Origin of the sequence: Campylobacter sp., from assembly GCF_052170435.1 — a bacterium.
GTDB lineage: Bacteria > Campylobacterota > Campylobacteria > Campylobacterales > Campylobacteraceae > Campylobacter_A.
Window position 1 is genome coordinate 1 of the sequence record NZ_JBQNAN010000005.1, and the last position, 57463, is coordinate 57463.

A 57463-nucleotide genomic window follows, 5' to 3' on the forward strand; every position below is an offset into this window, starting at 1 on the left:
CGACGTAGTCGGCTTTGGCGTAAAATTTGCTCGGGTAGCGATACGCGCCGCTAGGCAGAACGAAATCAAAATAAGGCTTTGAGGACGGGCGGATTAGGACGTTAAATTTTTTGATGTGAAATTTGCCGAAACCATCATCGAGCAACACGTACTTTGCGCCTAAATTTAGGGCTTCTTTTATCGCGATGTCGCGGTTTTCGCTCACGATGACGTTTGCGTTTTTCATGCTTTTTGCGTACTCCATCGCCTCGTCGCCGCTAGTTTTTACATCGGTTAAAATTTCTCCCGAGATCGCGACCTTGACGAGTCCGCTTGAAGCTCTGCCGTAGCCTCGTAACACGACGCAGCCGCCCTCAAATTCGTTTAATATAGCGATACCCAGCGGCGTCTTTCCGCTGCCACCTAGGGTTAAATTTCCGATGCTGATAATCGGAATACCAAAATCTAAAGTTTTGCTAAATTTCGCCTTTAAAATCACGCCCGCGCAGTAAAGCGCACTCAATGGCAAAAGCGCTATAGCTAGGCACTTTTGCCACAAATTTGGAGCGTAAAAATACTCCTGCGCGAAGGCGTAAATTTTCCTTTTAAACACGCGTTTTGGCTATCTCTCGCACGCTCTCGCAGATATAGGCGACCTCTTCGTCGCTAAGCGCATTGTAAACGGGTAGCGAAAGCACCTGTTGATATGTTTTTAGCGCGTTTGGGAATGAATTTACCTTAAGCCCGTACTTGCTTTTATAGTAGCTCAAAAGGTGCATCGGCTTGTAATGAAGCGCCGTGTGAATGCCGCGCTCTAACAGCTCCTTCGCAAACCCGTCGCGGTTTTTATCGATCTTGATGATGTACTGGATATAGACGTGATCGCGCTTTTTGATCGGTAGCGAAACGTGCGGGCAGTCTGCGAGCTCTTTGTCGTAGATGGCGGCGATCTGTCTGCGCCTAGCGATAAATTTATCCGTTTTTTCAAACTGAGCCACCGCATACGCCGCGCAAAGCCCCGTTAGATCATACTTCACGCCGATATCTACGACGTCATAGACGTAGCCTAGGTTGCCGTCTTTGTCTATGCCGCCCTTTACGATCGCGTGGTTTCGCAGTAGTCTAGCGCGCTCGGCGACCGCATCGTCGTCTGTTAGCATAAAGCCCGCCGTCGCGATTGGGTTTGTGAGCTGCGAATGCACGTTAAAGCAAGAGATAAGCGAGCGCTCGTCAGAGCCGATTTTCACGCCGTTATAGGTTAAACCGATGGACTTGCCGGCGTCGTCTAGCACCTTTACGTCGTACTCCTGCGCGATAGCGTAAATCTCGTCCATATCAGACGCCTGCCCCGCGACGTGGTTTACGAAGATACCTTTTAGCTTTTTGTGATTGTGCACTTTTAGCGTATTTCGTAGCGACTGAGGATTCATATTAAAGTCGTCTTCGTTAATATCCACAAATATCGGCTCGGCGTCAAAATGCCTGATCGCCTGCGCCACGCTCGGAGTGGAGTTTACCGAGCAGATAATCTTGTCGCCGCGTTTTAGATCCATCGAGCAAAGCGCCAAATGATGTGCGGCGCTGTTGTTATTTGTCGTAACGGCATGCTTTACGCCAAAATACTCCCTAAGCTCGGACTCCAGCCTATCCACGATCGCCGAACCGTGGTCTTTTAAGGCTTCTTTGATGAGCGTGGTTTCGGCCTCGTCGATGGTCGGTCGATAAAACGCTATCTCTTCCATTGTGCCTCCTTGTTTTTTATTTTTATCTTACCTTCTGTGTTTCTTTTTTTGTTTTTAAATTTATTTTGCCGCCAAATTTACGGCAGTTTTATATATTTTTACTTTCAGAAAAATCATCGCGACTTTGCCGTTAAATTTAACACATCCCAAAGCCGAGCAAATTTGATGCCGAATCAGCCGTCAAATTTCGCCCTTTTCCCACAAAACCTCAGCTAAATTTATCGCCGCAGCAGTAAATTTAGCTCAAATTTTACTCACCGTTCACGCTAGCGACCGGCGGCAACGAGAGTTTAAATTTATTCGCTCTCATCCTTGAAAATATAGTCGCGACGAGCTTTGGATCAAATTCTTGCGCCAGTTCGGCCTCGCTTTTGCTCTGCGCTAGACGCAAGACCTCATCTAGCCGCTCGTAGCTATAGCCTATGTCGGCCTCGTCGCTTTGCCCTTCCCAAAGGTCGGCGGACGGGGCTTTTGCGATGATTTTTTCATCGATGCCAAGCTCGCACGCTAGCTCGTAAATTTCAGTCTTGAAAAGCTCGCCGATAGGATTTAGCGCGCACGCCATATCGCCGTAGATCGTGCCGTATCCAAGAAGGCGCTCGCTTTTGTTGCTAGTGCCCACGACTAGCGCGTTTACCTTTGCCGAATAATCATAAAGCAGACACATCCTCGCCCTTGCGCTTAGATTTCCCATGCGCAAATTTGGCAGCGGCTCGCCGATTTGCGCGGTAAAGCTATCCAAAATCGGCTGGATTTCGATGATTTTATACGTTATTTTTAGATCTTCGCAAAGCTTTAGTGCGTCGCTTAAATTTCGCTCGCTCGAGTACTTCGTCGGCATCAAAAGCGCATGCGTTTCAAAGCCCGTACGCGCGCAAAGAGCGGCTACGACGGCAGAGTCTAAACCGCCGCTAACGCCCAAAACAAAGCCCTTTGCGGCGCTTTTTTCGAGGTAGCTCACCAAAAACTCGGTTAGCTTCAGGCTGATTTGCGAATAATTTTTCATAACGATTATCACCGATAAATTTAAATTCTAAAATATTATACAATTTTTTTATAAAATTTAACTTTTAAGCTTAAAAAATATACAATTTATTTTAATTAAATTTTATAAAAGGACAAACGTGAAAATTTTTTCAAAACCATGTGGAGATTATCAAACCAACTGCTACGTAGTATCCAAAAACGGGCGCGAAATTATCATTGATCCAGGTCAAGATTCATATGATTTTGTCGTAAAAAATTCACACGCGCCGCTCACTATTTTAAACACTCACGGGCATTCCGATCACGTTCTTGACAATGTTAGCTTAAAAAATTTTTTTAATGTTCCGGTCTACATCCATAATAGTGATAATTTCATGCTTCGCGAAGATCTTTGGGACGCTGGACAGCAGCCGATGTATGATGCGATCTGTGTCGGCGGAGCGAAATTTGAGGACGTTAAATTTAACATAGAGGACTTTGAGATCGAGTTTATGCACTTTCCTGGGCATACGCCGGGATGCTGTATGGTGCGCGTGGACGACGTTATCTTTAGCGGAGATTTTTTGTTTAGAGGCTCGATCGGACGCTATGATTTTCCGTTTTCAAACGCGGAGGATATGCGCCAAAGCTTGCTAAAATGCAAAAAACTGCAGGAAGATTTTATACTATATCCGGGTCACGGCAAAAAAACGTCGCTAAAAGCCGAGCGGGCAAATTTGGACTTTTGGATAGATATGATAAGCAAAGAGATGAGATTTTAGCGGGCTAAATTTGATCTTCTAAAATTTCAAAATAACCGCGCCAAATTTTAAAAGGCAAATTTGACGGCGGCGAATTTGGCGTTAAATTTATGCAGGTTTTGCCGAAATACGGCGCAAAACAAAATTAAAAAGCAAAAGCGGCGCCAAATTTACCGCGCCGCTCGGTATGCTTTTAAATTTGAGCGATTTTACGCATTTTGCTTCGCCTCTTCTTTGCGTTTTTCTTCGTTTCGTCTTTGCGCGGCTTGTTTTTGCAGGTTGGTTTTGTAAATTTTAAAGATATGATCCTCTAAAATCACAACCTGAAAAGTCCCCTCAAACACCTTTATGTCGTTCGTCGTGCCAGTTACTCGAACCTCGCGTTTTTTGCTCTCGTTAAAGTGCGAGCGCGCGTCGAATTCGATCGCTTCGTTTAGCTTGGTCGGAGCGAAAAAATGTATCTTAGCCCCGATAACGACGCTAAAAGTCTCATTGACCGCCGCCATCGCCGCATAGCTAGCCGCAGAGAAAACAAACCCGCTGTGTATAAGCCCCTCGCTATCGGCGACCATATCGCCAGTGGCGAAAAAACGCGTTTTAGCGTGATTTGGCTCGAGCTGCGTCACGGTTCCGCTTAGGCCGATTTTTATATTAGGCGAGGTTTTTAGCTCGTTGCGAAACGGATTTTCGTCCTCAGGCAACACCACGCTGTCGCTACTGTTGTCGTCGTAGATATTTTCGTCCATTTTTCACCTTTTTATACGCTTAGTTTTAGATAGACCCGTTTTGGCGCAGGATAGCCCTCGACCGTGCGCGTAGAGTCTGCAGGATCGAGGAAATCGCCCAAGCTCTGCCCCAAGATCCACTCTGTTTTTCGCTGCTCGTGCGCGTCTGTGGGCTTTGTAGCCAAAATTTGCGCGTCTTTAAAATTTGCCCTTTCGCACCAGTTTAAAAGCGCGCTAACGGTCGGCACAAAGTAGATATTCGGTATCTTTGAGTATGTATTTTTAGGACTCAGGACAAAATCGCCCTGCATATCAAGATACATCGTATCCAAAAAGAGCTCGCCGCCCGCATTTAGTGCGCCTTTTAGCTCTTTTAGCGTACGCACCGGATCGCTTCTGTGATAGAGCACGCCAAGACAAAAGAGCGCGTCAAATTTGACGCCGTAGTACGGCAGATGCTCAACGCCTAGCAGCTCGCACTCTATGCCCGATCGCGCGAACGCATCGATAAATTTAAACTGCAAAAAGCTCATCACGCCGGGATCAAAGCCGATCAGCTTTTTGGGGCGCTGCGGCAACATACGAAAGAGATAGTAGCCGTTGTTGCAGCCGATATCGCCCACGACCTTATCCGCTAGATCCATGTGCGGCGCGAGCAGGTTAAATTTAACAAAACTCCTCCACTCGCTATCTATCAAGATATCGTCTATCTTAAACGGCCCCTTGCGCCACGAGCGTAAATTTAGCGCCGTTTGCAGCGTCTCTTCGCACTCCACAGGGTTTAAATTTGCGTTTATCTCGACTATATCGTCAAATTTAAGCTCAAATTCGCGATCCTTAAATTTAGTCGCCAGCCCCTCTACCTCCCGCATCAAAGGCGCGTAGGTTTTGCCAGCCAGCTCCCTAGCCTTAGCCGCTCTAGCCGCTTCTAAGCTCATCACTCCGTCCAGTCGATGATATTTTTAGGGCACTCTTTGTGATAGACGCCCGTCGCGTCGTAGTACTCCTTGCACTCGTTATAGTACTTCGTCGTCACGCCGCGATCGTTTAAAAACACGCAACCGCCTAGCATCGCCGCCAGAGCCGAGAAGAATAAAATTTGCGCTAGAGTTTTCATTTGAAAAATTTAGCGTGCTTTTTCTTCATATATTCGACGACTTCGAGCACCTCGTCTACGCCCTCGGCGCCCGAGTTTTCCAGCGCGTCGTCGATGCACTCGATATAGGTCTCGGCGGCGTCCTCGAGCTTATCTTTTTTCACTCCGGCATAATACAGCATCGCCTCCAGCATCATCGAAAGCTCGTAGCTTAGCTCGTCTACGGTTGGTTCTATTTCTTTCATTTTCTATCCTTGTAAAATCGTTTTTTTAGTTATCAGGTCGGTTATCTGCGCTTTTACGTTCTCATAGCTAAAGCTATCCTTAAAGCCCGCAAAAAGCCCGCCGCTAGCGTTCACGTGTCCGCCGCCGCCGACTAAATTTTTAGCCATCAAGCTTACGTCGGCCTTGCCGTTAGCGCGAAAGCTCAGCGTCTTTTTGCTCGTAACGTCGATGAAAAAATCAATATCGGGATTGGCTACTAAAAAGTCGTTGCCTATAACCGAAGTATTGCCGATATTGTAGGTCAAAATGCCGTTAAGATCGTTATATTTTATGCTAAATTTCTCTTTTTCCTCGCTTAGTTTTTTTACGACGAAGGCCGAAATCAGATTGCTTAGCGTATCGTTTTTGTCCTCTTTAAAAAAGTCCTTTTTAAACCCGAAAATCGCCTCGTCAAGCCCGACGTAGTCGTCTCCCGCGTCAAAAAACTCCCGCGCTCGTTTGATTAGATAAAAAAGATAGCGCGAATTTTCAGCCTCAAACATCGTTTTGTTTATCTCTTTTGCATTTGCGACGAGCCCGAGTCCGACCTTGCCCATTTCAAAATTTACGTCGTCTTTTAGCCAGATATCGACCGCATTTACGACGTCACTAAAGTGATTTAGGCTCGCATCGACCCCGTAAATTTTAGAGAAAAAATCATGCGTGATCTTAGTCGCGCACTTTGAGCTATCTAAAAAATACCAGCTAAATTTACTCGCGCACTCTGCTCCGCTTTGGTGGTGATCGAGGAGCAAAATTTTAGCATTTTTATTTGCGATCGCCTTCTCGTAGGCTTCGCACTGCTCCACGGTCAAATTTAGATCCGTTATCAGGATGAGCGCTTTTTCGTCATTTTTAGCCACTTCGCCCTCGCCGCGATTTTCGGGCGCGTTTTGCGAGTTACCATTTTGCTCGCCGATTAAATTTGACTGCGTCTGAGCTGCATTTTTATCCGAAATTTGAGCCAAAATTTGATCAAATTTCTCGTCGATCTCCTTGCCGTAGTTTGAGTTATAAAATTTAACGTTTTTAAAATAGTGATTCGTTATTACCTGCGCGCCGTATCCGTCAAGATCGGTGTGCGAGAGGTGATGGATGGTCATTTTATTCCTTACAAATTTGATATTTCTATCGTGCCTAGCGTCTCAAACGGCGTATTTGCCGCAACTTCGGCAAAGCTAAGCACCGTGATATCTATGGCGAAATTCGCGCAGATATCGGCGATAAATTTACGCAAGCTAGGCTCCACGCAAAGTATCATCGAGCCGTACTCCGAGATCGGCCGCTTCGCCCTCGCCTCGCGCAGAGCCTGCACGATCGCCGACGTCTGCGAGACGTTTATCATGAGGTGATACGCGCCGTCTTTATACTGCACGGCGTCGATCAGCTTTTGCTGCGCGGCGGGCTCCATCACGTAAAAATTTAATCGTCCGCCCTCATCGACGTAAAGCGAAGTGATGGCGCGAGCAAGCGCGGTGCGGACGTGCTCGACGATCATATCGAGGTTCTTGCTAACCTCGGCGATGTCGCTTAGCGCTTCTAGGATGCTTAGCATATCTTTTATAGGGATGTGGTCTTTTAGCAGCGCTTTTAGCACCTTTTGGATCACTCCGATAGGCGCGATGCGCAGCGTATCCTCGACGATGACGGGGTATTCCGATTTTAGCTTGTCGAGCAAATTTTGCGTCTCTTGGCGGGTTAGGAGCTCGGCGGCGTTTTGCTTTATCAGCTCGCTCATGTGCGTGGAGATGACGCTCGCGGGGTCTACGATCGTGTAGCCGCTTAGTATAGCGTCCTCCTTCACGCTCGCATCGATCCATAGCGCGTCTAGGCCAAACGCCGGCTCTTTAGTCGGGATGCCTTCGATGTTGTCGCTAACTAGCCCGCTGTCCATCGCTAGAAATTTATCCGCGTAAATTTCCCCCTGCCCGATCACGACGCCTTTTAGCTTAAAGCGGTATTCGTTTGGCGGCAGTTGGAGGTTGTCGCGGATACGGATCTTTGGCATCAAAAAACCAAGCTGAGCCGCGATATTTCGGCGCATCGCTCGTATGCGCTCTATGAGATCGGTTTCGGCGATCTTTAGAAGGCCGTAACCTAGATCAAGCTCTAAAATTTCAAGCTTTAAGATGTCGTTTATCTTGGCTTCCTCTTCGCGAGCGATCTCTTCTTCGCTTTTTTTAGGAGGTTTGGGTGCGGCCTGCCCTTCTTCTTCGCCTTGCGCCGAGCTTGCGCTTTGGGCCTTGGCGGTCAAATTTATCTTGCCCTCTTTTACCTCTTTCATCACGTAGCCCATAGTTAAAAATAGAAGCGAGATAAAGCCCAGAGATAGCGTCGGAAGCCCGGGAACTAGAGCAAAGATAAATAGTATGAAGCCGACTATTAAAAGCGTTTTATATTCGCCTAGCAGCTGCGTTAGCGAGCCTTCGGCGAAATTTTCATCGTCCTTGCTAGCTCGAGTGATGATGATCGCCGTAGCCGTCGACGTGATGAGGCCCGGGATCTGGCTCACTAGACCGTCGCCGATCGTTAGGATCGTGTAGTTTTGCGCCGAAGTAGCCATATCTAGGCCGTACTGAAACGAACCAATGAGAAAGCCGCCGACGATGTTTATAATCGTGATGATGATGCCCGCGACCGCATCGCCTTTTATAAATTTAGACGAACCATCCATCGCTCCGTAAAAATTCGCCTCGCCTATGATGGCTTCGCGGCGCTCTCTAGCGGTCTTTTCGTCGATTAGACCGGCGTTTAGGTCGGCGTCTATCGCCATTTGCTTACCCGGCATCGCATCGAGCGTAAATCTCGCCTGCACCTCGCTCACGCGCGTCGAGCCTTTGGTAACGACCATAAAATTTATAAGCACGAGGATCGTAAAGACGATCACGCCGATGACGTAGTTGCCGCCTACGACGAACTGTCCGAAGCTTGAGATTATCTCGCTCACGGCATCAGGACCGTTGTGTCCTTCGCTTAAAATCATACGCGTGGTGGCTATGTTTAGCGAGAGTCTAAAAAGCGTGATGATAAGAATGAGCGTCGGAAAAGTGCTAAGGTCGGTAGGCTTTGGCACGTAAACGGCGATAAGGATGATGAGCACCGAGATAGAGATGGAAAGCGCAAGAAAAAAATCCAAAACCGCGCTAGGAAGCGGCACGATGATGATCGCTAGGATGGCGATTATAACGCCGACGATCGTGAGCCCCTTAAACCTTACGATAGGCTCTAAAAACGGTGCGACCAGGGTTAGGATATTGCGCTTTTGTTTTGCCAAAATTTACTTCTTGATTATATTTGCTAACGTAATCGTATCCAAAAAATCGTCGATTTTAGACTGAAGCGCGCTAAACATCGGCCAAATTTGACACATTCCGCCCTTGCTGGAGGCACAGCTATCAGCCGAGATCGAGCACTCAAATACCGCCATTTTACGCTTTTCTGCGCTTTCGATTATTCTTTTTATACTGATTTCTTCAGGCTTTTGCGCGAGCATAAATCCGCCGTTTGCGCCCTTAAACGAAACCAAAATGCCCTCTCTAGCCAAATTTTGCAAAATTTTAGCCAAAAAGCTTTTTGATATCTCAAGCTCGCCCGACATCGTATCGACATCCGAGGGAGCGTCTTTTTGCGCTATGTAAATCAGTGAAAGCAGCGCGTATTCGCTCGCTTTTGTCAAAAGCATAAATTCCCCTTAAATTTTTTGCGGATATTTTATTAAATTTTATCTGCAAATTTGATTAAATCAATATTTTTTAAAACAGGCGCCGCATTTTTTGATTTTTATGATATAATCGCATTTTTCAATCTCACCAATCAGGAGGTCATTATGGCTTTGGATTCGGCTAAAAAAGCAGAAATTGTTGCGAAATTCGCTAGAAAAGAGAAAGATACGGGCTCTCCGGAAGTTCAGATCGCATTGCTAACCGCAAGAGTCGAGGAGCTAACCGAGCACCTAAAAATCTACAAAAAAGATCACTCGTCTCGCCTCGGACTACTTAAAATAGTCGGCCGCAGAAAACGCTTGATGAAATATCTAAAAGCTAAAGATTACGCAGCTTACACAAAAGTTATCGCTGAGCTAAATCTCAGAGATAAATAATCCTAAGCCCCGAATTTGGGGCTTTTCTTTCAAATTTTACTTCTTATTATTTTTCAAAATTTAACACATCAAATTTTATATTCATAAAATTTCTAGCGATAAAACTAAATCTATTCTACTTTTACATTAAATTTATTCAAATTTCCCAGCACGCAGCCAATCATGCCCAGAATTTACCCTTATAACCTTGAGCTAACTACACTAAAGTTATCTAAATAAATTTTTTTAACTCTACCCCTTGACAATTATCCGCTCAATGTTGTATAATGCGCCTAGCAATTTAAAGGAGAGAGTGCTAATATGATAAAGGTGAGCAAGCGAGATCTGATACTTGAATCTATCATTCAAGCTTATCTTAGCGACAACGCTCCGATCGGCTCTAGCGAGCTTGGTTCTCGTATGGCGATGTCGATCCCGGCCTCTACGATTAGGGTTTATTTTAAAAAACTCTCCGACGAGGGCGCGATTACGCAGTTTCACGTTAGCGGCGGCAGGATACCGACGGCTGCGACGATGAGAGATTATTGGCGAGCTAGGTTAAATTTTAATGAGATGCTAGATATCGCAAATCCTAGCCTGCTAAAGTTGCTAAGCGATAAATTTGAAATTTACGCGATGGTTTTTGAAAGCAAAACCCAAACGCTAAACGAGGTCTTAAATTTAAACAATAGATTTTTGATTTTGAGCTTTAGCGAGGACGAGATAGCGCTCAAATTTAACCCAAAAGTCGAGAAGTTTTTGAGCAATCTCATCGGCACGGATCTAGGCAAACTCGAGCTTACCTGTATGCAGGTGGGTCTAAACGAGCTAAGAAACAAGATAGCCGAGCTAAAACGCACTAAAATTCGTTTTTTAGAAAACGAAAAGATAGCGCTTGAGATTTTCGGTAAGAGTTTTAAAAACGCGCTAAGCCCTAGCTTTGAGATGGTTTTTGACTCAAATTTAGTCTTTTTCGGTGAGAATTATCTAGGCATGAAGCTTGGTGTAAATTACGAGGGTAAAGAGGCCAAAATGCTTTGCGCGGGTAGTATTTATAATGATTATGAAAGATTTTTAAACAACCTAAAGGAGGCGGCATGAACGAGAATGAAAACGTGGAACTTGAGCAGCAAATCCCGTCAAATTTCGACGAGAGCATCAGTTTTGAGGGCTTGGACGCGAAGTACGTCGAGCTTCAAAAGCAGCTCGAGGAGCTAACCGATAAGTATTATAGAGCCAACGCGGACTTTGAAAACATCAAAAAGCGTTTTGAAAAGGAAAAAACGGACATCGCGACATATGCGAACGAGAAATTCGCGCGAGATCTGCTTCCCGTGATAGACGCGCTTGAGATGGCGGTAAATTTTGAAACCGAAGGCGACGAATATGCAGCAAAAATCAAAGAAGGAATTTATATAACGATAGATCAGTTTAAAAAGTGTTTCGAGAAAAACGGTATCACGGCGATCGAAGCGAACGAGGACTTTGATCCAAATTTCCATAATGCCATGCTCCAAGTAGAAAGCGAAGAGGTGGAAAAAGGCAAGATCGTACAAGTGATACAAAAAGGCTACCTCATCAACGGCAGGATTTTACGCCCTGCGATGGTGTCGATAGCGAAGTAAAATTTGAAAGAAAAATTTAATAAAAAGGAAAAACAATGGCAAAAGTAATAGGTATAGACCTAGGAACGACGAATTCATGCGTGAGCGTGTATGAGCGAGGCGAGAGCAAAGTAATCCCGAACAAAGAGGGCAAAAACACGACTCCTTCGGTCGTGGCTTTCACGGATAAGGGCGAGATTTTAGTAGGCGACAGCGCGAAACGCCAAGCCGTCACAAACCCTGAAAAAACCATCTACTCTATAAAAAGAATAATGGGTCTAATGAGCAACGAGAAAAACGCGCAGGAGGCTAAAGCTAGGCTGCCGTACCACGTCGTAGATAGAAACGGCGCGTGCGCTATCGAGATCGCGGGCAAGGTCTACACTCCGCAAGAAATCTCGGCAAAAGTGCTAATAAAACTAAAAGAGGACGCCGAAAGCTATCTGGGCGAAACGGTCGTAGACGCCGTCATCACGGTGCCTGCGTACTTTAACGACAGCCAAAGAAAAGCGACTAAAGAAGCGGGAACGATCGCGGGACTAAACGTGCTTCGTATCATAAACGAGCCTACCGCGGCAGCTCTAGCCTACGGCCTAGATAAAAAAGAGGCCGAGAAAATCATGGTTTACGACCTAGGCGGCGGTACGTTCGACGTTACGGTGCTAGAAACCGGCGATAGCGTGGTCGAGGTTTTGGCTACCGGCGGTAACGCGTTTCTCGGTGGCGATGATTTTGATAACCGCCTAATCGATTGGCTAACTAGCGAATTTAAAAGCGATGCCGGCATTGATCTAAAAACCGACGTGATGGCTATGCAGCGCCTAAAAGAGGCGGCCGAAACGGCTAAAAAAGAGCTAAGCTCGGCTCAAGAAACGACGATAAATTTACCGTTCATCACCGCCGACGCTACGGGTCCTAAACACCTTACAAAGACGCTAACTAGGGCTAAATTTGAAGGCATGATCGAGGATCTGGTCGCTCAAACGATCACCAAGATAAACGAGGTCGTAAAAGACGCCGGCCTAAGCAAAACGGAAGTAAAAGAAATCGTCATGGTGGGCGGCTCGACGCGCGTGCCTTTAGTTCAAGAAGAGGTCAAAAAGGCATTCGGCAAAGAGCTAAATAAAAGCGTAAATCCGGACGAAGTCGTAGCTATCGGCGCGGCGATCCAAGGCGCGGTCATCAAAGGCGACGTGAAGGACGTGTTGCTCCTAGACGTCACTCCGCTAAGCCTAGGCATCGAGACTCTAGGCGGCGTAATGACGAAAATCATCGAAAAAGGCACGACTATCCCGGTTAAGAAAAATCAAGTATTTTCAACCGCCGAGGACAACCAAAGCGCCGTCACGATTCACGTACTACAAGGCGAGCGCGAATTTGCCCGCGACAACAAGTCTTTGGGTCAGTTTAACCTAGAGGGCATCCCTGCCGCTCCTCGCGGAGTACCGCAGATCGAGGTTGAGTTTGACATCGACGCCAACGGTATCCTAACGGTCTCTGCTAAAGATAAGGCTACCGGCAAAGCCCAAAACATCACGATCTCAGGCTCAAGCGGCCTAAGCGAAGACGAGATCAACAACATGGTCAAAGACGCCGAGCTACACAAAGAGGACGACAAAAAACGTAAAGACGCGGTAGAGGCGCGCAACCAAGCCGACGCGCTCGCACACCAAACGCAAAAGAGCCTCGATGAGCTAGGCGAAAAGGTCCCGGCCGAGGATAAAGAGCGCATCCAAAAGGCGCTTGACGAGCTAAAAGAGACGCTAAAAGACGAAAACGCGAGCAAAGAGCAGATCGACGCGAAGGTCAAAACTCTAAGCGAAGCCAGCCACAAGCTAGCCGAAGCGATGTATAAAAAAGACGGCGCCGCGGGCGAGCAAGCAAACGGCGGCAAGAAAAAAGACGACGACGTCATCGACGCCGAAGTCGAGTAAAATTTAGCCCTTATCTCAGTAAGGGCTTCAAACGAAAATTTAAGGTTTTAGCGTTTTTACGCGCCCTTAAATTTGCCCCGCCCGTCAAATTTAACGGGCGGTTTTTATAATTTTCTTTTAAATTTTACGCAATCCTAAATTTACCAATCTATTCAAATTTGACCTCATAAAGCTTTTTTGCAAATTTGCCGCTTCGCCGGTAGATTAAATTTGACTCTCTTCCGCGCAATCCTTAACCAAAATCATCCATTTGGACGACCGATTTAAATATAATCAAACAAAAAAGGTCCTAAATGTATCTATTTTTCCTGATCGTTCATATTTTGAGCGCCGTAGCCTTCGTCGGTTACGTATTTTTCGACGTTTGTATATTTCCGTTTGCCAAAAAACACGTAGACGAGGATACGCTCGCTCGCGTCAAAAAAGCCTACACCAAAGGCAGCGCGAAGGTTTTCGGTACGGCATTTTTGCTGCTGATTATCAGCGGCGCTTATATGGCGAAGGATTATTTCGGCGGCGAGAACGGATGGCTGGATAGCCCGTTTCAAATTTTACTCGCGACCAAGATCGGCGTACTAGGGCTAATGTGCCTAATCACGGCAATATCGCTCTTTTTCGTTTATAAGCTCAAAAAGCCCGATCCTTTCGGTAAATACTCGCACGTCATCGCCCTTGTTTTGTGCGTCATAATGATAATCCTAGCAAAGCTAATGTGGAGGGTTTAGGTAAATTTGACGCGGACATAGCCCGCTCCGATAAATTTAACGTGGCAAGCCTTTATGATCGCAAAGTGCGGAGGAATAAAACGCGAAAGTAAAATTTGATAGATTGATTTAAGGCGCGATAAAATCGCCAAATTTAGAATAAAATAAAAGAGCTTTAGCCGCTAAGGAGCGTAGCGGCTAAAAGATAAAAGCAGTTAAATTTAGCCCAAAAGCCTGCCAAACTGGCTTTGCAAGCTTGCGGTATTGTGCGCTTGAGCTAGGATCGCGGCGTTTGCTTGCAGGTCGTTTTGCTTAAAGGCGCTTAGATTTTTAGCGATGTCGTTATTTTGTAGCTGCGACTCGCTTTGTCTTAGCGCGACGTTTTTGGTTAGGCTTGCGTTGATACCCGAGATTATGCCGTTTTGCGCCGCGCCGATCTCGCCTCGCAGAGCGTTTACGCTACCGATAAATTTACTCACGCTATCGCCGTTGCTCACGTCTATACCGCTAAAATCAGGCGCGTTTAAATTTACGCTCGCCGTGCCGTTACCGGTTAGGAAGCTCATCTGCCCGCCAAATACGTTCTTGCCGTTAAAGCTCGCTTGCTGCGTGCTCTCTCTCATCGCACCCACGAGCGCGTCCGCCTCGCTTTTTATCATCTTTTGCTGATCGGCGTTTAGGATGCCGCCGTTATATCTCACCGAGAGTTCGCCGATACGGTCGGCGCTTTGCGTGATATTTGCTAGCGTAGAGTCGGCGATCTGTAGGATGCCGATGGCGTCGTTTGCGTTTGCGACGCCCTGCTCTAGCGTGGAGCTTTGAGAGCGTAGGAAGTCCGCGATAGCGAGATTTGCGCTGTCGATGCCGCTTAGAGCGCGCTGTGCGGAGATGTTATTTAGGGCTTTTGCGCTGTTGTTTTGAGCTTGTTCTAGGTATTGATTGCTTAGGCTTGAATTTGCGGAAAAATTTCCCAGTTTCATTTGCACTCCTTTTAAATTTGACCCGATTTTAGCGAAAATTTGATTAAAATTTGCTAGCGGCGAGCAAAACGTCAAATTTAAGCATTTAAAAATTCTAGCCGTAAATTTACCGTCTAAATTTTACCTTGCCGCGAGGTTTTGTCACGGCTTCGTTTTCTACCGCTTTCGCACGGTTTTTATACTCGTAGGCTTTGCTCGCGATCGCCGCCAAAATCGCAACCCCTAAAAATATCCAAAGATAATACCTCTCCACGCCATCGTAGCTAGTAACCGCCTCAAAAACTAGCTCGCCTTGTGCCGGCACGAGCCGCTCATCTTTTATCATCTTGCGGATGTCTGCGCCGCTTATGTTTTGTCTGCGCGGATCATACGGCCGCGTCAGGATCTCGATGACGTCAGTATCCGCGATCTCGTAAACGCTAGCGTCAATCATCTGCCCCGTCCCCATCGCGTCAAAATAGTAAATTTTATCGCCGTTTGCATAAACCGCGCCGTATATGCCGTTGCGCACAAGGCCTATTTTACGCCACTGCTCGCTAGTTTCAAGCCTAAAAAGCTCCGTATGACGCGAGCTTAACCGCCTGCCGCTCTTATTTCTGTGCCATACTTCGCGGCTCTGCACGAAATAAGTCTGTCCGCCGCTGATAAAAACGCTACCCGCAAGCGGCGAAATTTCACCCGTAAACGGTTCGTCTGCCGCGCGTTTTAGCTCGCCGCTTTCGCGCTTCCAAAAGTAAATCCCGCCCTTGCCGCGAAAAAGTAGATGATAGGCGTGCGCACCGGAGACGCCAAAGGGTAGCGAATAAGGCGCAAATTTTGGTGCAAACTCGTGCTCGTCCGCATAAACCGCGCCACTAACGGGCTCTAAAAGATAGTGCAAGCCGTTAAAATACGCCGCCTCGTGCAGCTCTGCCGTAAATTTGACCGCGAGCCGCGAGCTTTTAAAATAGACATTTCGCCCGTCCGTAACGTAAAAATCGCTAGTTCGTCCGCGCGCGTCTAGCACGTATCTTAGCGCCCTAGCATCTGCGCCCTCTAGCTGCTTACCCTCAAAATACACCCTGCCGCCTTCGCCGCCCAAAGCCGCTTTTTCCGCCGCAAATCCAAAATCTAAAATAGGGGCTAAATTTACACTAGAAACGCGCTCGGTTTTATAAATATAGCTTTGCGGTTTATCAGCACCAAATATCGCGTACGCCATAGTTTGAACCATCTCGGTAAAGCCGCCTAGCTCGTAGTTCCTCTCGCCTACGTCGCTACAAAAATAACTAATCTCGCCGTCCGTGAAATATCCGTTGCCAATCGCCCTAGCACGAGATGGCTCTAGCCTGGTCATAGCGAGATTGCCGCAGTAGACGGCGTTTTCGCCCATGCCGACGTTTCGGCCGCGGTAACCCTCAGACGCGAAAACCCTAAATTTATCCGCCCGCACGCCCTTTAGCTCAAATTTGCCTCCGCTTGGGATGAGCGCGTAAATTTTACCCTGCGGCGTAACGTAAAATTCGCTGTTACCTATCTGGGTAAAATCATTCTCCTCCTCGTAGCTAGCGACATAAACCATGAAAAATACCGTAAAAAGCACAGCAAAAAGCGCAAATAAGCAAAGTAGTATAGGTTTTTTATCTTTCAAAGTGCCGCCTATTTTTAGAAGCTCTGATGTTTATCGAACTCAAATTTTACGCAAAATGTCTCAAAATTTTAAATTTTCCTATCGCAAGGTACGCTAGCGACCAAACGAGAAAACAAATGCCAATAAGCCTAATAACATCGGTAAAATCGCGAATCTCAAATCTGCCCGTAATTAAAGAAAAAATCACTCCGCCCGCAATACAAAGAGCAAGAAGCGTAAGAGAGATAAAAACAGCAATGTTTATAATTTTTGCCGTCATGCTCTTGTTTTTGCTATTTTTAGCCAGGGTTTCAAGCAGGGTTATTCTATTTATAAAGCCGTCTTTTTCGTACTTTACGCGCACGAGGTCGCCCTGTTCTAGACTAAAATCAGCCGAAAAAACGCCGCTAAATTTAATCCCGTCCAGCTCAAAACTAGCGCCGATAAACTCGTCTCGCTTAATAGTGCGTAAATTTAGAGCGCTAATCCTACCTGTTTTAGTTAATTTTTTCAAATTTGCTCCAAATTTTCGGCGATTTCCAAGACTTCAAAGTATTCGTTCTCTAGCGTTTCAAGCTCGCTTTTAGCAGCTTCTAGGTCGTTATAAAGCGCGGTTAGGCCGATTTGCTGATAGATTTTAGGATCGCTAAGGCCCGCGTTTAGCTCTTTTATCTTAGCTTCCAGTGCGGCGATTTTTTCAGGGTGCGAGGATAAAATTTGCGTTTGCTTGTAGCTTAGCTTCGCGCCGGTTTTGCTCTTTTGTTTTTGCGCTTGCTCGGCTTCGCTTGCTAGGCTCGCTTCAAATTTACCAAGCTCGGCTAATTCGTCTTCTAGCTCGAGATAGACGCTGTACTCTTGATGTAGCACTTCAATCGCCGTGCCCTCAAATGCCCAGAGCTTGTGCGCGATCTTATCGACGAAGTAGCGGTCGTGGCTAACGATGATTATGGCGCCTTCAAAGCTTTGCAGATAGTCCTCAAGGATGTTGATAGTAGCTATATCTAGGTCGTTTGTGGGCTCGTCCAGTACGAGCACGTCATACTCCTTGCTAAAAAGTAGAGCCAGCGCCACGCGGTTTTTCTCGCCGCCGCTTAGCACGCCGATTGGCTTATCGAGGAATTCTTTAGGAAATAGGAAATTTTTAAGATAGCCGTAGACGTGCATATTTCGCCCGCGCACCATGACGTGATCGCCGCCGTTTGGGCAAAAGGTCTCGATGAGGCTTTTATCGTCATCCAGCGCGCTTCGCGACTGGTCAAAGTACCCCACGCGCACCTCGCCGCGCTTTATTTCTCCACTACTAGGCTTTTCAAATCCGAGTAAAATTTTAATAAGAGTGCTTTTGCCGCTGCCGTTTCGTCCGACTATCGCGATACGCTCGCCTTGCAAAACGCGCGCATTAAAATCTCTAAAAAGCTGCTTGCCGCCGATATTTTTGCTTAGTTGCTTGATCTCAAATAGCATCTTTTTGCGGTTTACGCTTTGCGTTTGGTTAAAATTTTTACTCGCGCGCTCAAGCTCGAGCCTAACGCGGCGTATAACGCCCGGATTTTTCTTTGCCTCTTCGCGCATGGCTAGCACTCGCTCTTTACGCCCTTCGTTGCGCTTTAGACGCGCTTTGACGCCGCGGCGCAGCCATTCCTCCTCGGCTTTTAGCTGTTTTAGCAGCGTCTCGTGAGATTTGGCTAGGCTAGCTAGGATTTCCTCTTTTTTAGCTAGATAGTTCGCATAGCCGCCGTCAAACGACGCCAGCGCGCCTTCCTCGATCTCGACGCTTCTAGTTGCCAGCGCATCGATAAAGTAGCGATCGTGCGAGATAAAAACTATCGTCTGGCGCGAGCTTTTTAGCATATCTTCAAGAAATCTCACCATATAAACGTCAAGGTGATTGGTAGGCTCGTCAAGCAGCAAAACATCGGGCTTTTTAAGTATCAGCGCGCCCAGAGCCACGCGGCGTATCTCGCCTCCGCTAAGGCGAGAAACAGCGCGGTTTTCGTACTCTTTTAGCTTAAACTCCTCCAGCACGCGCTCGATCTTGCGCTCGATCTGCCAGCCGTCTTTCGCCTCGATAAATTTGATTAGCTCGTCTTGCCTAGCGTTTAGTTCTTTGTTTTGCGCATCGCGTCCGAGCGCTTCTAGCACCGCGGCATACTCGTCCCTAGCGTCAAAAATCTCTTTTAGCTCCAAATTTAGCGCGTCTTTTACGGTAGCCGCATCGTCAAATTTAGGATTTTGCGCGAGCATTTCTACTTTTACGCCGCCTTGCACGATACGCCTGCCGCTATCAGGCTCTAGCGCGCCCGCGACTAGCTTCATCAGCGTGCTTTTGCCGCTGCCGTTTTTACCGATGATAGCGATACGCTCGCGCTCGTTTACGCTGAGGCTTATTTTGTTTAAAATTTCATTGGGGCCGAATTTTTTACTAACGTCGATAAGGTCGATTAGAGCCACGCGCGAGCCTTAAAACGAGATATGCATGCTAAGCGCGATGATACAAAGCGTAAGCGCCATCGGTACGTAGATATATCTGCCCGTAAAATACCAAAACGCGCCTTGCTTTTTTGCCGCGCCCGTGTTAATCTCGTCCATAATCTCTTCTTTTTTGATAACCCAAAACCACGACACCGCGCCGATAACCGCGCCGATAGGGATGATGTAGATCGACACGAAGTCCATCCACGGCCCCCAGCTAGTTATGGCTTCCATATTTACGCCGATACCAAAGCATATTATGCAAAGCGCGATTAGTACGACGCCGCGCTTTAGTTTAGGAAATTTGTGCATTATCGATTCGGCGACTGCTTCGAACATATTTTGCAGCGATGTCACGCCGCCGAAAATCACCGCCGTAAATAAAATAATCGCGAAAATTTGACCGCCCGGCATGTCTTGTAAAATTTTAGGCAGCGTTACGAAAAGTAACCCGGGCCCCGCCGCCGGATCCATGCCGTAAGCAAATACCGCAGGCAGCATAACAAGCGCCGCCGTCATTGCCGCGATCGTATCAAAGATCGCCGTCTTTTGCGCGCTATCTACGACGTCTTCGTCCTTTGATAGATACGCGCCGTAAACGATCATACCAGAGCCCGTGATAGATAGTGAGAAAAACGCCTGTCCCATCGCCGCTACCCACACCATAGGATCTGCTAGCTTGCCCCAGTCGCTGTGAAAGACGAATTTATACCCGCCAAACGCCCCGTCTAAAAACGCCACCCTGATAGCCAGGATAAAAAATAGCACGAAAAAAAGCGGCATCATGATTTTGTTTGTCTTTTCGATACTGTGCGCGCCGAAAAATAGCGTAATTAACGTACCCGCAACGACGATAAAGTGAAACGGCACAACCGAGTAGGACGAAAGCGCAAAGGACTCGAACCAAGTGTTCGTATCCACGGTCATCAGCGAGCCCGTGATCGCCTGAAATAGCGCCTTTAAAACGTACGCGATGATGACTGCGTAGCCGATAGCGATACACATCGAGCCAGCCAGCGGTATCCAGCCTAAAATTTTACCGAACGTGCCCCAGTTTCGGCTCTTCCAGGCGTATTCATAGGAGCCTAGCGTACCGGTTTTAGCGCGTCTACCGATAGCGTACTCGGCAGAAAGTCCGACATAGGAAAATATCGCGACAAAAAACAGATAAACGAGCAAAAACGCGCCGCCGCCGTTCGTACCGACCTTATAAGGAAACCCCCAGACGTTGGCCATACCGATAGCCGAGCCCACGCAAGCGATGATAAACGCCCAGCGTGACGTGAAATTTGTTTTGTGCATTTGATATCCGTTTAGATTAAATTTTCTCAATTATACTTGATTAATCTAATAAAAAGATTATGCCCGCTCGCCTGCAAAGCACGCAGCGCCGCCTTAAAACGCTTTAAATTTATATTTGGGTATAATCGCGCGTTATTTAAAATCAACATTACAAAAGAGAAATTATGAATTTATCGCTCAAAAAGCTTACTATCCCGATATTTTTAGATATGTTTTTACACTTCGTGACGCTCATTATAAACACGTATATGGTGACTAAGGTTAGCGTCCATCTAGTGGGCGCCATGGGCGCGGGCAATCAGATAATGGATCTATTTATGACCATTTTTAGCTTCCTTAGCGTGGGCTGCTCGGTCGTGGTCGCCCAGGCTCTAGGCGCGCGAAATCACAACCTAGCCAAACGCGTCATACACGCTAGCATCACGTTTAACACGATCATCGGGCTTGGCAGCGCGGTTTTTATTTACTTTTTCGGATTTGAGATTTTAGAGCTTTTAAACGTTCCAGAGCAGCTTCGCGCCGAGAGTTTTGGCTACTTGCATATGCTCGGTATCGCGCTAGCCTTTGACGGTATCGGCATGGTGCTTGCAGCCGTGCTTCGCGTTTATAACTTCGCTACCGCCGTCATGCTAGTCTCCCTACTCATGAACGTCATCACCCTTTGCGGTAACGCCATCGCGCTTTTTGGTTGGCTAGGATTGCCAAACTACGGCCTCTACGGCGTCGCAGTTTCGACGGTCGTTGGACGACTGGTAGGCGTTATCGTGCTATTTTTGATCCTGACCCGCTACGCGAAAGTTAATATTTTCTTTAAACGTCTATTTAGCCTGCCGTTTGCCATTTTGCGTAAAATTTTATCCGTCGGGCTTCCGAGCGCGGGCGAAAATTTACTCTGGATGGCGCAGTATATGGTGGCTTTCGGTTTTGTAGCGAGCATGGGCGAGGCTAGCCTAAACGTGCAGACCATTTACTTTCAGATCACGCTTTTAATCCTACTTTGCGGAGCCAGCATTAGCGTGGCAAACGAAGTCATCGTGGGGCATTTAGTGGGCGCGATGAGATTTGACGAGGCTTACTCGCGCACGTTTCGCGCGCTTCGTATCGGCTTTATCGCGACGCTCGCGGTGGTTTTGGCGGCGTATTTCGGTAAATTTGAGATCATGGGGCGGTTAAATTTGACCGAGGAGCTAAAGGCCGTCATGCTGCCGCTTTTTACGCTCTCTATCGTTTTAGAGACGGGTCGAACATTTAACATCGTCATCGTAAACGCCCTGCGCGCGAGTGGGGATGCTAAATTTCCGCTGATGACTGGCGCGGTGTTTATGTGGGGCGTGAGCCTGCCGCTAGGATACTATCTAGGCATCGTGCAGGGCATGGGTATCATCGGCGTTTGGATCGGATTTACCGCCGATGAGTGGCTGCGCGGTCTTGTTAATACGTGGCGCTGGAGAAGCAGAAAATGGCAGTCAAAACGCCTCGTGTAAAAACCGTTAGCGTAAAATGCGGCGAATTTGACGTTGCGCTAAATTTTAAAAAAGACGTAAAAACAACTCGCCTAAAGGTCGCCAAATCAGGCGAAATCTCGGTCTCGCTGCCCTTTTACGCTGAGCAAAAATATGCGCTAGAGTTCGTGCAAAAACACTACGAATGGCTAAAATCGGCTCACAAGAAGACGCTAGCAAATTTGCCGCGCGAGGACGAGTTTAAGCTACTAGGCGAGGTTTACCGCATAAAATTCGAACCGAATTTAAAAGGCGTAAATTTGATACGTTTTACAAGCGACTCAGGAGTTTTTGACGGCTTAAATTTGAGCTCAGAGGGGCTAGACCCGCACCTTTACGGCGCTAAATTTGACGGCAAATTTGACGGGATTAAATTTAACGCGCAGCCTAGCGAGGTTAAATTTGCTAGCGCGGACGGACGTAAATTTGACGGCGAAATTTACGCCGCGAGTTTAGCTGCGCTAGAAAACTACAAAAAAGCTTTTGCGAGGCGTATTTACGGGTATTTTATAGCTAAATTCGCTCCTACCGTAAACCGAAAAATAAACCGCGTCGTCGTGCGCAAAATGACCACTCGCTGGGGTAGCTGCAACTCGCGCAAAGGCTATATAAATTTAAGCCTAAATTTGATCGAAAAAGCCCCCGAGCTAGTCGAATACGTCGTGCTTCACGAGCTTACCCACCTGATCTACCCCCACCATCAAAAAAGCTTTTATGACTTCATCGTAAAGCTCATGCCTGATTTCAAAACGCGGGAACAACGGCTAAACAAAAAATAATTTTAAATATGCTAAAATAGAATATTTTTAATTTAAAGGGAGATAATGAAAAAACTTCTAATGCTAGTCGCCGCGGTTTTTGCTCTGGGCGGCGATTTTGAGGACGGCGTCAAAGCCTATGAGAGCTCTCAATTCGTAACGGCTCGCGAAAAATTTGCGGCCGCCTGCGACGCTAACAATGGCCTAGCCTGCGCAAAACTAGGCGCGCTTTATCAGCTGGGCAAGGACATTTTGCCGGACGGTCAAAAAGCGCTTGAGCTATATGAAAAAGGCTGCGAACTAGGCTCAAAAGAGGCTTGCTCGGGTGCCGGCGGGATATATGTGTCTAGCGACAAAGAAAAGGCGCGCGCGCTGCTAAATAAAGGCTGCGAGCTTGGCGACGGCTTTTCATGCGCGACTGCGGGATCGTATCTGCTAGAGGAGAAAAAATTTAAAGAGGCATATGCGCTCTTTGAAAAAGCATGCAAGATAGGCGATAGCCTCGGATGCCAATTTGCAAGCGATCTAAAACGCTCAAAAAGACTTTAATTTTGCTTACTCGGGTTAAATTTGACGGTTAAATTTAGCCCGATTTTATCTTTTCTATACACTACTTCCAAAACGAAAGCTTTTAAAATTTACAAGAGAGTAATCAACAGGCCGAGAAAGCGCAGGCTCTAAGCGCCTACGCCAGCTCTCTTTTCCGCTTTATTTTGTATCCATTGAAATGCAAACAGCGCCGCGTAAAGCGAAACGCCGATCGCGTAAGAAACGTATTCGTTCGCGATAAAAGGGATGTATTTAGCGCACATATTTGGCACCAAGGTTAGCGGCACTACGCATAAAAGCAGCGCACGCTCAAGCATGCTTACGCGTTTAACAAAATACCCCTGAAGTGCCGAAGAAAAGGCAAACATACCCACTAGCGCCGTACCGAAAATCAGCGCCATTTCGAGCGGATTTGTTATCCACACTATGCCTTTGGCGTCGTTTGGATTGGCGGCGTTTACGCTCTCTATCAAAAGCAGCTTATTGTTAAACACGAACGAAAACGGCAAAATCGTCGTACGCAGGTCATAAAAAAAGCCCTGTACGCCCACGGTTACGGGGTTTGCTTTGGCGATACCGGCAGCAGCGTATGCCGCGATGCCCACCGGAGGCGTATCGTCGGCTAGGATGCCGAAGTAAAAGACGAAAAGATGCACCGCGATGGCCGGTATGAGAAAGCCGTTTTTGTGCGCCAAAAACAAAATCACAGGCGCGACTAGCGAGCTAACGACGATATAGTTCGCCGTCGTCGGCAAGCCCATGCCTAATATCAGCGACATTATCGCCGTGAGAAAAAGGATGAGCACGATGTTGTTTCCGGCTAAATTTTCCACGACTTCAGATAGCACTTGGCCGACGCCCGTTAGCGAGATCGAGCCCACGATGATACCGGCTAAACCCGTAGCTATCGCGATCGTGGTCATGCTTTTAGCCGCAGTCACCATCGCCCAAAATATATCCGCAAAGCCTACAATAAAGTCCTCTTTGCCGATATCCTCGCCGTGAGCTATCTTTCTAACCGGCTCTTGAAAAAGGATGATCAAAAACAGCACGCAAATAGCGTTAAAAGCCGCCGAGATCGGCGATTCGTTCGCGATTAGCAAGGTGTAGAGCAAAACCAAAATCGGGATAAGATAGTGCAGACCGCTCACGAAAATTTTAAGCTTAGATATGCCTCCACCCTGCTCCATGCCTTTTAGCCCGAGCTTACAGCTCTCAAGATGCACGATAAAAAACAACGACAAATAGCATACGAATGCCGGAATCACGGCCGCGATCATGACGTTTGTGTAGCTAAGACCCAAAAACTCGGCGATGATAAAGGCTGCCGCGCCCATGATAGGCGGCATCAGCTGACCGTTTACGCCCGCAGCCACCTCGATAGCGCCGGCTTTGGTGCTAGTTAGCCCCGCCTTTTTCATCAGAGGGATCGTAAATGTTCCAACTGTAACGACATTTGCCGTGGAGCTGCCGCTCACCATACCGGTTAGTCCTGACGCGATAACAGAGGCCTTCGCCGGTCCGCCGCGAAATTTACCAAGCAGCGCAAAGGCTAAATTTATAAAGTATTGCCCAGCACCCGCGCGCTCTAGCAGCGAACCGAACAAGACAAAAAGATAGATAAAACTCACGCTAACACCCAGCGGCACGCCAAAAACACCCTCGGTCGTAAGATACATGTGGCCGGCAAGCTTGTTTAGGCTAGCACCCTGGTGCGCGATGATGTCCGGCATGTATTGGCCGAAATAATCATACGCCAAAAATATCGCCGCGATGATAGGAAGTGCCGGGCCGATGATCCTGCGGCCCGCCTCAAACAGCACGACCACGGCGACGCAGGCTACGGCGATATCAAAGCTCGTGTAGTCTCCCGGGCGCTGCGCTAGAGCGTAAAACTCTATGAGCGGATAGAGCGCGGCTAGCGTACCCAAAACGCAAAGCGCGATGTCGTAAAACGGCAGGCTGGAATGGGCTTTTTTGTGAATTTTAAGCGGATAGAGCAAAAACAGCAAACAGATAGCAAAAGCAAGGTGCGCCGAGCGCGACATCGTAGTGTTCATCGGAAAATACGCGATATAAAGCTGAAAAACCGACCACGCAAAGCAGATGATGCTCGTGAAATAAATATAAAAGCTCGAGTTTATCTCGCGCGTCTTTACCTCGACGAACTCCTCCTTTTCCTGCTCCGAGTCGGTATTTGTTCGTGTATCGTTTAAATTTTTATCCATATTTGCTCTTTTCCTGACCTCTTAAATTTTTTCTAAAATTCGGCGATTTTGCCCGCATAAATCGGGGCTTTATTTTTAAATTTGACCCGTTTTTGTGCATTAAATTATCGGCAAATTTAACCAAGCACCCTAAAGACGCGGATTTTGCAAACGGCAAACGAAGTCAAATCAAAAACGCGCGTATGAGCCAAATCTAAAATTTGACGCTTGATACGGCTAAAGCAAACTCGCCGCCCAAAAACAAGCCAGCAAAGCGTCAAATTTTAAATCCTCAAAAACTAAAAACAAGCCCTAAATTTAACAAAAAACAAGCCGTGCAGGTCAAATTTAACCCGCACGGCTTAGCTGGTTTATTTTATTATACCGGCCTTTTTAAACTCAGCCTCGGCAGCAGGGTGCAAAGGTGCGGAAAGCCCCTCTATCAGGCTCTCTTTCGTAACGGCTGCAAGTGCGGGGTGCAGGCTCTTATACTCGTCAAAGTTATCCAAAATAGCCTTCACGACCGCAGCCACCGCAGTATCGCTCATGCCCTTATCGGTGACCAGGACGGCTTTAACGCCGATGCTATTTACATCGTGATCCACGCCCTCATAGGTGCCTTTTGGTATCGTGCCTTTGGCGAAATACGGCATCGCGGCCAGCATCTTATCCACCTGCTCGCCCTCGATGTTTACGATGTCGATAGGTAGCGAGTTTGCCGCGTCAGTGATGTTGGCCGTCGGGTGACCGACCATGTAGAAGTAGCCGTCGATTTTCTTATCTTTTAGCGCGTGCGGGCATTCGCCGGCAGTGAGCACGCCGTGATGTTTTAGTTTTTTCTCGTCAAAGCCGTAAGCCTTAAACACGCCAAGCGCGGTCATTTCGTTACCGCTACCGGGGTTACCGACGTTGATCGCTTTGCCTTCTAGGTCGTTTATAGAGCCGATGCCGCTTGATTTTGAGACGACGAAAGCTAGAAGCTCAGGGTAGATCGAGACGACTGCGCGTAAATTTTGATCGCCGTTGCCCTCAAATTTGCCCACGCCGTTAAATTTATCATAAACCACGTCGCTTTGGACGAAACCGAAATTTAGCTCTTTTTTTAGCACGTTATTTACGTTGTAGACGGAGCCGCCGGTTGATTGCACCGAGCATTTCATTTGCGGGTCTTTATTTACGAGGCGACATATCGCTCCGCCCACCGGATAATACGTGCCCGTCATCGCTCCCGTACCGATAGATACGAACTCCTTTGCGCCCAGCGCAGACGCAAAAAGCAACCCAGCTAATGCCAAAGATGTAGTTTTCATTTAACTTCCTTTCAAAGAATTTTTCTGATTTTACTCTCAAAATCCGCATTTTGCGTATAAATTTCGCTCTTTTTACGAGCTTTTTCAAAATTTTGCGACTATTTTACACACTTTAGCCTTAGAAAAATATTTCTTAAGGTAAAATTTATATATTTTTTACAAGCGAAGTGAAAATCATATTTTTTGCATGGGGATATTTCTAAATTTTATGCACCGAGACCTGCATCTTTAAAATGCTAAAATTGAGTTGCAAGTTGAATTTATTTGTGTGAAGTTTTAAATGTTAGCATTTTCAAGGTGCGGGTCTCGGCGAGTAAAATTTGTAAATTTAACTATAAGAAGTCAAGGCGAAGTATCGCGAGACGGATTTAAGGGTTGCGACGTAAAAATTTAGCGAAGATAAGACATATAGTCTATCGAGCTAAATTTTTACTAGCTCCGTTAAAGACGCTCGCGAGACGAGCCGCTAAATTTATTATTTAAACGCGACAAACGTCGCAAAATTCGCCCATCTAAATATGCATTCTACGTTTTTAAACCCCGCACTAAGCGCCAAATTTCTATTTTCCGCTTCGGTGTATGGTATGAGCACGTTTTCTAGCGCCTCGCGTTTTTGTGCGATCTCGTAGCGCGAGTATCCTTGTTCAAGTTTGTATTTTTCGTAAATTTCTATCATATTTTTACTTAGCGTCTTGTCCTCAAAAATGAGCTTCTCGCTAAAAACAAACACGCCGCCGTCATTTAGCGCGCGGTAAATTTTGGCTACGAAATCCTGACGCTTAGGCGGGCGAATAAACTGTAGCGTGTAGTTCATCAAAACAGCGCCCTGCGCGTCAAATTCGCACTCTAAAATGTCCGCTAGCTCAAGCTCGATCCTAGCACCGTACGCCTCTATCTTAGCGCGCGCGTTTTGCAGCATGGCAGGCGCGTTATCCACGCCTTTTAGCGCGAGATCGCTTCTTTTGCGCCAAAGGGCTAGCAGCGTCGAGGCGGTCGAGCAGCCGAGGTCTATCGCGCTTGCGCCGTGGGGTAAAATTTGCGCTAAAAAATCGGCGATCAGCTTTTGCGAAGCCGCATAATACGGCACCGAGCGCCCGATCATATCGTCAAACACCGACGCCACGCTCGCGTCAAATTCAAACTGCTTTTTTATCGGCTCTTTAAAGATTTCGTCTTTCACGCTTTACTCCTTTGAGGCGTAGCGTCGCCCACGACGTAGAGATCGCACACGCCGACGAACTCCATCGCCTGCTTGATATCGATGTAAATTTGACGCTTTAGCTCCTCTAGGCTTTCAAATTTGCGGTTATCGCGCAGTCGCTTGATAAAGCAAACCGCGACGTCGCGGGCGTCCGTAATATTTTCGTTTAGTACGTGCGTCTCGACGCTAAAGTTACCGTCCGTGCTCACGCGGTTGCCGATAAACGTGACCGAGCCGTAGGTCTTGTAGCCGATGCGGGTCCTCGTCGCATAGACGCCCTCGCGCGGCAAAAGGTAGCTTTTGATATCCAAATTTAGCGTCGGTACGAGCTCGCGCGACCCGATACCCTGCCCCTTTATCACGCGACCTTCGATCGAGTATTCGCGGCCTAGCAGGCGGTTTGCTTTGTAGATCTCGCCCTGTTTGATATACTCGCGTATAGCCGAGCTGTGCACGCCCATGCCCTCGAAGCAAAACTCGTCCACGATGTCCGCCTCGCCGTCAAAAATGCGCCGCAAATCATGCTTGTCCCACGCCCTGTTTCGCCCGAAACGAAAGTCAAATCCGACGACTATTTTTTGTAGATTTTTAAAATCCCGCTTCAAAAGCGCGATAAACTCGTCGCCCCCAAGCCCCTTGATCTCGTTAAAATCATACAAAAAGCATGGATAGCGAGAGTATTCGGCGCGCTTTAGGCCGGGCGTGATGTTGGCCTTATTTTTGTCGATCACGACCAGCCCGCCGTACTCGCCCAGGCGCTTTAAAAGCTCCTTGTGGCCGCGATGCACGCCGTCAAAGTGCCCGATCGCCACGGCCGTGATATTATCTTTTGTTAAAAGCGTAGAAAAATTCGGCATTTCCTTCCTTTCCTTTTACCTCGCATTCGAGCGTTTGGCGCATTATCCAGCCTAAATTTGCCGCCGAAAGCTCAAATTTCGCCCTCGCCTCGCGCACGGCTTTTGCGTCCGTTACGACCCCTTTTTTGTTTCGTTTAGCGCTCCTGCCGACCTCAAACTGCGGCTTAAAAAGCAGGATAATGTCGCAGTTTTTGCCTGCTAGCGCGTCGATAGATGACAAAATTTCTTTAAGCGAGATGAAGCTCACGTCGCAGGTGATGAGATCAAATTTTGGCGCGACGTTTTTGGGGGTGCTGGAGTCAGGCTCGGCGTCTTGGATTTTCGGCGCTAAATTTACGCAAGCCAAATTTGCCTCGTTCGTCTTGGCTCCGGCCTGCGTTAAATTTGACGGCGCAAAAGCTGGTTCGCTTTGTTTATTTAAAAGTCCGTCTTGCTCGGCAAAATTTGATTTACCGGGATTAAAATTCGGCTCGATTTGGGTTTTTAAATTTTGCCCCGTACCGTCAAATTTACCGTCTGAGACCTGGCTTTGAAACCCATCTGCAAACTCGCGCACGTCGGTATTTTCGGCTACATTCACGCGCGAGTCGGCTCGCAGGCTATTATCTAGCTGAGAGCTGCCCACGTCTAGCGCCGTAACGCTTTTTACGCCGTTTTGCAGCAAAATTTGCACGAAACCGCCCGTGCTCGATCCGACGTCAAGGGCGTTTTTGCCTTTGACTTCTAGCGGACAAGCCGCTAAAAAGCTTTTTAGCTTTAGTGCGCCGCGTCCGACGTAGATTTCGCCGACGAGTTCGATCTTTGCGCCGTTTGAGTTTAAATTTTGCTCGCCGCTAGGAGCTTTTTCACCCGCAGTTTGGGCTGCGTCCGTCAAATTTGATTCGCGTAAATTTTGATTTTCCGCTTCCGCGCTATTTTTGCCAACTTTCAAATTTACGCCCGTAGCCTCATCTAAATTTAGTCCGTCCGAGCCGTCAAATTTATCAAATTCACCCACCTCAAAGCTAGGTTTAGAGCAAATTTTGCCGTTTAACAAAATTTTGCCGCTTTTTATGAGCTCGGCGGCTTTGTTTCGACTGATATTTAAGCGGTTTGCGACAAATAGATCAAATCTCAATCATCCGCCTTAGCTCGTCCTCGGTTATCGTCGCGACGCCTAGCTCGCGCGCTTTATCCAGCTTGCTGCCCGCCTCCTCGCCGTAGAGGACGAAGTCCGTTTTCTTACTCACCGAGCCGCTTACTTTTGCGCCGTTTGCTTCCAAAACCCTTTTAAATTCATCCCTGTTCTTACTAAGCGTGCCCGTTATCACAAACGTTTTGCCGCTTATCGCGCTTTGCTTCATCTCGTAAATTTGCGCTTGCGGGCTTACGAAACGCAAAATTTCGTCCAAATTTTGCCTATTTACCTGCATAAACTCCGCGTAACTCTCCGCCATCGCCTCGCCGAACCCTTCGATCGCGGCGACTTCGCCAAAGCTTAGCTCGCGCCAGTTTTGCGGGTAAATTTGCGCTATCTTTTTGGCCGCTACCTCGCCGATATGCTCGATGCCTAGGCTTGCTATAAAGCTGTGCAAAGCCGGCGTGCGGCTAGCCTCGATGGCGCCGAGCAAATTTGCGATCTTTTTATCTTTAAAGCCCTCAAGACTTGCCAAATCCTGCGCCGTAAGCTCGTAAATGTCGGCGATTTTGGCGACCAAGCCCGCTTCAAAAAGCTGATTTACGATCGCCTCACCCAGGCCGTCGATATTTAGGCACTTTTTGCTCGCAAAATGTATGAGCGAATTTATCACGCGAGCCTTGCACTCGAGGTTTTGACACTTGATAAAAACGCCCTCGTCTAGCAGCATAGACCCGCATACGGGACACTCGCGCGGCCTCTCTATCGGGGTTTGCGAGCCGTCTCTGCGCTGTTTAAAAACGCCCGTGATCTTGGGTATCACGTCGCCAGAGCGGATAATGCTGATAAAATCGCCCTTTTGCACGCCTAGACGCTCGATCTCGTCGAAGTTATGCAGCGTAGCGGACTTTACGATTGCGCCGTCGATATTTACGGGCTCTAGCACGCCCACCGGAGTCACGACGCCGCTGCGCCCGACCTGAAACGCGACGTCAAGCAGCCGCGTGGTCTTTTCGATCGCGGGAAATTTATACGCGACCATAAATTTAGGAAATTTCTCCGTGTAGCCCAGCTCCTCGCTAGCCGCGATACTCTGCACGCGCACCACTAGGCCGTCCATCATAAAGGGCTTGCTATCGCGCTGCGCTACGAGCTGCTTATACGCATCCTCGATCTGCTCGGCAGTGCGGCAAATTTTAAAAAACTCCTCGCGCTCAAAGCCCTGCGAATAGATAAAATCCATCATCTGCGAGTAGGTTTCAAGGCCCAAATTTTGCTCGCCGTAGCCCCACGGTTTAAACCTTAGCCTGCGCGAGGCCGTCACGGCGCTATCTAGCTGGCGCAGACTGCCGGCGGCCGCATTTCTAGGATTTGATAGCTGCGGCTCGCCCCTTTGCGCGCGGGCGAAATTTATCTCGTCAAAGTCGTTTTTAGCGATCACGACTTCGCCGCGGATCTCGATCCTGCCGTTATAGGCGATTTGTAGCGGGATATTTTTGATGACTTTTGCGTTACTCGTGACGTCCTCGCCCGTTGTGCCGTCGCCGCGCGTGATAGCTCGCACGAGAGCGCCGTTTTCATAGAGTAAATTTAAGCTCGCTCCGTCAAATTTAGGCTGAAGCGCAAACTCCAGCCCCTCTTTGTCGCCGCGCTTTAGCCACGCTAGCAGCTCATCAAAACTAAAAATATCCTCCATCGACCACATTCGAGCGCCGTGGCGAGCCTTGACAAAGCCCTCGCTAACCTCGCCGCCGACGCGCTTTGTCGGGCTAAACATCGAGATATCGCCGGGATTTAACCTCTCAAATTCCAGCACTTTATGATAAAGCTCGTCGTACTCCTCGTCGGTGGCTATGGGCGCATCGTCGGTGTAGTAGGCCTTCGCCCACGCGTTTAGCGTATCTACGGCCTCTAAATACTCTTTTTTATCCATTTTTCCTCGTTAAATTTGCTTTGCTTACCACGCCGCGAGCTTTCTCATCGCGTTTTCCAGCCTAAACATCTGCGCATGCTCGGCCACGTCGTGCGTACGGATGATCTGTGCGCCGTTTCTAAAGGCCTCAAGATGCAGATAGAGGCTGCCGGGCAAGCGGTCCTTGATCTCGCTGGGGCTATAAAAATTTATGACCGATTTACGGCTAGCACCGGCTAAAAGTGGCAGTCCAAAGCGTAAAAAATGCTCCAAATTTTTTATCAAAATCATATTTTGCTCCGCTGTCTTGCCAAAGCCGATTCCCACATCCAGCACGATATCGCGGCATCCAAGATCCTGCGCCGCGGCGATCTTAGCCTCGAAAAAAGCGTCTATCTCGCCGAGCAAGTCATTATAATGCGGGTTATCTTGCATATTTTCGGGGCTATTTTGCATGTGCATGAGGCAGTAGGTAGCGCCGTAGCGCGCCGCTAGAGCGCAGAGGCTAACGTCGCCCGTGATGTCATTTATCATCTTAAAGCCGTGATTTAGCGCGTACTCTAGGCAGTACGCATCAAAGCTATCTAGGCTAAATATCGCTTTTTCGTGCAAATTTAGACGGTAAATTTCAGCAAGTATCTTTTCAAGCCTGGCAAACTCAACCTCGCGTCCGACGTATTTGCTACCGGGCCGCGAGCTCACCGCACCCACGTCGATATACTCGGCACCCTGCTCGATCATCTCTTCGATTTTTTCGATACCGATTTTTTCGTTCACGCGGCTTGCAGCGTTAAAGCTATCTTCATTTACGTTTACTACGCCCATTATCTGCGCACGCTGCGGTTTTTTAAACGGAGATTTTAAAAATTTAGCCAAATTTTTTAGACCAAAATCCTGCGCGGACTCTTTTTTGGCAAGTGCCTGCACCTGCGCATCGGTAGCCATCAAAAGCGCGACCGAGTTTGCGCCGCCCAGAATCACGTCGCGATTAGTGACGAGCTCCGCGCCCACGCTTAGCGCGTCTTGTTTTAGTATATTTGCGGCAGGCGAGCGCAAATCTTTAATCAAAAAAAAGTTGATCGCCGACTTTTTTTTCATCAAATTTCGCCCCTCGTCGCTAGGACGGATAATCTCGCAAATCTCGTTAAAATCAGTTTGCGGATTGATTTTAAAAATTTTCATCTAAGCCCTTTTTCGTAAATCATAAGAAGTATCGGCGTAAGAAGCGCATGGGTTTTGGTATTTAGCTCGGCTAGGCGCACGGCTTTGAAAAAATACTCAAGCTCTTCGGCGCTAAATTTGACCCCCTGCGCCGTAGCCTCGAGAACTATTGCGGCGATTAGCTCTTTTAGGTCGTTTTTGCCAAACTTTTCGGAGCGCTCGAGAGCTGATTTTTCATCGATAAACGCACAAATTTCTTTTAGCTCGAGGCGTTTAAAATTTAACCCCGTTTTTTCTCGCTGCTTTTTTTCAAGCCTATTTTCGGTAACTAGGCGCGAACGAACGGTCGGCAGGAGCATATTTTTCGACTCGCAGGCTATGATAAAAAAGATATTTTTAGGCGGCTCTTCGATGATTTTTAGTAGAGAGTTTTGAGCCTCGACGCGGAAATTTTTAGCGCCTAAAACTAGTAGCTTAGGCTCGCTCTCCGCGATGTAGGCCTCGGCGGCAACCTCTTTTGCGTTTTCTAGCAAAAAGTCCTCGGCGAAAAAAAATCTAACCGAATTTACGCCGTAAAGCCCTAAAATTTCCTCTTTTAAGGCTTCAAAATCGCTCGTGATTACGATTTTGCTTCGCATAGATTAAAGCGTTACTTTCGCAAATAATGCAGCGTCTATGCTCTTATCAAAGAGCCTAAACAGCGACAAAAGCTTGATATCTAGCGCGCCGTCGGAGGAGCTAAGATAAAAGCTATTTTGCGCCTGCTCGTCAAAAAGCCACATGTAGCTATCGTCCTTGCCTTTGGCTATCTGCGAGCTTTTTTCCGCGCTTTTGCCGACGTAAAAAAACACGTAACCGTTTGGAAAAGCAAGGCTAAGCATATCTAAAAGCAGCGAGACTTCCTCTTTTGAGCCGATATTTTCAAAAGACGGATAAAGCGCCTTTAACGAGAAAAAAGGCAGCACTGGACGAGCGTTCGTGGGTTTGTTTATATTTTTTAAAAAATACTCCTCAAACCAGCCGCGCTCGCTATCGGTTATCAAGATAAACGCGCGCCCTTCTAGTAAAAATTTAAGCTTCGAGGCAAGCAAAGGCGTCCACTCGGTGCGCCTCTCCTCCATCCAGCTCATCAGCGAGCCCTCCTCGCGGATCGCCTCGAGCGTCCATTTTATAAAATCGCTCATTTATCGAGTTTATAAGCTTCGTGTAGTGCGCGAACGGCTAGCTCGCCATATTTTTGATCGACGATCATCGAGATTTTTATCTCGCTAGTCGAGATCATTTGGATATTTATACCTTCATTTGCTAGCGTTTGAAACGCTAAAGACGCCACTCCGGTGTGGCTTTTCATACCAACGCCCACGACCGAGACCTTAACTATCTCGTCGTTGTATAAAATTTCCCTCGACGCGCTTAGTTTATCCATGCACTCTTTTGCGACGTGAAGCTCATTTTGCGGTATAGTAAAGCCCAAATTCGTCGTACCGTCCTGGCCTACGTTTTGGATTATCATATCTACGTTTATGTTTTTTTCTGCAAGCGCGGTGAAAATTTCAGCCGCGATGCCCGGCTTATCGACCACGCCTCTTAAAGTTACTCTAGCTTGATTTTTATCTAGCGCGATACCGCTTACTAGCACTGCTTCCATACTCTCTTCCTTTGTTATTAGTGTTCCTTCGTTGTGATTAAAGCTGCTTCTGGTGACTAAATTTACGTTTAACTTTTTAGCTAGCTCGACCGAGCGGTTTTGCAGCACTTTTGCACCTAGGCTCGCAAGCTCTAGCATCTCGTCGTAGCTGATTTTATCTAGCTTTTTGGCCTTTGGCTCTATGCGAGGATCGGTGGTATAAACTCCGTCTACGTCGGTATAAATCTCGCAAAGATCGGCATTTAGCGCGCCTGCGATCGCTACGGCGCTAAGGTCGCTACCGCCTCGTCCCAGAGTCGTTACGTCGCCCTTTTCGTCTATACCCTGAAAGCCCGCTACGACGACGATCTTGCCCGCCTTTAGCTCCTCTTTCATACGCTTAGTATCTATCGCCTCGATCCTGGCCTTAGTGTGCACGCTATCCGTTATGATTCCCGCTAGCCTACCGCTTAGACCTACCGCCGGATAGCCTAAATTTATCAGCGCTATCGTTAAAAGCGCGCAGGTAACGCGCTCGCCGGAGCTAAGCAGCATATCCATCGCCACGCCGTCGGGAGCTTTTGTATAATGCTCGGCGTACTCCACCAGCTGATTAGTCACGCCGCTCATAGCCGAGACCACGACTACGACGTCCGCGCCGCTTTTTTTAGTCTCTATGACTCTCGCGGCGACGTTTTCTATCCTCTCAAGCGTCCCAACGCTCGTGCCGCCGTATTTTTGGACGATTAACATTAAATAAATCCTTTCTCTTTAAAGTAGCCGATAACTTTACCGTAGATCGGCTTTTTGAAGTGGTTTATGTCGCTCAAAACCTCGCTTGAGTTTATAAATCTATATTCGTCAAATTCGGGCTTTTTAGTATTTATATTGATCTTCGCGCTAGGCCTTAGCCGCACCAAAAAATACTTTTGTGTCTGCCCGTCAAAGTTATAAAATTTCCTACTCGTCGTACCCTCAGGGAAGTCGTAGCTAAGCCACTGCGGATACTCGCTAAGCACGTCTATTTCGTCCGTGCCTATCTCCTCTTTTAGCTCTCTTTTTAGAGCTTCTTGCGGCGTCTCGCCCTCGTCTATGCCGCCCTGCGGGAACTGCCAGATACCCGTCATATCGCACCTTTGCGCGATAAATATCCTGCAATCAAACGGATAAGAGGGCGCAAGTATGACCGCCGCGACATTTGGTCTATATTTCTTTTCCATCTTTTTTTCCGAGAATTTTTAATTGCGGATTTTAACGAAAAATAGTTAAGATATAGCTAAATATCGCGAGGTTAGCGGAAAAATTTGACACTTAGGCTTAAAATTTTTATTTAAATTTTTAAACTACGAATTTTACTTTTTGGGGCGCGGTAAAATTTGCGCGTTTTTGCTTGGTTATCCGTCAAATTTTACCGCCTTGATGGCTAAATTTAAGCCGCCTATTTTAGCTCCAGTATCGCCCGCACCTCTTCGTCGGTAAACAGACTCGCGCTTTCGTGTTTTTTGCGTTCAAGCGCGGTTTTGGATTCGGCGCGCGACGTCAAATTTTGCCCAGACTCGTTAAAATCAAACAACGCAGCCCGAGCAAAATCGTCTGAAACGGCAGTTTTTGCAGCTTCGTTTGAGGTAGTTGCTTTACTAAACGAAGCCGTTTGAGCAGCTCCCCTCAAAACAGGTGTTTCGCGTGGAGCGGTAGCTTGCGTGCTCTCAACTAGAACCGCGGTTTTAGGCGCTTCGCTCAAAGAGCCGGTTTGCAAGATAACCTTTTCCTTGCGGCTGCCGTCTCGATACGGCGTAGCGTCCTGCATTTCTTGCAAATTTTGCTCCTGCGCAAAAGCGATTTTTCGCTCGCTCTTAGGCATTAAATTTTGCTCAAATTCGGCGCCGTCGCTAGCCTGGCGCGCATTTTCAAATTTAACGTTTTCATCAAATTTAACCGCCCTAGCCTTGTCGCTCTCGTCAATTTTATCATCCTGCAAAAACAAAGATTCGTCAGATAAAAGCTCGTCCCGCTCGTCTTGCCGCGCAAAAAGTTCGCTTACGTTGATAGCGTCCTTGTTATCCGCGTCTTCGCCCGGCGCCTCCTTGACGTTTTGACCGAGCTCCTCGATGCCCGTTATACGCAGGCTCGGCATCACGGCCTTAAAGCTTTGCAAAATCGGCAAAAAAGAGCCGTCAAATCCATCTAAAATCACTCGCATATTTAGCCTTTTTCAATTTTTTCGAGCGATTTTATCAAATTTATCTTTTGAGCCGTTTTAAGCTCATCCAAAAACCGCTTATAACGAAAAACAAAACCGATGCCGAAGCTAAACAAAATATAAATTTACCGACCGCGCCCAAAAAATATCCCGAATGCAAGCTTAAAACCGCTTTATGAATCGCAAAAGGCATTGGCATCGAGCTTTTAGCGTCGTCAAACCTCGCATGCCTGGTAATTTGCCCCTTAGCGGCGTTTATCGTCATCGTATTTACCTTATCGTCCTCTTCTAACCCTTTGTCAAAGTAAAATATCATAAAATTTTCGCCGTCTTCTTGCGTGATGACGTTAAAAAGCTCGTAATCCTCTCTATCTCGTTTAAAAATATCTATCGCGGCTTGTAAATTAGCTATCTTGCCCTCATCTTCCAGCGAAAATCCCCTCACTTGCGTAAAGCTCTTTTTTCTAAAAATTTCTTTTTCACCAAGCGCGTTATTTACGAGCTTTGCCGCCCAGTCGTACGACCAGTAAAGTCCCGTAACGCTCATAAAAGCCAAAAATAAACAAAGATAAACGCCGGCAAATCCGTGCAAGCTGTACAAAAACGCGTAACCTTTGGCCTTGATTTTTAAAGTAAACGCGCGCGCAAATTTAGTTTTAAAACTAGGATAATAGATTATCAATCCAGATATAATCAAGATAACCAAAGCGATAGAGCAAACCGCAACGATATGCTTGCCTATAAGACGCAACGTCTCGTTTTTGCTAAGCCCAAAGCCTAAGTTAGTATGTAAATTTAACATTAGTCCGATAAATTTATCGCCGAAATTTTCGCCCGTTATCTCGCCCGTGTATTGGTTTATAAAATACGACTTAAACTCGCCTTTAGCATTCGTGCCGGATACGCCTAGAGCGTGATTTGCGTCCGAGTTTATCTTGTAGTAGCTAAGCGTAAAATTCGCTTCCTTAGCTTTAAAAATATCTAAAATTTCTCCCGTGCTAAGCTCTTTTTCGCCTCGCTCGACGAAGGTTTTTTGCGAGTTTGCAAGGTCTATAATCTCGTCGTGATAGGATATGACCGCGCCGCTAAGAGCGACGATAAGCAGCGGCAAAACACAGGCTAAGCTTAAAATCAAATGGACGTTAAACCAAAATTTCTTTTTCTTTAAAAACGGCATCTTTCTCCTTAAATTTAAACTCGAATTTTAAAAACCGGTAGCAGAGCGGCGTATCGCTACGCACCGCTCCGCTTAAATACGGCTAAATTTAAAAATTTACGTTAAATCCGAGTCTATATTTAACCCCGTCGGCGATCAAAATTTCGTAGCGTCCCGACTTTGTCGTTACGTATTCGTTAAAGATATTATAAACGCTAAAATTTACGCTCGCGTTTTTAGTTAGCTTGTAGCTTGCGCCCGCGTCAAATAGCGTATAATCCTTTATCTCCTCGTCTCCGGGCAGGCCGTAAACGGCTCTAGTTTTGCCTAGATAGTTCATCTGCGTCCAGAAATTTAGATCAGGCGTCGCGTCGTAATCAAGCCCTATTTTTACGGTATGTACGGGTAGATTGTTTAGAGATTTGCCCTCGTACGCGCCCGATTTTTGCTTTGATTTAGTATAAACGTAGCTTGAGTGCAGGGCTAAATTTGATAAAATCTGCCAGTCTGAGGCGAGCTCGACGCCCTTTACTTCGGCTTTGCCGATATTTACGCTCTCCCAGATGCCGCGCCTATAGGTCTTGCCGTTATGCACGCAAACCCCCATACGAGGATTGCAGATCATTTGCGTACCTAGACCGTCTTTTATGCTCGTATAAAACGCCATCGCCGAGACGTTAAGGCTCTCGTCCCCATATGCGACGCCGGCCTCGTAGTTTAGGCTGGATTCGGGTTTTAGGTCGCTTTTACCCAGCTGCGCTCCCATACCGCCGGCAAAAGGCAGAGCAAGCCCGTCGGTTCGCATCTTGATATCAGGCGTCGAGTAGCCTGCCGATACGCCGCCTTTTAGCGATAAATTTTCGCTTAGATGATACACGGCATATCCGCGCGGAGATACGTGTCCGCCGTAGTCCTTGTCGTGATTATACCTTAGACCCGCAGTTAGCGTGAGCGCGTCGGTCACGTCAAAATCGTCCTCGCCGTAGAGCGAAAAATCATATCTCTTTACGTTTGCGGCGTCGGCCGTCGTTGCTTTTTCGTTTAACCTTTCTCTTTTATATTCGGCTCCCAGACTTAGCGTGTTGTTATCAAAAAAATACGTTCCCTTGGTATTTAGCGTCGTCGTTTTTAGCGTGAGGTCTTGTTGTCCGCTTTCTTTCATATTATCGTGCATTAAAAAGCTTTCAAGCAGCAGTTTGTCGTATTTACCCGTATGCGAGAGCGAGGCGGTATATCCGCTCATCTTCTCAAACGCGACGCTCGTATTATCGCCGGTAGCCCTTCTTAGCGTCTTGCCTTCGGTGCGCTCGTATTTATTTACTACGCGGCGTAGATCAAGCGCTATTTCGTCGTTTTCGGTGGCGTTATACATGATTTTCGCGCCGAAATTTACATCCTCGTTTTTGCGGTTCGTAAAGACTCGCTCGTCTTCGAATTTATGAAAATACCGCCCGTAAAGCGCGATGCCTAACACATCCGGGATCACTGCGCCGTTTGCATAAAAGCCGGTTTGGTAGTCGTCGTTTATCCCGCTTTTGCCCGCAAGCGTGTAGTAGCCGTTTACGTTACCGCTAAATTCGTTTGAAAAGCCCTTAGTAATGATGTTTATGACGCCTCCCATCGCATCCGAGCCGTATAGCGAGCTCATCGGCCCTCGCACGATTTCGATACGCTCGATCGTGTTTGCCGGCGGGAGGAAATTTTGAGCGCTACCGACCGCGCGAAGCCCTCTATACGCGCTATCGCTAGTTGCAGGGCGGCCGTCTATTAAAATTTTAGTGTATTTTTGACCAAGGCCTCTCATCGTGATACCGCGTCTGCTAGCCGCCCCCAGCGTCGCGCCGAAAACGCCCGGAGCGTCTTTTACGACGCTTTCTATATCTTGATGGTTGCGCCTGGCTATCTCTTTTTGCGAGATTACCGAAACGGAGGCAGGCGCGTCTTTGATATTTTGTTCAAAACCCGTCGCGCTAGTTACGGTAACTTCGTTTAGTTTTATTTCATCGGCCGCCTGCGCGCAAGATAGCGCCAAGCAAGCTAGCATAGAAATTTTAGGCATACTTTTCATCTTTAAACTCCTTATTTAAATTTAAACCCTATTTTACTATAATCAGATAATTATTATCAATACTTAAGCAAACGGTAGAGGGATTTTTATCAACGCTAAAAGGATAAAAGCAAATGAGAGTCGAATTTAAAGATATTTTACGCGCAAACGAACAAGAAATCGCGCACAATTCGGTGCGCTACGGACAAAGCGCATGGCAAGAGCAAGATAGAAAATGTAAGGTCGAGTTTTTTAAAGGCGCAAGCGGAGCAAGCTACTGCAGGAGCGAAATAATCTGCAACAAAAGCGTAAAAAGACGGCTTGAAAGGAGCGCGGGCTACTGCTTTTTGCTCTTTAACGACGCAAGAGGGGACGCCGGACTTAAAGCGGGTAAAAAAACTTTTTGTCTAAAGGCCGGAGAGTTTTGGATGGGGCGCGTGGATAGCGGATTTGAGGGCATCTGCGAGTATCAAAGCAGCAACTACGCCGGGCGATGCATCGTGCTAAAAAACGAGTTAGCCAGCGAGCTAGCAGCATTTAAAAATCTAGGCGAAGAAAACGAAATCTGTATCCAAACGGCTAAGATAAATTTAGCCCAAAGCCTGATTTTGCGGGAGTTTTTAACCGCGAGCGAGCTTGAGGGTAAGATGCGCGAAATATTTATGGAAGCTAAAATTTTAGAGCTAATCTACAAAAGCTTAGGCGCGCCTAAAACGCCCGAAGCCGATGAAAAAAAGCGCGATTTTAGCGACGAATACGTAAAAATTTTAAATAAAGCAAGGCAAATTCTACTAAGCGACGTCCAAAATCCGCCCAGCATAAAAGAGCTAGCCAGAGCGTGCGCGACGAATGAATTTAAGCTAAAAACGGGCTTTAAAAGCTACTTTGGCGATACGATCTACGGGCTGCTAGCGACCGAACGGCTAAACGCGGCAAAAAAACTTTTAGAGCGCGGAGACGTCTGCGTGAGCGAAGCCGCAAAAATCGTCGGATACGCCAGCGCTCCGCACTTTGCAAAGATTTTTAGAGAAAAATTCGGCGTTTTGCCGACGCAAATTTTAAAACAAAAGAAATTTTATACGTAAATTTAACACTTGCGGAGCTTTGCAGGCGTTAGATTAAAATCAAATTTAAACGTATCGGCGCGACTTTTTAAATTTAACGAGCGGCAAAAACAGCGGTAAATTTTAAAATTTAAAAGCGTCAAATAGCTTACCGAAGTCAGTTTTACGCCTAAATCCGGCCCAAATTTACCGCAAACCTGCACACAGACGGCGCAAAAACCAAAATATCAAACGCCGCGCGATAAATCCGTAAAATCTGCTAAAATACGGCAAAAACAAAGGTCAAAATGCTTCTTTACGTCCACATCCCTTTTTGCGAGAGCAAGTGCCCATACTGCGCCTTTGGCTCGGTGGTGGGCAGACAAAATTTAACGAGTGCGTATTTTGACGCGATGATTGCGGATTTTAGGGAGCAAATTTTAAAATTTGACGTAAAAAACGGCGAGATCGAAACCGTTTTCATCGGCGGAGGGACGCCAAGCGCCGTGGACGGGAGCTACTACGAGCGGTTATTTGAGACGATCGCGCCATATCTCGCGGCAAACGCCGAGATCACGACGGAGGCAAATCCAAACTCGGCGAGCCTAGCGTGGCTATCGCAGATGAAATCATACGGCGTAAATCGCGTAAGCTTCGGTGCTCAAAGCTTTTTTGAAGATAAGCTTAAATTTCTCGGACGTATCCACGACGCGAGGCAGATCTACGAAGCCATCATAAGCGCCAAGACCGCAGGGCTAGAAAATATCAACGTAGACCTCATTTACGGTACGAAGCTAGATACCCAAAAACGCCTCGAGCAAGAGGCGCAAAATATCCGAAATCTAGGCGTTTCGCACGTATCGGCATATTCGCTCACGCTTGAGGAAAATACCCCCTTTGCCGGCAAGATAAGCTACGCAAAAGATAGCCCGAGGCTGGCTAAATTTATGATAGACCGTATCGAGGAGGCCGGACTAAAACAATACGAAATCTCAAATTTCGGTCAAATTTGCAAGCATAACCTCGGCTACTGGCAGGGCAAAAATTACCTTGCCGTCGGCGCTTACGCGGTCGGATTTTGGCGAGATCGCCGCTTTTATAACGCTTCAAATTTAAATGCCTACGTAAAAAATCCGCACGCTAAAAAAATCGAAAATTTAAGCGCGGACGAGCTAAATTTAGAGCGGATATTTTTAGGCGCCAGAAGTATCGTGGGTATCGAGCAAAACAGCCTAAACGCCGAGCAAGAGCAAAGAGCGCTGCTGCTAAAAAAGAGCGGGAAATTAAAATTTAAAAACGGGCGATATTACGCCAAAAATTTCCTCACCGCGGATGAAATTTCTTTATTTATCGCGGGCTGATTTATGCAAATTTGAGATAAAAAACGATAAAATGAGCGCTTTAAAATAAAATTTAGGATAAAAAAATGTTTGGCATGAGCTTACCCGAGATCATCGTCATAGCCGTCATCGCGGTGCTATTTTTGGGGCCTGATAAGCTTCCTAGCGCGATGGTAGAGATAGCGAAATTTTTTAAAACCGTCAAAAAAACGGTCAATGACGCAAAAAGTAGCTTCGATCAAGAGATAAAAATCCAAGAACTCAAAGAGGACGCGAAAAAATACAAAGAGAGTATCGCAAAAACCACCGAAACGGTGCGAAAAAAGCTCACCTTTGAGGAGCTTGACGAGCTCAAAAAGGGCGTAAACGACGTCACTAGCGGCATCACGGACGGCCTAAACGACGTAAAAAAGAGCGTCGAAGCGGTCAAAAACCCGGGCGAAGCCGTCAAAAACGCCGTTCTAGGCGATAACGAGAAAAAAGAGGCGTAATGTTTGAAGAGCTAAAACCGCATTTAGTAGAACTTAGAAAAAGGCTTTTCATCAGCGTCATGACTGTAATCGTGATGTTTGTAGTGTGCTTTAGCTTTTGGAATCAAATTTTAGACTTTATCATCGCGCCGCTGCAAAACACCCTGCCAGATAACCAAAAAATGGTCTTTCTTGAAGTACAAGAGCCCTTTTTCGTAGCGATGAAGGTGGCATTTTTCACCGGATTTTTGTTTTCGTTGCCGATTATTTTTTGGCAGTTTTGGCTGTTTGTAGCGCCCGGCCTTTACGAAAACGAGAAAAAATACGTCATACCTTTCGTGATCTCGGCGACCTTTATGTTTCTCGTTGGCGCGGCGTTTTGCTATTACGTCGTCGTTCCTATCGGTTTTGCTTTTCTTATAAATTTCGGCCAACAGCTGTTTTCTGCGATGCTAAACATAGGCGGCTACGTCGGCTTTTTTACGAAACTGGTCATTGCGTTCGGTATCGCGTTTGAGCTTCCAGTTATCACATTTTTCCTCGCTAAACTCGGCCTAGTCGATGACAAGATGCTCAAAAACTCCTTCCGCTACGCTATCGTCGTGATTTTTATATTTGCCGCGGTTATGACGCCTCCGGATATCCTCAGCCAATTTTTGATGGCGGTGCCTCTCATAGGTCTTTACGGGCTTTCTATCTTTATAGCCGCCCGCGTAAATCCAGCTAAAAACGAAGAGCCCGAGCAAGAAACCGATGAAGAAAAAGAGGACGAGTAGTCATGAAACAAAGTAGGCTAGCCAAATGAGTCAAATTTTAAATCCAAACTCGCTTGACGCCTACGACTACGAGCTACCGCCGGAGCTAATCGCAAATTTCCCGACCTTTCCCAAAGAGGACGCTAGACTACTAGTCTACGAGCGAGCCAGCGAAAAAATCTCTCATCTAAAATTCGGCGATTTGCCCGAAATTTTACCGCCTTGCGATATTATTTTTAACGATACCAAGGTAGTAAAAGCTAGAATTTTTGGCAAAAAAGATAGCGGCGGTGAGACGGAGCTTTTGCTAAACTCTCCGCTTGCGGACGGTAAATTTAGCGTCTATATAAAAGGCAAAGTCCGCGCGGGCAGCGTTTTAAATTTCGACCGAAATTTGACCGCCGAGGTCTGCGAGCTCTTTGAGGACGGCTCTCGCACGGTCAAATTTAGCCAAAACGGCGAACATTTGGACGCGGCCGCGCTTTATAAAATCCTATCTCACATCGGCCACGTACCTCTGCCGCCCTACATCAAACGAAGCGATACCAAAGACGACGAGAGCTGGTATCAAAGCGTGTTTGCTAAAAACGAGGGCGCGGTGGCGGCTCCGACGGCGAGCTTGCACTTTAGCGACGAGATGATCGCGCGCCTAGCCAAAGACCGCGAGATAGCCTACCTCACGCTGCACGTGGGCGCGGGGACGTTTAAGGGCGTGGAGAGCGAGGACATCACGCAGCATAAGATGCACGCGGAGTTTTACGATATCCCGCAAGATACGCAAAATTTGATAAACTCAAACAGACCGATCCTAGGCGTAGGCACGACGGTGACGCGCTGCGTGGAGGAGTTTGCAAGAAGCGGTAAGTCTAGCGGCGAGTGCAAATTATTTTTAAATTTAAACAACAAGCCCATCCGCCAAAACTACCTGCTTACGAATTTTCACCTGCCAAAATCGACGCTAATCATGCTCGTTACGAGCTTTGTCGGACTTGATCAGACTATGCGGATTTACAAAACCGCCGTGGAGCAAAAGTACAAATTTTACTCCTACGGCGACGCGATGCTGGTTGTATAGCCGTGAGTTTCGCGTATATTTTCCTGATTTTTGCCGCGCTTTATCTAGCGGTTTTGGGCGGTTGCTATTTTATGGATAAATTTAGAAGGTCAAACGGCGTGATAAAAAAAGAAACTACGCAAAAAAACTGCGCGATCGAGGTCGGCGAATCTAGCGAGACAAATACGCTGCCAAAAGTCGATATCGCAGGCGGTTTACTATTTTTGGCCTCCTCGCTAAACGAGGACGCGCAAAAAAATACGAACTACGTCTTGCTAGACTACGATATCGCCTATCCTAGGCTATTTTACGCAGATATCGCCGCTCTTGCAAAGCTCATCGACGCGATGGCTCAAATTTTCCTTTTAAACGTCTCAAACTCGACCGTTACGATCAAATTTTTGCTCTCGAACTACTATAAAAACAACATCAAATTTACCCTTAGCGTCCACTGCGATCACGACTTTTTTACGGCCAAAAGCACGCCTCGCGTAAATATGAACGCGCAAAGCCGTAAATTTTACGAAACGGCAATGGCGCTGGCCGAGCAAAACGGCTCTAGCATTAGATTTGAGTTTGATCACGGCGTGCGCGCTAGCACCGAGATTTCTCTGCGTCTTTGCGGCGATAAGCTTGATCTCATGAAAAGCTTTAAGATAAAAAATCCCAAAAATTTTAGCGCCCTCGTTGCCGAGCCCAATCCGCACTCCTTTAATATCATCAAAAAAGATCTCGAATTTATCGGTATCGACGTGAAACCGAGCAACGAGTGGAGCATCGTAAAACGCCACATAGAGGATATGATCTTTCGCCCAAACGTCGTCTTTATCGAGGAGAGCCTGCTGCGCGAGATAGATGACGCTCTATCTACGCTTTTGATAGAAAAAAAGATCGCGCTAGTCGTGCTAAAAACCACGAACGCGGCGGTAAATTTAAACCCGAAAATCCGCGTCTGGACGCTAGTTCAGCCCTATCTCTCCGACACTCTCGTGCGTATCTTAAATGAAGCTTACGAATTTGAGACGCAAAACGGGGATAAAATTTAGCTTTTTGAAATTTTACTCGCATTTTTAAAGCTCGCCCAACTGCCCTGCTTCGTTTGATAACGTCAAAATTGACCCAAAACCGCTACCTCAAAATGATATAATAAGCCCAAATAACGGAGGCTAAAATGAATAAAATAACCTGCGTCTGCCTAGGCGTGCGAAGCATGCAAAGGGCACTAAAATTTTACAGAGACGGCCTAGGATTTAAGACGGATTGTAAAGACGACGACCCGCCGGTATGCTTTTTTGATACGCCGGGGACCAAATTTGAGCTCTATCCGCTAGACGCGCTGGCGCGAGATATCAGCGAAAACGATCCGCCCAGAGGCAGCGGATTTGGCGGCATCACGCTAGCGTATAACGTAAAAAACAAAGAGGACGTAGCTAGCGTCATAGAGCTAGTAAAAAAGGCGGGCGGCACCATCGTCAAGGAGCCCCAAGATACGTTTTGGGGCGGATATCACGCGTATTTTGCCGATCCGGACGGATACTACTGGGAGGTTACTTGGGGGCCCGGTTTTAAATTTGACGAGGATGGACTGCTTAAATTTAACTAGTTGCGGCGTCAAAGCGCTTTTATTTTAGCCGCTTGCCCGCCGCAAAAAGGCAAAATCATGAAAAATATAGTCGTATACATACACGGAAAAAACGGAAGCGCGGCAGAAGCGGCCCGCTACCGACGGCTTTTTGCAGATAGCGACGTGCCTAAATTTGATTACGAAGCGCGCACGCCGTGGGAGGCAAAAGAGGAATTTGCACTGTATTTTGAGTCTATCCTTAAAAGTAGCAAATCCGCGACGATCGTAGCAAACAGTATCGGAGCGTTTTTTGCCATGCACGCCTTGCGGGACATGCGTATAAAAAAGGCCTATTTTATCTCCCCTATCGTAAATATGGAAAATTTGATCCTAAACATGCTGTCGCAGGCAAACGCGAGCGAAGAGGAGCTGCGAGACAAGGGCGAACTGAGCACAAAATTCGGAGAAAAACTTTCGTGGAGATATCTTTGCTACGTCAGAGAACATCCTAGCTTCTGGACGGCGCCGACCCATATTTTATACGGCGAAAACGACGATCTAACATCTTTTGAAACGATTTGCGAGTTTGCAAACAGGGCCGGCGCAACGCTTACCGTCATGAAAAACGGTGAGCATAGATTTAGCACGGCGGAGCAAATGCGGTTTCTTGATGATTGGATACAGCGCTATAGCCGGTAGCGGCGCCTAGCTAGGTTTGGAGGAGCTTTTTATCCGAGTCCGTATGGTCAAATTTGACTCAAAAATCCGCCGATCAAACCGCTTTTAAATTTTACGCAAAAATATCGGCTAAATTTACCGCGGGGCGTAAATTTAGCTCAAATTTTACTCGACCTCCGCGCTAGCAACGACCGGCCAAGACGGCCCGGGCGTAGCCCTAGCGCAAAACTCAAATTTGCCGCCGTTTTACCGCGCGCCAAATTTGCTCAAAGCCCCAAATGACGCTTTAAAATAATCATCGCAGCGATACTATCCAGCCGTCCGTCGCGCCTGCCATCGGCGTAAATTTCGCTCGCCTCAAAGCTACTCATCGCCTCGTCCTGATAGACCACTTCGCCGTCAAATTCCAGTAGCGACACGAAGTGTGCGATCCGTCGCCGCATCTCATCCTCGCTGTATCCCCCAAGCGGCACGCCCACGACTAGCTTTTTTGCTCCGTATTCGCGCAAAACGGCGCTAACGTCGCGCGCGGCTTGATTGCGATTTTTGCGCAGTACGGGCGTTTGCGGCATCACGGTTTGCCCGACGGCTAGCGCTACGCCGATACGTTTTAGCCCCACGTCGATGGCCATTATGCTCATTTTCGTCCTTTAGATTTTCTCAAATTTAGCTTTTTCTAAAAGTAAATTTAACGGCAGGCAAGCTTAAATTTGATAGCCTCGCTCCGTCAAATTTACAAAATCAAACATCGTCCGGGCGCATTTGATGCCGTCAAGCCGCTAAATTTTACTTCAAATTTTATCGCCGCTTATCAAAAAACTCGCGCAGCATAAATTTAACGCTAAAATTTACTCTGCAAACACCGTAAGCCCCGATATTCGCAGCTTGCCTTCTAGTTCGTATTCGTAAATTTTATCGCCGAATTTTGCCAAAGCCGCATCGAGACTCGCGCCGTTTTTGCAAAATTTTATCACCTCGTCCTCTTGTGCGGATGCGGGTTTGCCGCCGAAACGAAGGGCAAATTCGTCAAAATCGTTTATCAAATTTGCCACGCCGCTAGCTATTAGCTCGTTTGTCCCGTCGCTCTCGCCTAGGCGCTGAGGCAGCGTAAATATCGGCACGCCAAGCTCTTTTGCCATGCGCGCGCTTTGCATTGAGCCGCTTTTGGCGTCAGCCTGCGCCACGACTAGAGCCTGCGAGAGCGCGACTACGATGCGGTTTCGCTCTAAAAATCTATAAGCAAGCGGCGGCTCGTCTGGGGCGTATTCGCTAAGAGCCAGCGCATTTTGATAGATTTCTTTGATTATTTTGGCGTTGCTTGGCGGGTATATTTTGTTTAGTCCGTTGCCAAAAACTGCGACCGTATGCGGGAAAGCCCCCTTGTGCGCGGCGATATCCACGCCGATGGCCGCTCCGCTAACCACGCAAACGCCGCTGTTTGCCAGCGTCCTAGCCAGTGCCTCTACGCACTGCCTGGTGTAGGCGCTAGCCTTTCTAGAGCCCACGATCGAAACCATCGGTCGCTCAAACAAGGCTAAATTTCCCTCAAAATATAGCTTTGCCGGCGGCTTTTTAAGACGCAAAAGGCCGCTAGGAAGCTCGGTTAAGACGCTCAAAAGAGATCCTTTAGGTAGACGACCTCGACCTCTTGTAGGAGCTTGGCGCTTTCTTGCAGGACTTCTAGCGTATTTTTGTGCGGGTGGCCGATCGCGATGGCGTATGAGCGCTTTTTAGCTAGCTCGACAGCGTATTTTAGCTGCTTTCGCACAGCCGCTTTTGAGCCGTCGTGATCCAAAAATACATCGCGCGCGATGTATGGCATCGAGTATTTTTTCGCCGCGCCGTAAACCTTGGTCGGCGAGGTCGTCTTGCTATCGACGAAAATCAAATTTTCGTCCCGCATCGCTCGCATCAGCCTATCCATCGCGGTCGCGTCGCTCGTAAAGCGGCTGCCGGTGTGGTTGTTGATGTATTTTAGATCCGGAAAATCTCGCTTGATGCTTTGCAGTTTTTTAGCGATCTTTTCATAGTCGTCGTTTACCGTGAGAGTGCCAATCTCGGCGCCCTTAAAGCCGCCTAGAGCCTGCATAGGCAGGTGGATCATATAAAAGCCAAAACGCCGCGCCAAAACAGGCGTCTCGGGGTGGGCGGAAGTAGCTGGGAAAAATGACGGCGTGAGCTTTAGATTTACCGATTTTATCGCGTCTGCTTGGTGCTTATACGCCACGTCGTCGATGATGATGACTAGACGCGGTTTGTAGCCCGCTTTTACGGCAGCCTTTACCTCGTTTGGCTCGGGTGCGGTTTTTTTATCCATTTTTTGCGAGTTTGCGAATTTAGCTTTTTCGTCCTTTTTAGGCTTTTCTTTTTCGATCTTTTCTTGCTCGTTTGGCTCGGAGTTTTGCGGCGCGTTTTCTGCGTCAAATTTCGCCTCGACCTGCCCCGCCTGATCGTTTGCGTCGCTAAATTCGATATGGATTTTTTCTTTTTTTAGAGCTTGCTCGAGGGGGTTATTTTGCGCCTGCGGCATAGGCGTATCATCAAAGATCACGGCTTCGGAATTTGCAAAAATATGCGTTCTTTGAGGCGCTTGATAGCCATCAAATTTAACGTTATCGCCGCTATTTTGAGCGGATTTAGCAGGCTCGTTTTTAGAGCTTAAATTTGTCAAATTTAACTCGCCGACTTTTTTAGCGCTCGCCCCGTCAAGCTCGGATGTATCGCGGGAGGCTAAATTTCCGCCCTCAGGCGAGATTTTATCCTTTATCCTCTGCGCGTTCTGTCCGTCTTTATCAAATTTGGCTTGCTCGTTTGGCGAATTAAAACCGCTTGTTCTCTCTGTATTAGCTTTTTCGCCGCCGATTTTTACTTTACCTTTAGCTTCCGCCTCGTCAAAAAGCGCCTTGATATCGGTCAAATTTGCTCTCGAGTGCACGCCCGATGCGGCTTGCGCGTCTTTTATGGTGACTTTTTCGGAGCTGTTTGAGGCCGAAAGGCTTGGCTTATGACTTAAATTTTGCTTTTGATCAGACTCGCTTTTATCGCCGAAATACCGCTCGATTTTAGCGATCAGCGCGTTGTCGCTTTTAACTTTTACCCTGACGTCCAGCAAATAAAACGCCCCGACAAGCAAGATACAGGCGATGAGAAAAGCGGAAAGTAGTAGCTTTAGGCCGCCGCGCGAGCGCCCCTTTTTGGAGCGCCTTTTTGCGGCCTTTTTTCTAGGTTTCGAGTTCAATTAGTTTTTGCTTTGGTCAATGAGTTTGCCCGAGCTGATCCAAGGCATCATAGAGCGTAGTTTTTTGCCGGTTTGATTTAGCAGGCTTCTTTCGGCGATACCGCGCTCTGCGTTCATGCGAACGTATCCGGCCTTGCGCTCGAGGATGAAGTCTTTTGCGAATTTACCGTTTTGGATCTCTTTTAAAATTTCCTTCATCGCTTTTTTGCTGTCTTCGCCGATGACGCGCGGTCCGCTTACGTAGTCGCCGTACTCTGCGGTGTTTGAGATAGAGTAGCGCATATCGGCCATGCCGCCTTGATACATTAGATCCACGATTAGTTTTAGCTCGTGAAGACACTCAAAATACGCCATCTCAGGCTCGTATCCGGCATCTACCAGCGTCTCAAAGCCCGCGTTTACTAGCGCGCAAAGTCCGCCGCAAAGCACCGCCTGCTCGCCGAAAAGATCGGTCTCGGTCTCGTCTTTAAAGGTTGTCTCGATGATGCCCGTTCTGCCGCCGCCGATCGCGCTAGCGTAGCTTAGAGCTAGCTCTTTAGCCTTTCCGCTTGCGTTTTGCTCTACGGCGATTAGATCTGGGATTCCGCCGCCGCGAACAAATTCGCTTCTTACCGTATGACCCGGCGCTTTTGGAGCGATCATGATGACGTCGATGTCCTCAGGAGCTTTGATCTGTCCAAAATGCACGTTAAAACCGTGTCCAAACGCGATCGCCGCACCGCTTTTTAGGTTAGGTTTAATCTCTCGCTCGAAAATTTCGGCCTGAAGCTCGTCTGGAGTTAAAATCATAACGACGTCGGCGGCCTTTGCGGCTTCTGCTACCGTTTTTACCTCAAAGCCCTTTACCTCGGCCTTCGCCCAGCTTCTGCCGCCTTTTGCCAGCCCAACGATCACCTTTACGCCGCTATCGCGCAAATTTTCGGCGTGCGCGTGTCCTTGCGAACCAAAACCTATCATCGCCACGGTTTTGCTTCTAATCAAGCTTAAATCGCAATCTTTGTCATAGTAAATACTTACTGCCATCTTCTCTCCTCTTAAAAAATTTGTGAGATTATACTACCTAAACACTGAAACAAACTTGACTTTAAGTTTTTTAAAAAGCCTTTTAGTGTAGAATTAGCGATTATAAAATCTCGATATGAAGTGGGAAAAATGAACGAATCAATCTATAAACATATAAAGGCTCTTCCTCCGCTTGACGACACAGTCGTAAAAATCCAAGCCATTTGCAGGAATGAAAATAGTTCCATGAACGATCTGTCCCAAGTCATCGAAAAAGACCCGATGCTAACGGCAAATATCTTGCGCTCAGCAAACTCTCCGCTTTACGGATTTAGTAGGGAGATAACGACCGTTTCTAGAGCAGTGGCGCTGTTTGGCATGGCGACGGTTCGCGGTTTCGCCCTATCAAGCGCTGTCAAAAAAAGCTTTAAGATAAATTTGGATCCTTACGGTATCACGAGCCAGGACTTCTTAAATATCTCTACTATACAAAACGCATTAATGTATAACTGGTATTCGAAAATAAACGCCAGCGAGCTTGCGATCTTAAGCCCTGCTTCGTTTATGCTCGAAGTCGGCAAAATCGTCATCTCTAACGAGCTAAATGAATCTGGCAAAGCGTCAGAATTTAAGTCAAATTTAAAAAGCGTCTCGAATCCTTTCGACCTATCCGAGCTCGAAAACAAAATCGTCGAGATATCAAACGAAACCGTGACCGCTAAAATTTTCGAGCAGTGGAATCTCGAGTCCGAGCTTGTCGATGCGATTTTGTATTCAAATAACCCGGACGACGCGCCCGAGCATATAAAAAACTATTCAAAAGCCCTTAAAGTAGTAAAAAGCGCGGTAAATATATTCAACCAGCTAAACGACGATAATCTGCAAAATACGCTAATGTACCTCGACGAATACGGCTTTGCGCAAGACAAATTCCTAGAAGCCGTCGCAAAAGTCAAAGCGAATTTGTGAAAGAATTTTTAACCAAACTACTTGACGGAGTGAGCGAAAAGGAAGTCGCCTCCTCCGATAAAGAAATCCTACGAAATTTACTAAATTTAAACGCCGTAAGCCACCACAAAGATCGCTACTATCTAAATAACGGCTTTGTCTGCGGCAAACTCGATATAAGCGCAAACGGCACGGGCTTTTTGGCGCCTTACGACAAACGATTTAAGCAAGATATAATAATAGAAAACAAAAATTTAAACGCCTCACACTACGGCGATATCGTGCTGGCAAAACTCCTGCCGCTAAAGAAAAAACGCCAAAGCGCCAAAGTCGTGATGACGCTAAAACTAGCCAATGAAACAAGCGTAGTTTATACCAAGCAAATAGGCTCGGTAATCCTTGGCGTAAATGTAAAAACTGCGCTTAGCTCGCCGCTAAAAGCCTCGCAAAAATCGCTAAAAATGCTGCCGCATGGAACGCTACTAAAAATCGGCAACTTAAATAACGAAATAGTAGAGGTTATCGGCAACATAAACGACCCGCTCAGCGACGAAAAAATCTCGCTCGCCGTATTTAACAAAAACGACGAATTTAACGAGGAGTGCGAAGCCGAAGCGATTGCATGGGGCGACGAGGTCGATCCTACGATGTACCCGCAGAGGGTAGATTTAAGAGAACTGCCTTTTTGCACGATCGATCCCGTCGACGCCAAAGACTTTGACGACGCGATATATTTTGACGAGAAAAAGCACGAAATTTACGTCGCGATCGCAGACGTCAGCGAATACGTCACGCCCTACTCTCCGATAGACGCCGAAGCTAAAACGCGCGGATTTTCGATATATTTTCCGCACAAAGCCGTGCCGATGCTACCGCGAAATTTGAGCGAAAATATCTGCTCGCTCAAGCCAAACGTCGCGCGTCTTGCGTTTTGCTTTAAAATCACGCTAGACGAGGATGACGAAGTCGTAAAAGAGGAGCTCATGGAAGCTATAATCGTCTCAAAAAGACGCTTTAACTATGACGAAGTCGATCAAATTTTAAGCGGAGAGCGCAAGGACGAGGCCGGCTGGATAAAACCTCTTTTCGCACTCACCTCGCGCCTGCGCAAAAAACGCCTGAAAAATGCATTTGACTTTAGAACGCAGGAGCTTCGCATGAGCCTTGACGCAGACGGCGGGCTTGCCTCTACGAGATTTGAGACCGATACCGACTCGCACAGACTCGTCGAGGACTGCATGCTGCTAGCCAACGTCGCTGCGGCAAAACGCATCGGCAAAGGCGTTTTTAGAAATCACGGCTCGCCGGATCTGCGAAAAATACAAATTTTACTCGAAGACCTCGGCGCTCTGGGCTTTGACTTCGTTTATGAGAGCGATATCGCAAATTTGGTTCGCAAAATCCAAGCGCAGGCCGATGCCGTAGGCAACCGCGAGGAGATCGACAAGCTCATCATAAAATCGCAAAAAAAGGCCGAATACGGCGCACAAAATTTAGGCCACTTCGGACTGGGATTTGAGCGCTACACGCATTTTACGAGCCCGATCCGCCGCTACTCCGACCTTACATTGCACCGCCTTTTAAAGGCCAAACTGCGCAACGACGAGAAGTTTTTCAACTACCTACTTTTAAATATAGAATCGACTTGTTCAAATTTAAGCGAACTCGAGCGCGAAGCCGACAGGGTCGCGTTTGACTTTATGGACAGAAAATTTGCGCGCTGGGCAAAAGAGCGCGTCGGACAGCGATTTAACGCCTATATCAGTGAAAATCAAAACGTCGCGGTCGCTAGGCTTGACGACGAGATAAAAGGCGCTAGGATATTTTTAGGCACGTACGGCGCAAATTTATTACAAAAAGTCATCGTCGAAATCACAGACGCAAATATCGCTACGGCCGAAATTTTCGGCAAGGTCGTAAAAAAAATCGATGTATAGAAAAGAGCTAGAGGCTGCGCTAAATTCGGCCAAATTTCCAAATTATTTCTTGCTTTACGGTGCGGACGAATACCAAATCGAGCTTTTTGCGAAGGAAATTTTAGCTAAATTTAAAGATTTTGAAATTTTGAGCCTTTATTACGACGAGTACGATTTTGACGCTGCGCGAGCGCATCTTTGCGAGCCTTCGCTCTTTGGCGGTAACCCGCTTTTGCACGTAAAAAGCGATAAAAAAATCCCCGCAAAAGAGCTGAAAATCCTGATAGACGGTTGCAAAAACGGCGGCGCATTCGTTTTCGAGCTTTTTGGGTCCGACGCCAAAGCCGTTTTTGATACGCAAAAGGCTTTTGGGGTAAATTTTGCGAGATTTTTTAAGCCAGGCTCGCCCGAAGAGGCCGTAAATTTACTCGGCAGACAAGCCGCAAAAATGAACCTAAATATCACGAAAAACGCGCTTTTTGAACTCTACCGCATACATAACGAAAATTTATATCTAGCCGCAAGCGAGCTAAATAAATTAGCCTCCCTAAACGAGCCTATAAACGAAAATATCGTAAGAAGCTTGGTCTTTTCGCTATCAAGCGTGAGTTTTGACGATTTTTTCGATAAATTTATCGCGCTAAAAGATATTAGGGCCGATTTTTTCTCCTGCGCGGACGATGGAAATTTTAATGAAATTTTGTTTATAAACTCGCTTTACCGCGCGTTTTTTAGGCTCTTTAAACTACATGCGGGCATCAAAATAACAGGCAAATTCGATATCAAAGAAACGCTCGGCTATGCGCCGCCGCCAAACGTCGCAAACGAACTAAAAAGACAGTGTCTGGCCGTAAATTTAAAAGCGTATAAAGAAATATTTACCGCGCTAAATTTGGCGGAATTTGAGCTAAAAACAAACTCTGCGCTCGATAAAAAAACTTTTCTACTCTCCTGCGTGCTGGGCCTACAAAATCTTATCGGCAAAAACAGCAAATATTAAGTAAAAAAAAGATAAAATCAGCTCTTGTCGAAAGACTTCCTTGCCCGTTTGCAACCGTGCAAGCGAGCTTAATACCCACAAGGAGAATCAATGAAGCACTACGAGCTTTTATTCATTTTAAAGCCTACTTTGACGGAAGAAGAAGTAAGCGCAAAAGTTGATTTCGTTAAAGAAATCCTAACCAAAAACGGCGCAAATATCGCGTCTGTTCAGTCTATGGGCACTAGAAAACTAGCCTATACCGTGAAAAAATACGAGCGCGGAACTTATTTCGTCGTGTATTTCGAGGCTCCGACCCAAGCTATCGCAGAAGTCGAGCGTATCATCAGAATCACCGAAGAGATCATCAAATTCTTAACGGTCAAATTTGAAAACAAAAAAGAGATCGCCGCTTGGGAAAAGATGAGCAAGGGCATCAAACTAAACAAAAAAGAACCGAAAGTCAAAGCAGAAGAAGCTCCGGCAACGCAAGAATAAGGACGAAAAATGTTTAATAGAGTCGTTTTAGTAGGAAATTTAACACGAGATATCGAGCTTAGATATACGACTGCGGGCGCAGCCATAGGCAACAGCGCCATCGCCGTAACGAGAAAATTTAACGTAAACGGCGAAAAACGCGAAGAAACGTGCTTTATAGACATAACATTTTTCGGAAAACAGGCGGAAATAGCAAATCAATATCTTTCCAAAGGCTCAAAGCTTCTAGTCGAGGGTCGCTTAAAATTCGACCAATGGACGGACAACAACGGACAAAATAGAAGCAAACACACGATCAGCGTGGAAAATATGGAGATGCTAGGCGGAGGACAACAGCAAGGCGGATATAATCAAAATAGTAATCAAGGCTATCAGCAAGGCGGATACCAAAATAACAGCTACGGCGGCGGCTATCAAGGTGGACAAAGTCAGCAAAATAGCTATGCTCAAAGCGGCGCGCAAAGGCAAAATTTTAATAAACCGCAGCAACAAAAGCAACAGCCAAAAGACGAATACTACGGCGATAACGTCCGAGAAATAGATATAGATGCCGACAAATACGATGACGGCGACGAAACGATACCATTTTAATTAAGGAAAAAACGATGGCTGAAAAAAGAAAATATTCACGCAAATACTGCAAATTTACAGAGGCAAAGATAGATTTTATCGACTACAAGGATACTTCGCTTTTGAAGTACTGCTTGTCGGAGAGATTTAAAATCATGCCAAGACGCCTAACAGGAACGTCTAAAAAATACCAAGAGATGGTCGAAAAGGCTATCAAACGCGCTCGCCAGGCAGCTTTGATACCTTACGTAGTCGATCGCGACGACGTAGTAACCAATCCTTTTGAGGGACTATAATTTTACCCAAGCCCTATTTTAAGGGCTTGCTTTCTCTTTTTTAATTCAAAATTTTAAATCAAATTTACTTATATTTTTATGTGTTATTTTGTATCAATTCAATTTTTCGAAATACGCGTAAATAAATTGCGGCTATTTTTATTTGACTCAATTAAACCAAGCAGACTTTTAGCTACGACTTGCGTTACTACCTTTAAGGCCTCTTATTAATTTTAAGAGATTTTGATATAAGTTTTTCTGTGTAGTTTTGGTGTTTCGCCCAAACTCTAGCTCGTAGCTGCGTCTTAAATGCAGTAACGCAGATCGAACGCATTCCTTTAGGCGTAGCAAGAAATTCTCTTTTTTTAGCTTTCCTAAGATCGCTACCGTCGCTACACTTGAGAAGATCCTTTTAAATTTAGATAATCTGTGTTTAGCCGTATTCCCATCTGCTCTACTTTGCTATGCTCGTAGCTTTTTAAAAAGCGGTGACAACATAAGTCGCAGCCAAAAGTTTTCTTATAGCGTCTTGTAAAATAGCGAGCATAACGTAGTTAAAATTTATTCTTTGAGTGTTTTACTCTGTAATGAGCTAAATTTGCATAATCGACTAAACAGTTATAAGCCCTTGAGTAATCTAAATACTTAGTAAGCTATCAAGCCCAATCTTACTCTTGGCTTTAAAGTAAGCTTTCATCTATTTTAAAACAAGCGAAGCGGTGCTGCAAGCAGGTTTATATAAAGCGAAGTTTTCTAGACGAGCTTGCAATCTGTAAATTTAACCGCTAAATTTACTTATTTTCGCACTCTTTAGACATAAGAATTCTTATTTCTCTAAAGATTTTACATAGTGTTACTTCTGAAATTTTAGTTAAATTTAATATCTTTGATGCTTCTATATCCTCTGCGAAATACTTTAAAATCTCTCTAAATTTAGACTCTAAAATCTAAAAACGGACTATATGCTTGTTTTTTAAATTTGCTATGCTCGTTACTTACAAGAACATAGTTTTTATCGTAACTTAATACCCTCCTCCTTTTTTACTTGAGCTTAAGTTAAGGGGGGCCTTTGTTTTAAAATCAGGCCAAAATTTAGAGCTCAAGTCGTATTTGTATAGGGCGCCCGCTTTTTATATCGTAAATTTTTTAAAATTTAGTATTTTTCAGTCTTTTTAAAAAGATAAAATACAAAATCAAGATATAAAAGCACGTATCTTACGCTCGATAGAGACATTTTTCCAAAAAGCAAAACTCGATAAAAGCAAAGTTGTCGCCGTATTTTTACAAATTTTCAAAAAGACATTTCGACAAAA

56 protein-coding genes and 2 pseudogenes are annotated in these 57463 nt (G+C 46.7%); 23 read left to right on the forward strand and 35 right to left on the reverse strand.

Annotated elements, in window-relative coordinates; translation table 11 throughout:
* The 3 genes from ACTTJF_RS03140 to ACTTJF_RS03150 all read right to left on the reverse strand — a co-directional run.
* Positions 1-592, reverse strand: a 592-nt coding sequence (locus ACTTJF_RS03140) for a tetraacyldisaccharide 4'-kinase (RefSeq protein WP_442550732.1), incomplete at its 3' end; no start/stop codon positions are given.
* Positions 585-1721 (reverse strand): DegT/DnrJ/EryC1/StrS family aminotransferase, encoded by a 1137-nt coding sequence (locus tag ACTTJF_RS03145; RefSeq protein ID WP_442550733.1) that lies wholly within the window; start codon positions 1719-1721, stop codon positions 585-587. The genes ACTTJF_RS03145 and ACTTJF_RS03140, both read right to left, overlap by 8 nt.
* Positions 1722-1971: 250 nt before the next feature.
* Positions 1972-2727: an NAD+ synthase gene (locus ACTTJF_RS03150; protein WP_442550734.1), complete on the reverse strand. Its 756-nt coding sequence runs from the start codon at positions 2725-2727 to the stop codon at positions 1972-1974.
* A gap of 118 nt (positions 2728-2845) precedes the next feature.
* On the opposite strand from ACTTJF_RS03150, the gene ACTTJF_RS03155 reads away from it, so the two are divergent.
* A complete protein-coding gene (locus tag ACTTJF_RS03155; RefSeq protein WP_442550735.1) occupies positions 2846-3469 on the forward strand; it encodes an MBL fold metallo-hydrolase in 624 nt (207 codons plus the stop codon).
* Between the two features lie 188 nt (positions 3470-3657).
* Here ACTTJF_RS03155 and ACTTJF_RS03160 read toward each other — a convergent pair whose 3' ends face one another.
* From ACTTJF_RS03160 to ACTTJF_RS03190, 7 genes are read right to left on the reverse strand one after another with little or no spacing between them, the layout of a single operon-like run.
* Positions 3658-4194, reverse strand: a complete 537-nt coding sequence (locus ACTTJF_RS03160; protein WP_442550736.1) for a PaaI family thioesterase — start codon at positions 4192-4194, stop codon at positions 3658-3660.
* A gap of 11 nt (positions 4195-4205) precedes the next feature.
* The gene (gene cmoB, locus ACTTJF_RS03165) at positions 4206-5111 is read right to left on the reverse strand and encodes a tRNA 5-methoxyuridine(34)/uridine 5-oxyacetic acid(34) synthase CmoB (protein WP_442550737.1); all 906 of its coding nucleotides are present in this window, start codon (positions 5109-5111) and stop codon (positions 4206-4208) included.
* Complete coding sequence (locus tag ACTTJF_RS03170; protein ID WP_002946522.1) at positions 5111-5290, reverse strand: hypothetical protein; 180 nt, start codon at positions 5288-5290, stop codon at positions 5111-5113. The genes cmoB and ACTTJF_RS03170 overlap by 1 nt, the downstream gene beginning before the upstream one ends.
* Positions 5287-5514 carry a hypothetical protein gene (locus ACTTJF_RS03175; protein WP_442550738.1) on the reverse strand — a complete coding sequence of 76 codons (228 nt, stop codon included), beginning with the start codon at positions 5512-5514 and terminating at the stop codon, positions 5287-5289. Before ACTTJF_RS03175 ends, ACTTJF_RS03170 begins: the two co-directional genes overlap by 4 nt.
* Positions 5515-5517: 3 nt before the next feature.
* Entirely contained in the window at positions 5518-6636 is a 1119-nt protein-coding gene (locus ACTTJF_RS03180; protein WP_442550739.1) for a DHH family phosphoesterase, read from the reverse strand.
* Between the two features lie 8 nt (positions 6637-6644).
* Positions 6645-8807 (reverse strand): flagellar biosynthesis protein FlhA, encoded by a 2163-nt coding sequence (gene flhA / locus ACTTJF_RS03185; RefSeq protein ID WP_442550740.1) that lies wholly within the window; start codon positions 8805-8807, stop codon positions 6645-6647.
* A gap of 3 nt (positions 8808-8810) precedes the next feature.
* On the reverse strand, positions 8811-9215 hold the full coding sequence (locus ACTTJF_RS03190) for an RrF2 family transcriptional regulator (RefSeq protein WP_002946513.1): 405 nt from the start codon (positions 9213-9215) through the stop codon (positions 8811-8813).
* 144 nt (positions 9216-9359) lie between these two features.
* Between ACTTJF_RS03190 and rpsO the strand changes: the two genes are divergently transcribed.
* The 5 genes from rpsO to ACTTJF_RS03215 all read left to right on the forward strand — a co-directional run bounded on the left by rpsO (position 9360) and on the right by ACTTJF_RS03215 (position 13874).
* Positions 9360-9632, forward strand: coding sequence for a 30S ribosomal protein S15 (gene rpsO, locus ACTTJF_RS03195; RefSeq protein ID WP_002952011.1), 273 nt, complete (start codon positions 9360-9362; stop codon positions 9630-9632).
* 300 nt (positions 9633-9932) lie between these two features.
* Positions 9933-10712 carry an HrcA family transcriptional regulator gene (locus tag ACTTJF_RS03200; protein WP_442550741.1) on the forward strand — a complete coding sequence of 260 codons (780 nt, stop codon included), beginning with the start codon at positions 9933-9935 and terminating at the stop codon, positions 10710-10712.
* On the forward strand, positions 10709-11236 hold the full coding sequence (gene grpE / locus ACTTJF_RS03205; RefSeq protein WP_442550742.1) for a nucleotide exchange factor GrpE: 528 nt from the start codon (positions 10709-10711) through the stop codon (positions 11234-11236). The genes ACTTJF_RS03200 and grpE overlap by 4 nt, the downstream gene beginning before the upstream one ends.
* A 35-nt stretch (positions 11237-11271) precedes the next feature.
* On the forward strand, positions 11272-13149 hold the full coding sequence (gene dnaK, locus ACTTJF_RS03210; protein WP_442550743.1) for a molecular chaperone DnaK: 1878 nt from the start codon (positions 11272-11274) through the stop codon (positions 13147-13149).
* 293 nt (positions 13150-13442) lie between these two features.
* Positions 13443-13874, forward strand: coding sequence for a trehalose-6-phosphate synthase (locus ACTTJF_RS03215; RefSeq protein ID WP_442550744.1), 432 nt, complete (start codon positions 13443-13445; stop codon positions 13872-13874).
* A gap of 200 nt (positions 13875-14074) precedes the next feature.
* Here the strand turns inward: ACTTJF_RS03215 and ACTTJF_RS03220 are convergent, their stop codons facing one another.
* The 5 genes from ACTTJF_RS03220 to ACTTJF_RS03240 form a co-directional block, all read right to left on the reverse strand.
* The gene (locus ACTTJF_RS03220; RefSeq protein ID WP_442550745.1) at positions 14075-14833 is read right to left on the reverse strand and encodes a flagellin; all 759 of its coding nucleotides are present in this window, start codon (positions 14831-14833) and stop codon (positions 14075-14077) included.
* A 106-nt stretch (positions 14834-14939) separates the two neighbouring features.
* Positions 14940-16463 carry a DKNYY domain-containing protein gene (locus ACTTJF_RS03225; protein WP_442550746.1) on the reverse strand — a complete coding sequence of 508 codons (1524 nt, stop codon included), beginning with the start codon at positions 16461-16463 and terminating at the stop codon, positions 14940-14942.
* 46 nt (positions 16464-16509) lie between these two features.
* Positions 16510-16956, reverse strand: coding sequence for a hypothetical protein (locus ACTTJF_RS03230; RefSeq protein WP_442550747.1), 447 nt, complete (start codon positions 16954-16956; stop codon positions 16510-16512).
* Complete coding sequence (gene abc-f, locus ACTTJF_RS03235; RefSeq protein ID WP_442550748.1) at positions 16953-18893, reverse strand: ribosomal protection-like ABC-F family protein; 1941 nt, start codon at positions 18891-18893, stop codon at positions 16953-16955. Before abc-f ends, ACTTJF_RS03230 begins: the two co-directional genes overlap by 4 nt.
* Before the next feature lie 9 nt (positions 18894-18902).
* Positions 18903-20216, reverse strand: a complete 1314-nt coding sequence (locus ACTTJF_RS03240) for a sodium-dependent transporter (RefSeq protein ID WP_442550749.1) — start codon at positions 20214-20216, stop codon at positions 18903-18905.
* 164 nt (positions 20217-20380) lie between these two features.
* On the opposite strand from ACTTJF_RS03240, the gene ACTTJF_RS03245 reads away from it, so the two are divergent.
* The 3 genes from ACTTJF_RS03245 to ACTTJF_RS03255 are packed head-to-tail and all read left to right on the forward strand — an operon-like array spanning position 20381 to position 23025.
* A complete protein-coding gene (locus ACTTJF_RS03245; protein ID WP_442550750.1) occupies positions 20381-21700 on the forward strand; it encodes an MATE family efflux transporter in 1320 nt (439 codons plus the stop codon).
* A complete protein-coding gene (locus tag ACTTJF_RS03250) occupies positions 21676-22497 on the forward strand; it encodes a M48 family metallopeptidase (protein ID WP_442550751.1) in 822 nt (273 codons plus the stop codon). The genes ACTTJF_RS03245 and ACTTJF_RS03250 overlap by 25 nt, the downstream gene beginning before the upstream one ends.
* Positions 22498-22542: 45 nt before the next feature.
* Complete coding sequence (locus ACTTJF_RS03255) at positions 22543-23025, forward strand: tetratricopeptide repeat protein (RefSeq protein ID WP_185897805.1); 483 nt, start codon at positions 22543-22545, stop codon at positions 23023-23025.
* 128 nt (positions 23026-23153) lie between these two features.
* On the opposite strand, the gene ACTTJF_RS03260 is transcribed toward ACTTJF_RS03255, so the two are convergent.
* From ACTTJF_RS03260 to ACTTJF_RS03330, 15 genes and pseudogenes are all read right to left on the reverse strand, one after another.
* On the reverse strand, positions 23154-25253 hold the full coding sequence (locus ACTTJF_RS03260) for a TRAP transporter permease (RefSeq protein ID WP_442550752.1): 2100 nt from the start codon (positions 25251-25253) through the stop codon (positions 23154-23156).
* A 350-nt stretch (positions 25254-25603) separates the two neighbouring features.
* Positions 25604-26542 carry a TAXI family TRAP transporter solute-binding subunit gene (locus tag ACTTJF_RS03265; RefSeq protein ID WP_295145104.1) on the reverse strand — a complete coding sequence of 313 codons (939 nt, stop codon included), beginning with the start codon at positions 26540-26542 and terminating at the stop codon, positions 25604-25606.
* Positions 26543-27017: 475 nt separating this feature from the next.
* Positions 27018-27722 carry a carboxy-S-adenosyl-L-methionine synthase CmoA gene (gene cmoA / locus ACTTJF_RS03270; RefSeq protein WP_442550753.1) on the reverse strand — a complete coding sequence of 235 codons (705 nt, stop codon included), beginning with the start codon at positions 27720-27722 and terminating at the stop codon, positions 27018-27020.
* Positions 27719-28600, reverse strand: coding sequence for a bifunctional riboflavin kinase/FAD synthetase (locus ACTTJF_RS03275; protein ID WP_442550754.1), 882 nt, complete (start codon positions 28598-28600; stop codon positions 27719-27721). The genes cmoA and ACTTJF_RS03275 overlap by 4 nt, the downstream gene beginning before the upstream one ends.
* On the reverse strand, positions 28566-29597 hold the full coding sequence (locus ACTTJF_RS03280) for an SAM-dependent methyltransferase (protein WP_442550808.1): 1032 nt from the start codon (positions 29595-29597) through the stop codon (positions 28566-28568). Before ACTTJF_RS03280 ends, ACTTJF_RS03275 begins: the two co-directional genes overlap by 35 nt.
* A gap of 45 nt (positions 29598-29642) precedes the next feature.
* Positions 29643-29717: pseudogene (locus ACTTJF_RS03285) on the reverse strand (23S rRNA (cytidine-2'-O)-methyltransferase TlyA); the annotation flags it as partial.
* Positions 29707-31650 (reverse strand): NAD-dependent DNA ligase LigA, encoded by a 1944-nt coding sequence (gene ligA / locus ACTTJF_RS03290; protein ID WP_442550755.1) that lies wholly within the window; start codon positions 31648-31650, stop codon positions 29707-29709. The pseudogene ACTTJF_RS03285 and the gene ligA, both read right to left, overlap by 11 nt.
* Before the next feature lie 24 nt (positions 31651-31674).
* Entirely contained in the window at positions 31675-32811 is a 1137-nt protein-coding gene (folP, locus tag ACTTJF_RS03295; protein WP_442550756.1) for a dihydropteroate synthase, read from the reverse strand.
* Positions 32808-33428 (reverse strand): DNA polymerase III subunit delta', encoded by a 621-nt coding sequence (locus ACTTJF_RS03300; RefSeq protein ID WP_346745828.1) that lies wholly within the window; start codon positions 33426-33428, stop codon positions 32808-32810. The genes folP and ACTTJF_RS03300 overlap by 4 nt, the downstream gene beginning before the upstream one ends.
* A 3-nt stretch (positions 33429-33431) precedes the next feature.
* Positions 33432-33974, reverse strand: a complete 543-nt coding sequence (locus ACTTJF_RS03305) for a HobA family DNA replication regulator (protein WP_009495895.1) — start codon at positions 33972-33974, stop codon at positions 33432-33434.
* A complete protein-coding gene (locus ACTTJF_RS03310) occupies positions 33971-35170 on the reverse strand; it encodes an aspartate kinase (protein ID WP_442550757.1) in 1200 nt (399 codons plus the stop codon). Before ACTTJF_RS03310 ends, ACTTJF_RS03305 begins: the two co-directional genes overlap by 4 nt.
* Complete coding sequence (locus ACTTJF_RS03315) at positions 35170-35637, reverse strand: RNA pyrophosphohydrolase (RefSeq protein WP_442550758.1); 468 nt, start codon at positions 35635-35637, stop codon at positions 35170-35172. The genes ACTTJF_RS03310 and ACTTJF_RS03315 overlap by 1 nt, the downstream gene beginning before the upstream one ends.
* Before the next feature lie 218 nt (positions 35638-35855).
* The gene (locus ACTTJF_RS03320) at positions 35856-36617 is read right to left on the reverse strand and encodes a hypothetical protein (RefSeq protein WP_442550759.1); all 762 of its coding nucleotides are present in this window, start codon (positions 36615-36617) and stop codon (positions 35856-35858) included.
* Between the two features lie 40 nt (positions 36618-36657).
* Entirely contained in the window at positions 36658-37794 is a 1137-nt protein-coding gene (locus ACTTJF_RS03325) for a PepSY-associated TM helix domain-containing protein (protein WP_442550760.1), read from the reverse strand.
* Between the two features lie 88 nt (positions 37795-37882).
* Complete coding sequence (locus ACTTJF_RS03330) at positions 37883-39841, reverse strand: TonB-dependent receptor domain-containing protein (protein ID WP_442550761.1); 1959 nt, start codon at positions 39839-39841, stop codon at positions 37883-37885.
* A gap of 113 nt (positions 39842-39954) precedes the next feature.
* On the opposite strand from ACTTJF_RS03330, the gene ACTTJF_RS03335 reads away from it, so the two are divergent.
* The 8 genes from ACTTJF_RS03335 to ACTTJF_RS03370 all read left to right on the forward strand — a co-directional run bounded on the left by ACTTJF_RS03335 (position 39955) and on the right by ACTTJF_RS03370 (position 46745).
* Entirely contained in the window at positions 39955-40905 is a 951-nt protein-coding gene (locus tag ACTTJF_RS03335) for a helix-turn-helix domain-containing protein (RefSeq protein ID WP_442550762.1), read from the forward strand.
* A gap of 266 nt (positions 40906-41171) precedes the next feature.
* Positions 41172-42224 carry a radical SAM family heme chaperone HemW gene (gene hemW / locus ACTTJF_RS03340; protein ID WP_442550763.1) on the forward strand — a complete coding sequence of 351 codons (1053 nt, stop codon included), beginning with the start codon at positions 41172-41174 and terminating at the stop codon, positions 42222-42224.
* Positions 42225-42289: 65 nt separating this feature from the next.
* Positions 42290-42694 (forward strand): Sec-independent protein translocase protein TatB, encoded by a 405-nt coding sequence (tatB, locus tag ACTTJF_RS03345; protein ID WP_002946440.1) that lies wholly within the window; start codon positions 42290-42292, stop codon positions 42692-42694.
* Entirely contained in the window at positions 42694-43449 is a 756-nt protein-coding gene (gene tatC, locus ACTTJF_RS03350) for a twin-arginine translocase subunit TatC (RefSeq protein ID WP_442550764.1), read from the forward strand. Before tatB ends, tatC begins: the two co-directional genes overlap by 1 nt.
* A gap of 25 nt (positions 43450-43474) precedes the next feature.
* Entirely contained in the window at positions 43475-44503 is a 1029-nt protein-coding gene (gene queA / locus ACTTJF_RS03355) for a tRNA preQ1(34) S-adenosylmethionine ribosyltransferase-isomerase QueA (protein ID WP_442550765.1), read from the forward strand.
* 2 nt (positions 44504-44505) lie between these two features.
* Positions 44506-45528, forward strand: a complete 1023-nt coding sequence (locus tag ACTTJF_RS03360; protein ID WP_442550766.1) for a hypothetical protein — start codon at positions 44506-44508, stop codon at positions 45526-45528.
* Between the two features lie 125 nt (positions 45529-45653).
* Positions 45654-46085: a VOC family protein gene (locus tag ACTTJF_RS03365; RefSeq protein ID WP_442550767.1), complete on the forward strand. Its 432-nt coding sequence runs from the start codon at positions 45654-45656 to the stop codon at positions 46083-46085.
* Between the two features lie 57 nt (positions 46086-46142).
* A complete protein-coding gene (locus ACTTJF_RS03370) occupies positions 46143-46745 on the forward strand; it encodes an alpha/beta hydrolase (protein ID WP_442550768.1) in 603 nt (200 codons plus the stop codon).
* Positions 46746-46990: 245 nt separating this feature from the next.
* Here ACTTJF_RS03370 and ruvX read toward each other — a convergent pair whose 3' ends face one another.
* From ruvX to ilvC, 4 genes are all read right to left on the reverse strand, one after another.
* On the reverse strand, positions 46991-47365 hold the full coding sequence (ruvX, locus tag ACTTJF_RS03375) for a Holliday junction resolvase RuvX (protein ID WP_442550769.1): 375 nt from the start codon (positions 47363-47365) through the stop codon (positions 46991-46993).
* A 207-nt stretch (positions 47366-47572) separates the two neighbouring features.
* Positions 47573-48340 (reverse strand): DNA-processing protein DprA, encoded by a 768-nt coding sequence (gene dprA / locus ACTTJF_RS03380; RefSeq protein ID WP_442550770.1) that lies wholly within the window; start codon positions 48338-48340, stop codon positions 47573-47575.
* Positions 48337-49962 carry a divergent polysaccharide deacetylase family protein gene (locus ACTTJF_RS03385; protein ID WP_442550771.1) on the reverse strand — a complete coding sequence of 542 codons (1626 nt, stop codon included), beginning with the start codon at positions 49960-49962 and terminating at the stop codon, positions 48337-48339. The genes dprA and ACTTJF_RS03385 overlap by 4 nt, the downstream gene beginning before the upstream one ends.
* Positions 49963-50985, reverse strand: coding sequence for a ketol-acid reductoisomerase (gene ilvC / locus ACTTJF_RS03390; RefSeq protein ID WP_442550772.1), 1023 nt, complete (start codon positions 50983-50985; stop codon positions 49963-49965).
* 129 nt (positions 50986-51114) lie between these two features.
* Here ilvC and ACTTJF_RS03395 point away from each other — a divergent pair, with 129 nt between their 5' ends.
* The 6 genes from ACTTJF_RS03395 (at position 51115) to rpsR (ending at position 56171) form a co-directional block, all read left to right on the forward strand.
* Positions 51115-51933 carry an HDOD domain-containing protein gene (locus tag ACTTJF_RS03395; protein WP_442550773.1) on the forward strand — a complete coding sequence of 273 codons (819 nt, stop codon included), beginning with the start codon at positions 51115-51117 and terminating at the stop codon, positions 51931-51933.
* Positions 51930-53849 carry a VacB/RNase II family 3'-5' exoribonuclease gene (locus tag ACTTJF_RS03400; protein ID WP_442550774.1) on the forward strand — a complete coding sequence of 640 codons (1920 nt, stop codon included), beginning with the start codon at positions 51930-51932 and terminating at the stop codon, positions 53847-53849. The genes ACTTJF_RS03395 and ACTTJF_RS03400 overlap by 4 nt, the downstream gene beginning before the upstream one ends.
* Positions 53842-54828, forward strand: coding sequence for a DNA polymerase III subunit delta (gene holA / locus ACTTJF_RS03405; protein ID WP_442550775.1), 987 nt, complete (start codon positions 53842-53844; stop codon positions 54826-54828). The genes ACTTJF_RS03400 and holA overlap by 8 nt, the downstream gene beginning before the upstream one ends.
* 90 nt (positions 54829-54918) lie before the next feature.
* A complete protein-coding gene (gene rpsF / locus ACTTJF_RS03410) occupies positions 54919-55305 on the forward strand; it encodes a 30S ribosomal protein S6 (protein ID WP_298086202.1) in 387 nt (128 codons plus the stop codon).
* A gap of 9 nt (positions 55306-55314) precedes the next feature.
* The gene (locus ACTTJF_RS03415; RefSeq protein WP_314179176.1) at positions 55315-55896 is read left to right on the forward strand and encodes a single-stranded DNA-binding protein; all 582 of its coding nucleotides are present in this window, start codon (positions 55315-55317) and stop codon (positions 55894-55896) included.
* Positions 55897-55910: 14 nt separating this feature from the next.
* Positions 55911-56171: a 30S ribosomal protein S18 gene (gene rpsR / locus ACTTJF_RS03420; protein ID WP_002946417.1), complete on the forward strand. Its 261-nt coding sequence runs from the start codon at positions 55911-55913 to the stop codon at positions 56169-56171.
* A gap of 760 nt (positions 56172-56931) precedes the next feature.
* Here rpsR and ACTTJF_RS03425 read toward each other — a convergent pair.
* Positions 56932-57097, reverse strand: a pseudogene (locus ACTTJF_RS03425) (IS1595 family transposase); the annotation flags it as partial.
* Positions 57098-57463 lie beyond the last annotated feature (366 nt).

Coding starts and splice junctions, on each gene's coding strand:
- ACTTJF_RS03175 (WP_442550738.1), bottom strand. CDS start 5,514: ATGAAAGAAATAGAACCAACCGTAGACGAGCTAAGCTACGAGCTTTCG.
- ACTTJF_RS03240 (WP_442550749.1), bottom strand. CDS start 20,216: ATGCACAAAACAAATTTCACGTCACGCTGGGCGTTTATCATCGCTTGC.
- ACTTJF_RS03415 (WP_314179176.1), top strand. CDS start 55,315: ATGTTTAATAGAGTCGTTTTAGTAGGAAATTTAACACGAGATATCGAG.
- grpE (WP_442550742.1), top strand. CDS start 10,709: ATGAACGAGAATGAAAACGTGGAACTTGAGCAGCAAATCCCGTCAAAT.
- rpsF (WP_298086202.1), top strand. CDS start 54,919: ATGAAGCACTACGAGCTTTTATTCATTTTAAAGCCTACTTTGACGGAA.
- ACTTJF_RS03305 (WP_009495895.1), bottom strand. CDS start 33,974: ATGAGCGATTTTATAAAATGGACGCTCGAGGCGATCCGCGAGGAGGGC.
- ligA (WP_442550755.1), bottom strand. CDS start 31,650: ATGGATAAAAAAGAGTATTTAGAGGCCGTAGATACGCTAAACGCGTGG.
- ACTTJF_RS03190 (WP_002946513.1), bottom strand. CDS start 9,215: ATGCTTTTGACAAAAGCGAGCGAATACGCGCTGCTTTCACTGATTTAC.
- ACTTJF_RS03320 (WP_442550759.1), bottom strand. CDS start 36,617: ATGCGAGTGATTTTAGATGGATTTGACGGCTCTTTTTTGCCGATTTTG.
- rpsR (WP_002946417.1), top strand. CDS start 55,911: ATGGCTGAAAAAAGAAAATATTCACGCAAATACTGCAAATTTACAGAG.
- ACTTJF_RS03330 (WP_442550761.1), bottom strand. CDS start 39,841: ATGAAAAGTATGCCTAAAATTTCTATGCTAGCTTGCTTGGCGCTATCT.
- ACTTJF_RS03180 (WP_442550739.1), bottom strand. CDS start 6,636: ATGACCATCCATCACCTCTCGCACACCGATCTTGACGGATACGGCGCG.
- ACTTJF_RS03250 (WP_442550751.1), top strand. CDS start 21,676: ATGGCAGTCAAAACGCCTCGTGTAAAAACCGTTAGCGTAAAATGCGGC.
- ACTTJF_RS03370 (WP_442550768.1), top strand. CDS start 46,143: ATGAAAAATATAGTCGTATACATACACGGAAAAAACGGAAGCGCGGCA.
- tatB (WP_002946440.1), top strand. CDS start 42,290: ATGTTTGGCATGAGCTTACCCGAGATCATCGTCATAGCCGTCATCGCG.
- ACTTJF_RS03265 (WP_295145104.1), bottom strand. CDS start 26,542: ATGAAAACTACATCTTTGGCATTAGCTGGGTTGCTTTTTGCGTCTGCG.
- queA (WP_442550765.1), top strand. CDS start 43,475: ATGAGTCAAATTTTAAATCCAAACTCGCTTGACGCCTACGACTACGAG.
- ACTTJF_RS03325 (WP_442550760.1), bottom strand. CDS start 37,794: ATGCCGTTTTTAAAGAAAAAGAAATTTTGGTTTAACGTCCATTTGATT.
- dnaK (WP_442550743.1), top strand. CDS start 11,272: ATGGCAAAAGTAATAGGTATAGACCTAGGAACGACGAATTCATGCGTG.
- ACTTJF_RS03395 (WP_442550773.1), top strand. CDS start 51,115: ATGAACGAATCAATCTATAAACATATAAAGGCTCTTCCTCCGCTTGAC.
- ACTTJF_RS03255 (WP_185897805.1), top strand. CDS start 22,543: ATGAAAAAACTTCTAATGCTAGTCGCCGCGGTTTTTGCTCTGGGCGGC.
- ACTTJF_RS03245 (WP_442550750.1), top strand. CDS start 20,381: ATGAATTTATCGCTCAAAAAGCTTACTATCCCGATATTTTTAGATATG.
- ACTTJF_RS03200 (WP_442550741.1), top strand. CDS start 9,933: ATGATAAAGGTGAGCAAGCGAGATCTGATACTTGAATCTATCATTCAA.
- cmoB (WP_442550737.1), bottom strand. CDS start 5,111: ATGAGCTTAGAAGCGGCTAGAGCGGCTAAGGCTAGGGAGCTGGCTGGC.
- ACTTJF_RS03220 (WP_442550745.1), bottom strand. CDS start 14,833: ATGAAACTGGGAAATTTTTCCGCAAATTCAAGCCTAAGCAATCAATAC.
- ilvC (WP_442550772.1), bottom strand. CDS start 50,985: ATGGCAGTAAGTATTTACTATGACAAAGATTGCGATTTAAGCTTGATT.
- rpsO (WP_002952011.1), top strand. CDS start 9,360: ATGGCTTTGGATTCGGCTAAAAAAGCAGAAATTGTTGCGAAATTCGCT.
- ACTTJF_RS03310 (WP_442550757.1), bottom strand. CDS start 35,170: ATGTTAATCGTCCAAAAATACGGCGGCACGAGCGTTGGGACGCTTGAG.
- ACTTJF_RS03145 (WP_442550733.1), bottom strand. CDS start 1,721: ATGGAAGAGATAGCGTTTTATCGACCGACCATCGACGAGGCCGAAACC.
- ACTTJF_RS03275 (WP_442550754.1), bottom strand. CDS start 28,600: ATGCCGAATTTTTCTACGCTTTTAACAAAAGATAATATCACGGCCGTG.
- ACTTJF_RS03260 (WP_442550752.1), bottom strand. CDS start 25,253: ATGGATAAAAATTTAAACGATACACGAACAAATACCGACTCGGAGCAG.
- ruvX (WP_442550769.1), bottom strand. CDS start 47,365: ATGAGCATAATGGCCATCGACGTGGGGCTAAAACGTATCGGCGTAGCG.
- ACTTJF_RS03215 (WP_442550744.1), top strand. CDS start 13,443: ATGTATCTATTTTTCCTGATCGTTCATATTTTGAGCGCCGTAGCCTTC.
- tatC (WP_442550764.1), top strand. CDS start 42,694: ATGTTTGAAGAGCTAAAACCGCATTTAGTAGAACTTAGAAAAAGGCTT.
- hemW (WP_442550763.1), top strand. CDS start 41,172: ATGCTTCTTTACGTCCACATCCCTTTTTGCGAGAGCAAGTGCCCATAC.
- ACTTJF_RS03170 (WP_002946522.1), bottom strand. CDS start 5,290: ATGAAAACTCTAGCGCAAATTTTATTCTTCTCGGCTCTGGCGGCGATG.
- ACTTJF_RS03335 (WP_442550762.1), top strand. CDS start 39,955: ATGAGAGTCGAATTTAAAGATATTTTACGCGCAAACGAACAAGAAATC.
- ACTTJF_RS03160 (WP_442550736.1), bottom strand. CDS start 4,194: ATGGACGAAAATATCTACGACGACAACAGTAGCGACAGCGTGGTGTTG.
- ACTTJF_RS03300 (WP_346745828.1), bottom strand. CDS start 33,428: ATGCGAAGCAAAATCGTAATCACGAGCGATTTTGAAGCCTTAAAAGAG.
- holA (WP_442550775.1), top strand. CDS start 53,842: ATGTATAGAAAAGAGCTAGAGGCTGCGCTAAATTCGGCCAAATTTCCA.
- ACTTJF_RS03150 (WP_442550734.1), bottom strand. CDS start 2,727: ATGAAAAATTATTCGCAAATCAGCCTGAAGCTAACCGAGTTTTTGGTG.
- ACTTJF_RS03365 (WP_442550767.1), top strand. CDS start 45,654: ATGAATAAAATAACCTGCGTCTGCCTAGGCGTGCGAAGCATGCAAAGG.
- folP (WP_442550756.1), bottom strand. CDS start 32,811: ATGAAAATTTTTAAAATCAATCCGCAAACTGATTTTAACGAGATTTGC.
- ACTTJF_RS03315 (WP_442550758.1), bottom strand. CDS start 35,637: ATGGAAAAGAAATATAGACCAAATGTCGCGGCGGTCATACTTGCGCCC.